The organism is Streptomyces diacarni (assembly GCF_003323715.1).
In the GTDB taxonomy this organism is placed as follows: Bacteria; Actinomycetota; Actinomycetes; order Streptomycetales; family Streptomycetaceae; genus Streptomyces; species Streptomyces diacarni.
On record NZ_QOIN01000034.1, the window covers coordinates 113,249 to 170,919 of the forward strand.

Annotated in this window: 43 protein-coding genes and 1 pseudogene (1 of these 44 cut by a window edge); 23 read left to right on the plus strand and 21 right to left on the minus strand. The window is 72.4% G+C overall.

Annotation, left to right across the window (positions count from 1 at the left end; genetic code table 11):
* The first annotated feature begins 97 nt into the window (after nucleotides 1-97).
* Both DTL70_RS07210 and DTL70_RS34930 read left to right on the plus strand, forming a co-directional pair.
* Nucleotides 98-1,474, plus strand: coding sequence for an NsdA family TPR-like regulatory protein (locus DTL70_RS07210; RefSeq protein WP_114021017.1), 1,377 nt, complete (start codon nucleotides 98-100; stop codon nucleotides 1,472-1,474).
* A gap of 132 nt (nucleotides 1,475-1,606) precedes the next feature.
* A complete protein-coding gene (locus DTL70_RS34930; protein ID WP_342776464.1) occupies nucleotides 1,607-1,792 on the plus strand; it encodes an SbtR family transcriptional regulator in 186 nt (61 codons plus the stop codon).
* Nucleotides 1,793-1,961: 169 nt separating this feature from the next.
* Here DTL70_RS34930 and DTL70_RS07220 read toward each other — a convergent pair whose 3' ends face one another.
* Entirely contained in the window at nucleotides 1,962-2,153 is a 192-nt protein-coding gene (locus tag DTL70_RS07220; protein ID WP_114021019.1) for a hypothetical protein, read from the minus strand.
* A 172-nt stretch (nucleotides 2,154-2,325) separates the two neighbouring features.
* Between DTL70_RS07220 and DTL70_RS07225 the strand changes: the two are divergent.
* Together DTL70_RS07225 and DTL70_RS34130 are read left to right on the plus strand one after the other, a co-directional pair.
* A pseudogene (locus DTL70_RS07225) lies at nucleotides 2,326-3,084 on the plus strand (helix-turn-helix domain-containing protein); the annotation flags it as partial.
* A gap of 28 nt (nucleotides 3,085-3,112) precedes the next feature.
* On the plus strand, nucleotides 3,113-3,310 hold the full coding sequence (locus DTL70_RS34130) for a DUF397 domain-containing protein (protein ID WP_114021020.1): 198 nt from the start codon (nucleotides 3,113-3,115) through the stop codon (nucleotides 3,308-3,310).
* A 60-nt stretch (nucleotides 3,311-3,370) separates the two neighbouring features.
* On the opposite strand, the gene DTL70_RS07235 is transcribed toward DTL70_RS34130, so the two are convergent.
* The 5 genes from DTL70_RS07235 to DTL70_RS07255 form a co-directional block, all read right to left on the minus strand.
* Complete coding sequence (locus DTL70_RS07235) at nucleotides 3,371-4,006, minus strand: FMN reductase (protein WP_114021021.1); 636 nt, start codon at nucleotides 4,004-4,006, stop codon at nucleotides 3,371-3,373.
* On the minus strand, nucleotides 4,003-5,145 hold the full coding sequence (locus DTL70_RS07240; protein WP_114021022.1) for an LLM class flavin-dependent oxidoreductase: 1,143 nt from the start codon (nucleotides 5,143-5,145) through the stop codon (nucleotides 4,003-4,005). The genes DTL70_RS07235 and DTL70_RS07240 overlap by 4 nt, the downstream gene beginning before the upstream one ends.
* A gap of 176 nt (nucleotides 5,146-5,321) precedes the next feature.
* Nucleotides 5,322-6,398: a phosphotriesterase family protein gene (locus DTL70_RS07245; protein ID WP_114021023.1), complete on the minus strand. Its 1,077-nt coding sequence runs from the start codon at nucleotides 6,396-6,398 to the stop codon at nucleotides 5,322-5,324.
* Nucleotides 6,395-7,417 (minus strand): DMT family transporter, encoded by a 1,023-nt coding sequence (locus DTL70_RS07250; protein WP_114021105.1) that lies wholly within the window; start codon nucleotides 7,415-7,417, stop codon nucleotides 6,395-6,397. Before DTL70_RS07250 ends, DTL70_RS07245 begins: the two co-directional genes overlap by 4 nt.
* 507 nt (nucleotides 7,418-7,924) lie before the next feature.
* Nucleotides 7,925-8,677 (minus strand): glutamine amidotransferase, encoded by a 753-nt coding sequence (locus tag DTL70_RS07255; RefSeq protein WP_114021024.1) that lies wholly within the window; start codon nucleotides 8,675-8,677, stop codon nucleotides 7,925-7,927.
* A gap of 153 nt (nucleotides 8,678-8,830) precedes the next feature.
* On the opposite strand from DTL70_RS07255, the gene DTL70_RS07260 reads away from it, so the two are divergent.
* From DTL70_RS07260 to DTL70_RS07275, 4 genes are all read left to right on the plus strand, one after another.
* Nucleotides 8,831-9,853: a LacI family DNA-binding transcriptional regulator gene (locus tag DTL70_RS07260; protein WP_114021025.1), complete on the plus strand. Its 1,023-nt coding sequence runs from the start codon at nucleotides 8,831-8,833 to the stop codon at nucleotides 9,851-9,853.
* A gap of 58 nt (nucleotides 9,854-9,911) precedes the next feature.
* Nucleotides 9,912-11,141 carry a M20 family metallopeptidase gene (locus DTL70_RS07265; protein ID WP_114021026.1) on the plus strand — a complete coding sequence of 410 codons (1,230 nt, stop codon included), beginning with the start codon at nucleotides 9,912-9,914 and terminating at the stop codon, nucleotides 11,139-11,141.
* Nucleotides 11,142-11,345: 204 nt separating this feature from the next.
* Complete coding sequence (glnA, locus tag DTL70_RS07270) at nucleotides 11,346-12,707, plus strand: type I glutamate--ammonia ligase (RefSeq protein WP_114018578.1); 1,362 nt, start codon at nucleotides 11,346-11,348, stop codon at nucleotides 12,705-12,707.
* A gap of 274 nt (nucleotides 12,708-12,981) precedes the next feature.
* Nucleotides 12,982-15,993 (plus strand): bifunctional [glutamine synthetase] adenylyltransferase/[glutamine synthetase]-adenylyl-L-tyrosine phosphorylase, encoded by a 3,012-nt coding sequence (locus tag DTL70_RS07275; protein WP_114021027.1) that lies wholly within the window; start codon nucleotides 12,982-12,984, stop codon nucleotides 15,991-15,993.
* Between the two features lie 201 nt (nucleotides 15,994-16,194).
* Here the strand turns inward: DTL70_RS07275 and DTL70_RS07280 are convergent, their stop codons facing one another.
* The 3 genes from DTL70_RS07280 to DTL70_RS07290 all read right to left on the minus strand — a co-directional run bounded on the left by DTL70_RS07280 (nucleotide 16,195) and on the right by DTL70_RS07290 (nucleotide 19,940).
* Nucleotides 16,195-17,061, minus strand: coding sequence for a phosphatase PAP2 family protein (locus DTL70_RS07280; RefSeq protein WP_114021028.1), 867 nt, complete (start codon nucleotides 17,059-17,061; stop codon nucleotides 16,195-16,197).
* Nucleotides 17,062-17,164: 103 nt separating this feature from the next.
* Entirely contained in the window at nucleotides 17,165-18,175 is a 1,011-nt protein-coding gene (locus DTL70_RS07285) for a LacI family DNA-binding transcriptional regulator (RefSeq protein ID WP_114021029.1), read from the minus strand.
* A 25-nt stretch (nucleotides 18,176-18,200) separates the two neighbouring features.
* A complete protein-coding gene (locus tag DTL70_RS07290; RefSeq protein ID WP_114021030.1) occupies nucleotides 18,201-19,940 on the minus strand; it encodes a glycoside hydrolase family 13 protein in 1,740 nt (579 codons plus the stop codon).
* 243 nt (nucleotides 19,941-20,183) lie between these two features.
* Between DTL70_RS07290 and DTL70_RS07295 the strand changes: the two genes are divergently transcribed.
* From DTL70_RS07295 to DTL70_RS07315, 5 genes are all read left to right on the plus strand, one after another.
* On the plus strand, nucleotides 20,184-21,455 hold the full coding sequence (locus tag DTL70_RS07295) for an extracellular solute-binding protein (RefSeq protein WP_114021031.1): 1,272 nt from the start codon (nucleotides 20,184-20,186) through the stop codon (nucleotides 21,453-21,455).
* 58 nt (nucleotides 21,456-21,513) lie between these two features.
* On the plus strand, nucleotides 21,514-22,440 hold the full coding sequence (locus DTL70_RS07300; protein WP_114021032.1) for a carbohydrate ABC transporter permease: 927 nt from the start codon (nucleotides 21,514-21,516) through the stop codon (nucleotides 22,438-22,440).
* A gap of 2 nt (nucleotides 22,441-22,442) precedes the next feature.
* Nucleotides 22,443-23,387, plus strand: a complete 945-nt coding sequence (locus DTL70_RS07305) for a sugar ABC transporter permease (RefSeq protein ID WP_181860822.1) — start codon at nucleotides 22,443-22,445, stop codon at nucleotides 23,385-23,387.
* Nucleotides 23,388-23,503: 116 nt separating this feature from the next.
* Nucleotides 23,504-25,150: a glycoside hydrolase family 13 protein gene (locus DTL70_RS07310; RefSeq protein ID WP_114021033.1), complete on the plus strand. Its 1,647-nt coding sequence runs from the start codon at nucleotides 23,504-23,506 to the stop codon at nucleotides 25,148-25,150.
* Entirely contained in the window at nucleotides 25,147-26,166 is a 1,020-nt protein-coding gene (locus DTL70_RS07315) for a LacI family DNA-binding transcriptional regulator (RefSeq protein ID WP_114021107.1), read from the plus strand. The genes DTL70_RS07310 and DTL70_RS07315 overlap by 4 nt, the downstream gene beginning before the upstream one ends.
* Nucleotides 26,167-26,176: 10 nt before the next feature.
* Here the strand turns inward: DTL70_RS07315 and DTL70_RS07320 are convergent, their stop codons facing one another.
* The 6 genes from DTL70_RS07320 to DTL70_RS07350 all read right to left on the minus strand — a co-directional run bounded on the left by DTL70_RS07320 (nucleotide 26,177) and on the right by DTL70_RS07350 (nucleotide 35,056).
* Nucleotides 26,177-26,881: a response regulator gene (locus DTL70_RS07320; protein WP_114021034.1), complete on the minus strand. Its 705-nt coding sequence runs from the start codon at nucleotides 26,879-26,881 to the stop codon at nucleotides 26,177-26,179.
* Nucleotides 26,882-26,953: 72 nt separating this feature from the next.
* A complete protein-coding gene (locus DTL70_RS07325; RefSeq protein WP_245979079.1) occupies nucleotides 26,954-28,777 on the minus strand; it encodes a hypothetical protein in 1,824 nt (607 codons plus the stop codon).
* Between the two features lie 318 nt (nucleotides 28,778-29,095).
* Complete coding sequence (locus DTL70_RS07335) at nucleotides 29,096-30,217, minus strand: sensor histidine kinase (RefSeq protein WP_114021035.1); 1,122 nt, start codon at nucleotides 30,215-30,217, stop codon at nucleotides 29,096-29,098.
* 64 nt (nucleotides 30,218-30,281) lie between these two features.
* A complete protein-coding gene (locus tag DTL70_RS07340; RefSeq protein WP_114021036.1) occupies nucleotides 30,282-33,494 on the minus strand; it encodes an alpha-N-acetylglucosaminidase in 3,213 nt (1,070 codons plus the stop codon).
* Between the two features lie 76 nt (nucleotides 33,495-33,570).
* Entirely contained in the window at nucleotides 33,571-34,218 is a 648-nt protein-coding gene (locus tag DTL70_RS07345) for a LuxR C-terminal-related transcriptional regulator (RefSeq protein WP_114021037.1), read from the minus strand.
* A 223-nt stretch (nucleotides 34,219-34,441) separates the two neighbouring features.
* Nucleotides 34,442-35,056, minus strand: coding sequence for a S1 family peptidase (locus DTL70_RS07350; RefSeq protein WP_245979080.1), 615 nt, complete (start codon nucleotides 35,054-35,056; stop codon nucleotides 34,442-34,444).
* A 409-nt stretch (nucleotides 35,057-35,465) separates the two neighbouring features.
* Here DTL70_RS07350 and DTL70_RS07355 point away from each other — a divergent pair, with 409 nt between their 5' ends.
* Nucleotides 35,466-36,299 carry a putative protein N(5)-glutamine methyltransferase gene (locus DTL70_RS07355; RefSeq protein WP_114021038.1) on the plus strand — a complete coding sequence of 278 codons (834 nt, stop codon included), beginning with the start codon at nucleotides 35,466-35,468 and terminating at the stop codon, nucleotides 36,297-36,299.
* A gap of 118 nt (nucleotides 36,300-36,417) precedes the next feature.
* On the opposite strand, the gene DTL70_RS07360 is transcribed toward DTL70_RS07355, so the two are convergent.
* Nucleotides 36,418-37,326, minus strand: coding sequence for a Gfo/Idh/MocA family protein (locus tag DTL70_RS07360; RefSeq protein WP_114021039.1), 909 nt, complete (start codon nucleotides 37,324-37,326; stop codon nucleotides 36,418-36,420).
* Nucleotides 37,327-37,632: 306 nt separating this feature from the next.
* On the opposite strand from DTL70_RS07360, the gene DTL70_RS07365 reads away from it, so the two are divergent.
* From DTL70_RS07365 to DTL70_RS07375, 3 genes are read left to right on the plus strand one after another with little or no spacing between them, the layout of a single operon-like run.
* Complete coding sequence (locus tag DTL70_RS07365) at nucleotides 37,633-39,099, plus strand: aldehyde dehydrogenase family protein (protein WP_114021040.1); 1,467 nt, start codon at nucleotides 37,633-37,635, stop codon at nucleotides 39,097-39,099.
* A gap of 28 nt (nucleotides 39,100-39,127) precedes the next feature.
* On the plus strand, nucleotides 39,128-40,678 hold the full coding sequence (locus DTL70_RS07370; protein ID WP_181860823.1) for a GMC family oxidoreductase: 1,551 nt from the start codon (nucleotides 39,128-39,130) through the stop codon (nucleotides 40,676-40,678).
* Nucleotides 40,678-42,165 carry an APC family permease gene (locus tag DTL70_RS07375; protein ID WP_114021041.1) on the plus strand — a complete coding sequence of 496 codons (1,488 nt, stop codon included), beginning with the start codon at nucleotides 40,678-40,680 and terminating at the stop codon, nucleotides 42,163-42,165. Before DTL70_RS07370 ends, DTL70_RS07375 begins: the two co-directional genes overlap by 1 nt.
* Nucleotides 42,166-42,228: 63 nt before the next feature.
* Here DTL70_RS07375 and DTL70_RS07380 read toward each other — a convergent pair whose 3' ends face one another.
* Complete coding sequence (locus DTL70_RS07380; RefSeq protein WP_425470327.1) at nucleotides 42,229-44,556, minus strand: MMPL family transporter; 2,328 nt, start codon at nucleotides 44,554-44,556, stop codon at nucleotides 42,229-42,231.
* A 433-nt stretch (nucleotides 44,557-44,989) separates the two neighbouring features.
* Here DTL70_RS07380 and DTL70_RS07385 point away from each other — a divergent pair, with 433 nt between their 5' ends.
* On the plus strand, nucleotides 44,990-46,318 hold the full coding sequence (locus tag DTL70_RS07385) for a sensor histidine kinase (protein WP_245979082.1): 1,329 nt from the start codon (nucleotides 44,990-44,992) through the stop codon (nucleotides 46,316-46,318).
* Between the two features lie 204 nt (nucleotides 46,319-46,522).
* Here DTL70_RS07385 and DTL70_RS07390 read toward each other — a convergent pair whose 3' ends face one another.
* Nucleotides 46,523-48,232, minus strand: coding sequence for an NsdA family TPR-like regulatory protein (locus tag DTL70_RS07390; RefSeq protein WP_181860824.1), 1,710 nt, complete (start codon nucleotides 48,230-48,232; stop codon nucleotides 46,523-46,525).
* 232 nt (nucleotides 48,233-48,464) lie between these two features.
* Between DTL70_RS07390 and lipB the strand changes: the two genes are divergently transcribed.
* From lipB to DTL70_RS07410, 4 genes are all read left to right on the plus strand, one after another.
* Complete coding sequence (gene lipB / locus DTL70_RS07395; protein WP_114021042.1) at nucleotides 48,465-49,283, plus strand: lipoyl(octanoyl) transferase LipB; 819 nt, start codon at nucleotides 48,465-48,467, stop codon at nucleotides 49,281-49,283.
* 113 nt (nucleotides 49,284-49,396) lie between these two features.
* On the plus strand, nucleotides 49,397-50,344 hold the full coding sequence (gene lipA / locus DTL70_RS07400) for a lipoyl synthase (RefSeq protein ID WP_114018596.1): 948 nt from the start codon (nucleotides 49,397-49,399) through the stop codon (nucleotides 50,342-50,344).
* Between the two features lie 227 nt (nucleotides 50,345-50,571).
* Entirely contained in the window at nucleotides 50,572-50,799 is a 228-nt protein-coding gene (locus tag DTL70_RS07405) for a hypothetical protein (protein WP_114021043.1), read from the plus strand.
* 124 nt (nucleotides 50,800-50,923) lie between these two features.
* A complete protein-coding gene (locus DTL70_RS07410) occupies nucleotides 50,924-51,613 on the plus strand; it encodes a DUF4191 domain-containing protein (RefSeq protein WP_114021044.1) in 690 nt (229 codons plus the stop codon).
* A gap of 183 nt (nucleotides 51,614-51,796) precedes the next feature.
* Here the strand turns inward: DTL70_RS07410 and DTL70_RS07415 are convergent, their stop codons facing one another.
* Complete coding sequence (locus DTL70_RS07415) at nucleotides 51,797-52,267, minus strand: RDD family protein (RefSeq protein WP_114021045.1); 471 nt, start codon at nucleotides 52,265-52,267, stop codon at nucleotides 51,797-51,799.
* 261 nt (nucleotides 52,268-52,528) lie between these two features.
* Between DTL70_RS07415 and glnA (DTL70_RS07420) the strand changes: the two genes are divergently transcribed.
* Nucleotides 52,529-53,944, plus strand: coding sequence for a type I glutamate--ammonia ligase (glnA, locus tag DTL70_RS07420; protein WP_114021046.1), 1,416 nt, complete (start codon nucleotides 52,529-52,531; stop codon nucleotides 53,942-53,944).
* A gap of 452 nt (nucleotides 53,945-54,396) precedes the next feature.
* Here glnA (DTL70_RS07420) and DTL70_RS07425 read toward each other — a convergent pair whose 3' ends face one another.
* Nucleotides 54,397-56,997, minus strand: a complete 2,601-nt coding sequence (locus DTL70_RS07425) for an ABC transporter permease (RefSeq protein ID WP_114021047.1) — start codon at nucleotides 56,995-56,997, stop codon at nucleotides 54,397-54,399.
* Nucleotides 56,998-57,007: 10 nt separating this feature from the next.
* Nucleotides 57,008-57,671, minus strand: partial view of an ABC transporter ATP-binding protein gene (locus tag DTL70_RS07430; RefSeq protein WP_220183593.1) — the 3' portion only. Its footprint extends 107 nt past the window's final position; the window shows 664 of its 771 coding nt (coding positions 108-771); its start codon lies off the right edge, out of view; the stop codon is at nucleotides 57,008-57,010.

Below are 57,671 nucleotides of genomic sequence, written 5' to 3' on the forward strand. Positions count from 1 at the left end.
ACCGGGCTTGCTCACTCAGTGAACTGGGCAGGGGAGTTGGCGGGTACCGTGCAGACCACGCGGGGCCGTATATCGGGTATACGAGGGCAGGTACCCCATGACCCAGCGCACTGCGAACCAGCAGCTCAAAGCACTGATCGAGGAAACCGGGCTGCCGTACGACGGCGTCGCCCGCGCCGTGAAGTCCATCGCCGCGGAGAGCGGCCAGCGCCTGGGCACGAACAAGTCGGCCGTCCATCACTGGGTTTTGGGTGCGCAGCCGTCCGGGGCAACGCCCGGCTACCTGGCCGAGGCCCTGTCCCGGCGTCTGGGGCGACGGATCACCCGTGAAGACCTTGGGCTAGGTTCCCCACCTGGTGGCGAAGATGACAGCATCGGGCTGACGCTGGACTTCGATCCGATCGAGACGCTGACCGCCATCGGGAGCGCAGACGTGAACCGACGCCGTTTCCTCGCCGCCTCCGCCTACTCCATGGCCGCGGCGACGCTCCCGCTGCACACCGCCCAGGAAGCCGCCGCCCGTGCCCGCACCGTCGCCTCCGGCGCCATCGCGGGGCACGCCGAGGTCGCCGCGGTGCGCGACATGGTGAAGTTCTTCATGGACATGGACGAACGCCACGGCGGACAGCACGGCCGCTCGGCGTTCGTGCAATACCTGACGACGGATGTCGCCGGGTTGTGCCGGGGCCGGTTCGCCAGCGACGCCGTTCGCGCCGAGGCGTTCTCGGTCGCCTCGGCCGGCGCCCACCTGGCGGGCTGGAAGGCGTACGACAGCGGCGAGCAGGGCCTCGCACAGCGCTACTACCTGCAATCACTCGCTCTGGCGCGGGAGGCCGGCGTCCCCGGGCAGGACGGGTTCGTGATGCGTACGATGTCCCAACAGGGCATGAAGCTGCACCGGCCCGAGCACTGCCTCGCCCTCGCCGAGACCGGTTGGGACCGCGCCAAGGGCTGGGTCGACCAGCAGGTCGAGGCGCTGTTCGCCGTCACCCACGCGCACGCCCTCGCCAAGACCGGCCAGCGCCAGGCCGCGCTCGCCGATGTCGACCGCGCCCAGACCGCACTGGCGGCCGGGACCGGGGACGAGGTGCCGTTCTGGGCATTGGTGTGGGGTCCGCCCGCGGCCACCGTGCACTCCCGCACGGCGAAGGTGTTCGAGACCCTCGGTGACCGGTCGAACGCTGCCCGGCAGTACGCGACCGCCGCGGCAAGCCGGCCCGATGCGACGTACGCCCGCATCATCGCTCTCGACCTGGTGGCCCAGGCCGAGCAGCAGGCCAAGCAGGGCAGTATCGAGCAGGCGTGCACCACTTGGGGCCGGGCAATCGACACCATGGCCGGGGTGCAGTCCATCCGCACCCTCAAGGCCGTCCGCTCCCTGCGCTCCGACCTCCGCCCGTACCGCGCCCGCGGTGTGCGGGTTGCGGGCGAGCTCGACGAGCGCGCCCGTGTCTTCCTCGACCACCACCGCTGACGGGGTCGGTGAACCGCTTCGCTGTATGCGACTGATGGCGGGCATGCCGGCGGTCGGGATGTCGCCGCCCGCGCCGATACTTCCTCGGCAGCAGTGCGCCGTCAGCGAGACAACTCCCGTCCAACGGCGACCATGATCGCGACCGTCCTGGAGGCCGGAGCGCGGACGGGCTCACTCCGTGGTGACGTCGACCCGGACGACGTCCTCACCCTCCTGCTCGGCCTCTTCCTCGCCACCCCCACGGGCGGCGCACCGCACCGGGTCGGACCCCTGCTCGACCTCATCGTCGACGCCCTCCGTCCCCGTCCCGGCGACTGAGGTCGCCGGGACGCGCCGCAGTTGGTCGCCGTACCGGTACACGACGATGGGCGGGGCGCCCTCGTCCAGCAGCAGCCGGTAGATGAACGGGGCAGGCCCCGTCACCTGGATCACCCGCCCCGTCTTCCCGGACCTGCGGTCCTGCGCCCTCTCGCCCACGGCCCACACCTCACACACTCCGCAGGCGGCGGTGCCCCTCGGCGGGTGCCTCCGGCGCGTGGTTGCGGTGCAGGTGCGCCCCGAAGAGCGCTTCGAGGTCGGCCCTGGGCCGCGGGTCGCCCGCCGCGCGGCTGATCATCGTGCGATACCACGCGCAGTCCTCGCAGGGGCGTGCCGCGCCCCCGCCTTCCGATTGCTCCATCGTTCCCACCCGCTGGTCGAGTTGGTGACTCACTGTGGTGAGAACAACACGTAGAGGGCTACGATGACGCGGTATGAGCACCTTTCCTCATGGAGGGGCGCCCGAATGCGGCTACTGCTGACGGAAGTTGGTGCAGGTTGTCATGGGTGCGGTAGGCAAGCGGCCGACAGGTATGAGTATCCCGCCGAGTCTCGGAGAGGACGTCCGTCGGGTGAGGCGGGCTCGCGGTATCTCTCAGACCGCATTCGCCACGGCCACCGGCTACACCCAGAGCTACGTGAGCCGCGTCGAGTCGGGGGAGTTCATGCCCTCGGTGAAGTTCGCCGAGGCGTGTGACCGCACGTTCGGCACGGGGGACTTGTTCGTCCGGCAACTCCGCCGCGTGGTCGAAGGAGAGTACCCGGCGTGGTTCGCCCCGTACATCGACGCGGAGCGGCGTGCGGCCACCATTCGGGACTTCTCGACCATCTTCATCACGGGCTTGTTGCAGACCGAGGCATACGCCCGCGTTTCGCTGGTCGGCGGGCGTCCCAACGTCTCACCGGGGGACGTTGATGCGAAGGTGGCCAGCCGCCTGCGGCGCCGCGAGATTCTGATGAAGCCCGACCCGCCTCGGGTATGGGTGGTGCTCTACGAGGCGTGTTTGCGGGCCCGAGTCGGATCCGCCCGCGTGATGGCGGATCAGATGAAACATCTCATGGAGCAGGCACGGCTCCACGCCGCCCTGACTGTTCAAGTGCTGCCGTACTCGGCGGCGGAAGTCGGCATCGGTGTGCCCTACGTCCTGCTGGAGATGTCGAGCGGCAAACCGTGCGTTTTCGTAGAGGGGCCTCAAGGCGGAAGGCCGTATGAAGGACCGGAAACTGTCGCGAACTCAGCTCACATCTACGATGAAATTCGGGCTAGTTCATTGAGTCCGGGTGAATCACTGGCCCTCATCAGCGCTGTAAGGGACGAGCATGAGCGAAACGCAGTGGATCAGAAGCAGCTACAGCGACAAACAAGGGGGCAACTGCGTCGAGTGGGCCCCGGGGCTCGTGCCCGACGTGGGGGTCGTCCCGGTGCGGGACAGTAAGGACACCGGCCTGGCCGCGTTGGCGTTCACGCCCGCGGCGTGGACCGCGTTCGTCGACGGGGTGAAGCGGGCCGGCCGCTGAGCCACAGCGGCCCAGGGCTCGGGACGGCCGGGCCCGAGGCGCCTCGGGCCCGGCCGTCGTTCAGTCTTTCTCCACCCGCAGCGCGGCCAGCTGCTGCTCGAAGGGGATGACCTCTTCTTGCTGCGGCCGGGGTCCGGCAGAGGTGCGGGGCGCGACCAGTCCCGCCAGTTCGCCGCCCGCGCGGGCGACCCGCCGGGGGAGTGACGGCGTGATGCCGTCGTCCGCCGCGGCCCAGTCGTCCGTCGCGGCGTAGACGGCCGTCGGTGCCGTCACCGTTCGCAGGTAGGAGAAGAGCGGGCGCATGGCGTGCTCCAGGACCAGGGAGTGGCGCGGGGTGCCGCCCGTGGCGCCGAGGAGCACCGGCTTGCCGGTCAGCGCGTCGTTGTCGAGTACGTCGAAGAACGATTTGAACAGGCCGCTGTAGGACGCGGAGAAGACGGGCGTGACGGCGATCAGCCCGTCCGCCTCCGTGACCCGCTCGATGGCCTCGCGCAGCGCCCCGCCCGCGAACCCCGTGGTGAAGTTGTGGGCGATCTCGGTGGCGACGTCCCGCAGCTCGACCGTCGTGATCTCCGCCTCGGTGTCCTGGTCGGCCAGGGCGACGCGGGTCGCCTCGGCCAGCCGGTCGGCCAGCAGCCGGGTGGAGGACGGTTCGCTCAGTCCGGCCGAGACGACGGCCAGTTTCACGGGCCTCATGCGGCGGCTCCCTTCTGCTCGTCGTGGTGCGCGCCCGTGCGCGCCGCGTGCGCGGCCACGCGCGCCGTGTGCGTGGGGGCGTCTGCCGTGCCGGCGGGGCGCCCGGCGGCCATCTCCTTGCGCAGCACCGGTACGACCTCCTCGCCCAGCAGGTCGAGCTGCTCCAGTACGGTCTTGAGCGGCAGTCCCGCGTGGTCCATCAGGAACAGCTGGCGCTGGTAGTCGCCGAAGGACTCGCGGAAGGTGAGGGTCTTGTCGATGACCTCCTGCGGGCTGCCGACGGTCAGCGGTGTCTGGTCGGTGAACTCCTCCAGGCTCGGGCCGTGCCCGTAGACGGGTGCGTTGTCGAAGTAGGGCCGGAACTCGTTCACCGCGTCCTGCGAGTTCTTCCGCATGAAGACCTGTCCGCCGAGGCCGACGTACGCCTGCTGTCGCGTTCCGTGTCCGTAGTGCTCGAAGCGGTCACGGTAGAGGTTGATCAGGTGCTTGAAGTGGTCCTTGGGCCAGAAGATGTTGTTGGCGAAGAAGCCGTCACCGTAGTAGGCGGCCTGCTCGGCGATCTCGGGGCTGCGGATGGAGCCGTGCCACACGAAGGGCGGGACGCCGTCGAGCGGGCGGGGCGTGGAGGTGAAGCCCTGGAGGGGGGTGCGGAAGCGGCCCTGCCAGTCGACGACGTCCTCGGTCCACAGTCGGCGCAGCAGCGCGTAGTTCTCGATCGCGAGCGGGATGCCCTGGCGGATGTCCTGTCCGAACCAGGGGTAGACGGGTCCGGTGTTGCCGCGGCCCATCATCACGTCGACGCGGCCTTCGGCGATGTGCTGGAGCATCGCGAAGTCCTCGGCGATCTTCACCGGGTCGTTGGTGGTGATCAGTGTCGTGGAGGTGGACAGGATCAGCCGCTCGGTGCGGGCGGCGATCCAGCCGAGCATGGTCGTCGGCGAGGACGGCACGAACGGGGGGTTGTGGTGCTCGCCGGTGGCGAAGACGTCGAGTCCGACCTCCTCGGCCTTGCGGGCGATGGTCAGCATCGCCGTGATCCGCTCGTGCTCGGTCGGCGTCCGGCCCGTGGTGGGGTCGGGTGTCACGTCGCCGACGGTGAAGATCCCGAACTGCGTGGGGGTGGTGGCCGTGGCCGTCATGGTGCTCGCCGTCCTCGTGCGCTCGTCGATGAAGTAGTTGATTGTTGAACTACATCCTCGTCAATGCTCTCGGACCAGTGTGCATTCCCTGTGCGGGAGAGGCCCTGCCGACCAGTGAGAACGCCCTCCGAGGCCCTGCTGACCAGGGGCCCCGACCCCGCGGTGACCGTGTGCGGTCAGCCGGCCGCCCCGGGGGCCAGCATGCGGGCGGGATTGCCGTGGGTCAGGCGGGTGATCAACGCCCGGTCCAGCCCCCGGCCGGCCAGCATCTCGCCGAAGACGGTGGGCACGAAGGTGAACCCGTTGCCACCGTGCTGGGTCCACATCTGCTTCAGGAACAGATCGTGGCTGAGCAGGAGCTGCCCCGCATGCCCGCGCCGGACGAGCCGGGCGACCGCCTCGGCCGTCTGCGGAGCCGACGGGGCGGCCCCCTCCCCGGGGAAGGCGACCTCCATGCCGATCATGTCGAACTCCAGCCACACCCCGCGTGCCGCCACCGACTCCTGGTAGGCGGCGTCGTGTCCGGAGGGATCCATGTGGGCCAGCACGACCCGGCCTGGCGCCACCCCGACCTCGTCCAGCACCAGGTCGAGCACCTCGTGCGCCCGGCGCTGCCAGCCCGGCAGGTGCAGCATCAGCGGAATGTGCGGCCGGTCCAGCTGCGCCAGCGCGGCCGCCCGCACCGAGGCGCGCTCCGCCTCGGTGAACGCGGGGGAGACCCCGATCTCCCCGATGATGCCGGGCCGTACCGCGTGCGGGCCGACGCCGTGGTCCAGCTCCGCGACGATCCGCGCCGCCTGCTCCTCGGCCGCGTCGGCGATCCGCCCGCCCTCGAACCGCTCCAGATACGCGCCGCACCCCATCACGACATGGACGCCGCCGCGCTCCGCCGCCCGCCGCAACAGCTCCGGGTTCCGCCCGATCGCCGCGCTGCAGGTGACATCGACCAGGGTCCCGCCGCCGCAGTCGCGGAACGCGTCGATCTCCCGCACCACGTCGGCCAGGGGTTTGGGGGCGACGTTGTCGCGGTTGCAGTACGGGTCGTGCCGCAGCGCCCAGGCCACCGAGGCGCTCACCGGCCGCTCGGGCAGTTTCTCTGTGAAGCCGTAGGAGGGCGGGTTCCGCACTCCGGACAGGTCGTTGAACAGGTGCTCGTGCGGCAGGACGAGTCCGAGCCGGTCGGCGGAGACGGGCCCCGAAACGGTGTGGACGGTCGGCGGGGCCTGCGGGGCTGTACTCGCCGGGGTGGTCATGACTGCTCCGCGACGTTCGTGCCGCGCGGGGCGCGGGAGGGGATCATCGCGATCCCCGCGGCGACGAGCGCCAGCACCGTACCGCCGATGGTCGCCAGGTGGATCTCTTCCCCCAGGGACGGGCTGATGGCACCGAGGATCAGGGAGCCCAGCAGCTGGCCCGCCACCGAGGAGAGCCCGAGGAGGAGCAGCCCGAGGCCGCGCACGAGCAGCGCCATGAAGGCGATCGACAGCAGCCCGAGGGCGCCGCCGGTGTACATCCACCAGGTGTCCGGCAGCGCGAAGTGCCCGGACCCTGTGCCCAGCCGGATCAGGTAGCCGACCAGCAGCACCGTGAAGCCGACGAGGAAGTTGAAGCCGATCGAGACCAGCACGGAGCCGCTGGAGCGGGCGACGGCCGCGTTGCCCGCGGGCTGCCAGCCGGCCAGCAGCCCCGCGGCGAACGGCAGCACGGCCATCACGACCGCGCCGGGCACGTGCAGGGCGGGGGAGATGGCGAGGGTGGTGGCGCCGACGGCGAGTACGGCGCCCAGCAGCCGGGGCGCCGAGACGGGCTGCTTGACCTCGGAGGTGACCCCGAAACGGTCGCAGATCACGCCGGAGATGACCATGCCGCAGATCAGGGCGATCTGGAAGACGGCGACCCCGAGAGCGCCGACGGCGATCCCCTCGGACAGGACCACGGCGCCGCCGCACAGACCCGCCAGGTAGTTCCACCAGCCGACCTCGCCGCCGCGGATCAGCCGGGGCAGGGCCAGGGCCTGGCGGCGGGTGGTGGGCCGGGCGAAGACGAGGACGGCCATCAGGATCAGACCGCTGCCGAAGGAGATGACGGCGGCGCCGTTGCCGTCGTCGATCTCCTTGCCGAGGGCACCGTTGACGGTGGACTGGAGCGGGCTGAGGGTGCCGGCCAGCACGGTCGCGATCACGAGGAGGGCGGTGGTCGCGCCGCGGGGCGTGCGCTGCCGGGGTTCGGGGGCCACGGCGGGGGCCGGGGCCGGGGGAGTCAGGTGGGTCATCGTGTCGCCGCCCTTTCGCGCTGCGTTCTGGAAGGGGACCCGGGGATGTGTGAGGGGGCCGGCGGCGCCCTGCCGGAGGGTGGTGACCGCGACCACGGCGCTCGCCCAGGGGGCCGCGTCGAGCGGGGCGGCGCTGTCGGGCGGCGCGTCCGCCGTCGCGGTGCCGAGCTGTACCCGCCCGTGGCGGTGGCCCCGGCCGGGCCGGTACGGGCTGCGCCGTGGACGGCCCGCTCGGCGCCGCGCGGCAGTACCGCGCTGCCGTCGGCTTCCAGGGCGACGAGGTCCCCTTCCGGGGACAGCGTACGGGTCCGCCGCGAGGTGCCCGCCGGCACCGCGACCGCCTCTCCGCCGCGAGGTGTGCGCGCCTTCCAGCGGCGGGGCCGTCTCCGGGCCGCCGGATGTGCTCGCCTCTCCGTTACGGAGCGTGCTCGTTCCTCCGGTACGGGGTGGCCGCGCGGCCCCCTCGGGGGTGCCCGCCACCGTGCCCACCGGGGGTGCCACGGGGGGTCACTCCGTGCTTCCGGCGAGCCAGCTCACGGCCTGGTGGAACAGCCGCCGGTAGCCCGCCCACTCGATGAACTCGGTGGGGGCCCAGTGCGGGGAGATGTCGGAGGCGAAGGCGAGTGTGCGCCCCGCGCCTTCGTCCCGTACGGCCAGCAGCGGGCGGGACTCGACGGTGGCCAGCACCCGCGCGTCCGGCTTGGCGGTCAGCTTCTGGTAGCCGAGCAGGAGGGGCCAGGTGGCGTCGAGCCCGGCGGTGACGGGGTGGTCCTCGCCGGACAGTTCGCCGGTGACTCCTTCAGGGCACTCCACGCGGTCGTCGTAGGGGAGGATCGAGACGGGCAGCACGGCCTCGGCGGGGGTGTCGTGGTAGTTGGCCTTGGCCTGGAAGCCCTGGAAGCTCAGGTAGCCGCCGGCCATCGCCAGCCCGCCGCCCCGGCGCACCCACTCCGCGAGCAGCTTGAGGCGGTTGGGGAAGGGCCGGCCCTGCGCGAAGACCTGCGGAGGCAGCAGCAGGGAGTTGGCGCCGATGTCGGAGAGGATCACGACGTCGTAGGCACCGAGCTTCTCCAGCGTCTCGGGGAAGTCGGTCGCCACCGCGTGCGAGGGCAGGTGTGTGACCTGGTGCCCCTCGGCCTCCAGCGCCTCGATGAGCGGGGTGGCGCCGATTTCGAGCTGGGCGTGGGGGAAGGCGTCGTAGCCCTTGAAGTCGGTCGAGGCGTTGATCCAGGACTCGCCTGCGAGCAGGACGCGGGCCATGCTTGTCTCCTAGGTGTTGCGCAAAATTTGTGCCGTCTTGCTTGTTGTTGCGCAACGTTAGGACTGCCGTTGTGCACAGTCAATGGGTGTCAGAGGAAAGACAGTCGGTACACTCTGGAGCCACATGCGCACACCGGCGAAGAGGAGAAGAGTGTGACCCTGGCTCGTGTTGCGCAACACGCACACGTCTCGGCGTCCACGGTGTCCCGGTATCTGCGCGGGCAGCTGAAGGTGAACCCCGAGACCGCCGGACGCATCGACGCCGCGGTCCGCGACCTGGGATACGAGGCGCCGCCCGCCGCGGCCCCGGAGCCCGCACAGGCCCCCGCCCCCGCCGCGAGCCCCGTCATCGCGCTGATCGTGCCCGATCTCGTCAACCCGTTCTTCGCCGAGCTGGCCGAGGAGATCGCCGCCACGGCCGCCGCCGGCGGGATCTCGCTCGTCGTCGGGGTCACCGGCAGGCAGTCCCGCCGCGAGGCCGGCCTGAGCGAACTCGTCGCACGCACCGACGCGGTGGACGGCATGATCTACGTCGGCATCCACCGCCGTAACCCCCGGCTCGTCAAGGCCATCAGCGGCGGGCTGCCCGTCGTCGTCCTGGACGAGGAGATCGCCGACACCTCGCAGGCCGACGCCATCTCCGTGGACAACTACGGCGGCGCCTACCAGGCCACCGCCTACCTCGCCCAGCTCGGACACCGCCGCATCGCGCACGTCGCGGGCCCGCCGGAGCTGTCCACCAGCCGCGACCGGCTGCGCGGCTTCCGCGACGCGATGGCGCACGCGGACCTGCCCGTGGACGACTCCCTCGTCCTGCACGGCCCCTACACCGAGCAGTTCGGCGCCAGCACCTTCCCCTACCTGACCGGAGCCGCCGAACCGCCCACCGCCGTCTTCGCGGGCAGCGACATCGTCGCCGTCGGCATGCTCTCGGCCGCCGAACTGCACGGGCTGCGCATCCCCGAGGACCTGTCCGTCGTCGGCTGCGACGGCATCCGCGTCGGCGAGTGGCTGCGGCCCAAGCTCACCACCCTCCAGCAGCCCGTCGCCGACCTCGCCCGCTCCGCCCTCGACCTCGTCCAGGCCAGGGTCGAGAACCGGTCGGGGGAGCGCGTCACCCGCGTCTTCCCGCTGCACCTGGTCATCCGCGGCTCGGCCACGGCGCCCGGCGCCTGACGGCCGCCCCCCCCGCCGCGGCACCCGTCCCCCCCCGGTACCGACAAGGGAGCCCCGCATGCCCGACACCCGGCCGCCCCACCCGTCCCAGCCCATAGCCGCACCCACCGCCGAGCCGCCCCGCGAGCCGCTCGCGCTCGCCCGGCGCCTGATCACCCTGGACACCCGGGGCGGCAACGAGAAGCCCGCCGCGACCCTGCTCGCCACGCTGCTGGACGACGCGGGCTTCGCCGTGCGCCTCGACGAACCGGAGCCCGGCCGGGCCAACCTCGTCGCCCGGTACGGAACGGGCACCCCGCTCACCCTGACCGGACACCTGGACACGGTGCCCGCCGACCCCGCCGGCTGGTCCTTCGACCCGCTCAGCGGCCACGTGCACGGCGACCGGCTGCGGGGCCGGGGCAGCAGCGACATGAAGGCCGGGGTCGCCGCCCTCGTCTGCGCCGCCCTCGACCACGTGGCCGGGGCCGGAACAGCGAAGGAGGCCGGGAGCGCCGGGGTACGCGGCGCCGCGCTCCAGCTCGTCTTCACCTTCGGTGAGGAGACCGGCTGCGACGGGGCGCGGCACCTGACGGACCTGGCGCCCAGTCCCGCGTTGCTGGTGGCCGAACCCACCGGCAACCGGCTCGTCCTCGGGCACAAGGGCGCCTTGTGGCTGCGGCTCACCGCGCACGGGCGCAGCGCCCACGGCTCCCGGCCTGAGCTTGGCGAGAACGCGCTGGTGGCGCTCGCCGCCACCGCGACCCGTCTGCACACGCACGACGCCTGGCCCGTCAGCCCCACGCACGGCCCGGTCACCGTCAACCCCGGCGCTTTCCGTGCCGGAGTGCAGCCCAACCTCGTGCCCGACCACGCGGAACTCGACCTCGACATCCGCACCGTCCCCGGCTTCGGCACCGAGGACGCGCTCGCGAAGGTCGGCGCACTCGCCGCACCCGGCACCCGCATCGAGCGTCTCCTCGACCTGCCCAGCATCGCCACCGACCCGTCCGCCCCACTCGTCGCACGGCTCGCCGCCGCGCTGCACGGCACGGCAGCAGGTGCGTCCGGCGCCGACGGGCACGGCGGTCACGACGGGCGGGTGCCGGCGGCGGACTACGCCACCTACTTCACCGACGCGTCCGTGCTCGCCGGAAAGCTCGGCTCACCTGCGGTACTCCTGCACGGTCCCGGCGACCCCGAACAGGCCCACACCACCGACGAGACCTGCTCGGTGGACAAGCTCCTCGCGGCGACCGACGCCTACCGCCGGCTGCTCACCGCGTGGCGCCAGGAGCCCGCCGCCTGATCGTCGCCTGCGCGAGGGGCGCCCAGGACGTGACGCGGCGGCGGCCCGGGACGCCGGTGTCTGGTGCAATGGGCGTGGGGCACCGTCAACACGTGCGCAACCTGCGGGAAACTGTGCGGCGGGACGCTAGGAGGTGTCACCGACGCAACCTCGGCCATACGGACCGGGGAGGCTGACCGGACCAGCGAGGATGGGTGATTGCCGATGGACAAGCAGCAGGAGTTCGTGCTCCGCACGCTGGAGGAGCGGGACATCCGGTTCGTCCGGCTCTGGTTCACCGACGTCCTCGGCTTCCTGAAATCGGTGGCGGTCGCGCCCGCCGAGCTGGAGCAGGCGTTCGACGAGGGGATGGGCTTCGACGGCTCCGCCATCGAGGGCTTCGCACGCGTCTACGAATCCGACATGATCGCCAAGCCCGATCCGGGCACCTTCCAGATACTGCCGTGGCGCGCCGAGGCCCCCGGGACCGCCCGGATGTTCTGCGACATCCTGATGCCCGACGGCTCACCCTCCTACGCCGACCCCCGCTACGTCCTCAAGCGCGCCCTCGCCAAGGCCTCCGACCTCGGCTTCACCTTCTACACCCACCCCGAGATCGAGTTCTACCTGCTCAAGGAGAAGCCCGTCGACGGCACCCGGCCCGTCCCCGCCGACTCCTCCGGATACTTCGACCACACCCCGCAGAACGTCGGCATGGACTTCCGCCGCCAGGCCATCACCATGCTGGAGTCCATGGGCATCTCCGTCGAGTTCTCCCACCACGAGGGGGCACCGGGCCAGCAGGAGATCGACCTGCGCTACGCCGACGCGCTCTCGACCGCCGACAACATCATGACCTTCCGCCTCGTCATGAAGCAGGTCGCGCTGGAACAGGGCGTCCAGGCCACCTTCATGCCCAAGCCGTTCTCCGAATACCCCGGCTCCGGCATGCACACCCACCTCTCCCTCTTCGAAGGCGACCGCAACGCCTTCTACGAGTCCGGCGCCGAATACCAGCTCTCCAAGGTCGGCCGCTCCTTCATCGCCGGCCTCCTCAAGCACGCCGGCGAGATCTCCGCCGTCACCAACCAGTGGGTCAACTCCTACAAGCGCATCTGGGGCGGGGCGAACCGGACGGCGGGCGAGGGCGGGGAGTCCCCCTCCTACATCTGCTGGGGCCACAACAACCGCTCCGCGCTGGTGCGCGTGCCCATGTACAAGCCCGGCAAGACGGGCTCCACCCGCGTCGAGATGCGGTCGCTGGACTCCGGAGCCAACCCCTACCTCGCCTACGCGGTGCTGCTCGCCGCCGGGCTCAAGGGCATCGAGGAGGACTACGAGCTGCCCGCCGGGGCCGACGACGACGTGTGGGCGCTGTCCGACGCGGAGCGGCGCGCCATGGGGATCGAGCCGCTGCCCCAGAATCTGGGCGAGGCCATCAGTGCCATGGAGCGGAGTGAGCTGGTCGCTCAGACATTGGGGGAGCACGTGTTTGATTTCTTTTTGCGGAACAAGAAGCAGGAGTGGGAGGAGTACCGGTCTGAGGTCACCGCGTTCGAGCTGCGCAAGTCGCTCCCGGTTCTGTGAACCCAGCCGCCGGCCGGTCTCTCACTCAAGAGAGCGCGATGAGGTCCAGACCGGGGGCTCCTAGGGGGGGGCGGAGCCCCCGTAGCGGGGGGCAGTTGGGGGGCAGCGCCGCCCCAACGCCTGGCCGGCGAGGCCCCGGGGGCCTGGGGGCGGAGCCTCCCAGACAGAGAACAACCCCTCGGGGGTGGGCGGGCCCCCATGGCAAAGGACAGGCCATGGGGGCCCGCCCAAGGGAAGGGGCAGCCCCCAGGGCGAGAGCCACGAAGGAGTGAGCGTGACACAAGGAGGGCGGCGTCCCACTCCGTACGGGCGCCTGCTGCGGCACGGCTTCACGGACCCCGCCGCTGCCACGAGGCTGCTGGAGGGTCCGTCGCTGGCGTCCGTGCGGGACGACGCTCTTTTTCTGGACGCTCTGGGCGCCACGGCCGATCCGGATCTGGCGCTGCTGGGGCTGCTCCGGCTCGTCGAGGCGCTGGAGGCGGCCGAGGAGGACCCCCAGGTCCTCCTCGGCACGCTGCTGACCGCGAAACCGTTGCGCGACCGGCTCCTCGGTGTGCTCGGGGCCTCGGACGCGCTGGCCGATCACCTGGCGCGCCATCCGCACGACTGGCAGGCGCTGGCGACGTACGAGTCCGCCGACCTGCATCCGGGCATCGAGGAGTTCGAGGCGGCGCTGCGTCAGGCCGGAGACCGCGACACGCTGCGTGTCGCGTACCGCAGGGCGCTGCTGGGCATCGCGGCCCGTGACGTGTGCGGCACCAACGATCTGGCGCACACCGCCGCGCAACTCGCCGACCTGGCCACGGCCACGTTGCGCAGGGCGCTGGCGCAGGCGCAGGGGGCGGCGCCCGAGGACGCGGCGGCCTGCCGGCTGGCCGTCGTCGGCATGGGCAAGGCGGGCGGCAACGAGCTGAACTACGTCTCGGACGTGGACGTCATCTTCGTGGCGGAGCCGTGCGGTACGGGCGGTGCGGGCGGTGTTCAGGACGAGGCGGAGGCGCTCAGGGCGGCCACGCGGGTCGCGGCGGACATGATGCGGATCTGTTCGGACACGACCGGTGAGGGCACGATCTGGCCGGTGGACGCGAACCTGCGACCCGAGGGCAGGAACGGGCCTCTCGTGCGGACCCTCAGCAGCCATCTGGCCTACTACCAGCGCTGGGCGAAGACGTGGGAGTTCCAGGCGCTGCTCAAGGCCCGGCCGATGGCGGGCGACGCGCAGTTGGGCTACGAGTACGTGGACGCGGTGACGCCGCTGGTGTGGCAGGCGGCCGAGCGGGAGAACTTCGTCACCGACGTGCAGCAGATGCGCCGCCGTGTCGTCGCCAGCATCCCCGCCGCGCAGGTGGAGCGGGAGCTGAAGCTGGGGCCCGGCGGGCTGCGGGACGTGGAGTTCGCCGTACAGCTCTTGCAGTTGGTACACGGCCGCAGCGACACGACGCTGCGCAGCCCCAACACGCTCGACGCGCTCGACGCGCTGGCCGCCGGGGGCTACGTGGGACGGCAGGACGCGGCGGCGCTCGACGCGGCCTACCGCTTTCTGCGCACCATGGAGCACCGCATCCAGCTCTACCAGCTGCGCCGTACCCACCTGATGCCCGACTCCGAGGCGGACCAGCGGCGGCTGGGCCGTTCCCTCGGCTACCGCAGCGAGCCCGTCACCGAGCTGCACAAGGCGTGGCGGCGGCACGCCTCGGCGGTGCGGCGGCTGCACGAGAAGCTGTTCTACCGGCCGCTGCTGGACGCGGTCGCCCAGCTGGAGGCCGGCGAAGAGCGACTGTCGGCGCGGGCGGCCCGCCAGCGCATGGAAGCCCTCGGATACGCGGACCCGGCCTCGGCACTGCGCCACCTGGAGGCGCTGGCCTCGGGCGTCAGCCGCAAGGCCGCCATCCAGCGCACCCTGCTGCCGGTGCTGCTGGGCTGGTTCGCCGACTCCGCCGACCCGGACGCGGGCCTGCTCGGCTTCCGCAAGGTCTCCGACGCGCTCGGCAAGTCGCCGTGGTACCTGCGGCTGCTGCGCGACGAGGGCGCCGCCGCCGAGAACCTGGCGCGCGTACTGTCCGCCGGGCGTTTCGCCCCCGACCTGCTGCTGCGCGCCCCCGAGGCCGTCGCCCTGCTGGGCGGCGAGAACGGGCTGCGGCCCCGCTCACAGGAAGCGCTCTTCTCCGAGACGCTGGCCGCGGTGGGCCGTGCGGAAGGGGCGGAGGCGGCCGTCGCGGCGGCGCGCGGTGTCCGCCGCAGGGAGCTGTTCCGTACGGCCGCGGGCGACCTGATCGGCGCCTACGGCACGGAGGGCGTGGCCCAGCAGGAGCCGGGCGCGGCGTTGGACCGGGTCGGCGACGCCCTCACCGACCTCAACGCGGCCACGCTCGCCGGCGCCCTGCGCGCGGCCGTACGCGCGCAGTGGGGTGACGAACTGCCCGCCCGGTTCGCCGTCATCGGCGTCGGCCGCTTCGGCGGCCACGAGATGGGGTACGGCTCCGACGCCGACGTCCTGTTCGTGCACGAGCCGCGCGAGGGCGTCAGCGAGCACGAGGCGGGCAAGGCGGCCTTCGCGGTCGCCACCGAGATGCGGCGGCTCCTCCAGCTGCCCAGCACCGATCCGCCGCTGGTGATCGACGCCGATCTGCGGCCCGAGGGCAAGTCCGGAGCGCTGGCCAGGTCGCTGAGTTCGTACGCCGCCTACTACGACCGCTGGTCGGTGGTGTGGGAGAGCCAGGCGCTGCTGCGCGCCGAGTTCGTCGCGGGCGACACCGGGCTCGGGCAGCGGTTCGTGGAGCTGATCGACCCGCTCCGCTATCCCGCGGGCGGGCTCGGTGACGACTCCGTACGGGAGATCCGCCGCCTCAAGGCCCGCATGGAGAGCGAGCGGCTGCCGCGCGGCGCCGACCCGACGACCCACGCCAAGCTGGGGCGCGGCGGGCTCACCGACGTCGAGTGGACGGTGCAGCTGACGCAGTTGCGGCACGGGGCCGAGCTGCCCGGGCTGCGGACCCCCCGGACGCGGGAGGCGCTGGCCGCAGCCCGGGGAGCCGGGCTGATCGGGGCGGACGACGCCGAGGTGCTCGACGAGGCGTGGGTGCTGGCCTCCCGGGTGCGCAACGCGGTGATGCTCGTGCGCGGGAGGCCGGGCGACACCTTCCCCTCCGAGTCGCGGGAGCTGGCCGCCGTCGGCCGTTACCTCGGCTACGAGCCCGGCCACGTGGGAGAGATGCTCGACGACTACCGCCGCGTCACGCGCCGCGCCCGCGCGGTGGTCGACCGCCTCTTCTACGACGCGGAGTGACGTCCCCCGGGCCCGCCCCGGACCCCCGGTCCTCAAGCTCCCCCAGCCTTCGTCCGGGAGGTGCCCCCAGACGGGCTGGGATCAGCCCTCCCTCAGCCTTCGTCCGGGAGGTGCCCCCAGGCGCTTGAGGACGAGCGAAGCGTCACCGGGGTTGTGCGGCACTCCCCGCAGAGACGGTGAAAGGGCGGGGCCGGGGCACGCTCACGCGGGGGCGGTGGCCCACTTCGGCAGGCGGTAGGAGACGCGGCCGTACCACGCGTAGGAGAGGGCGAAGCCGAGGGCGAGGCAGAGGAGGCCGCCGACCGCGTCGAGCCAGAAGTGGTTGGCGGTGCTCACGATGACCAGCAGGGTCGTCGCCGGATACAGGGCGCCCAGCACCTTGACCCACACGGGCCGCGCCAGCATGGCGATCGTGATGCCGCACCAGACGGACCACCCTATGTGCATGGAGGGCATGGCGGCGTACTGGTTCGACATCTGCGCCAGGTTCCCCGAGGCCATGGAGCCCCAGGTCTCGTGGACGTTCACCGTGTCGATGAAGTGCCCGCCGCCCATCAGCCGCGGCGGCGCCAGCGGGAAGAGGTAGTAGCCGAGCAGCGCGGACCCCGTCGTGGCGAAGAGGACCAGCCGGGTGGCCGCGTACCGCCCGGGGTGGGCGCGGTAGAGCCACACCAGCACGCCGATGGTCACGACGAAGTGCAACGTGGCGTAGTAGTAGTTCATCGAGACGATCAGCCACGTCACCCCGCCTATGGCGTGGTTGACGGAGGCCTCGACGGCGATCCCGAGGGTGTGCTCCGTGCGCCAGATCCAGTCGGCGTTCCGCAGCGCTTCGGCACGCTGCTCCGGGACGGCGTTGCGGATCAGGGAGTACGTCCAGTAGCTGATCGCGATGAGAGCGATCTCGAACCACAGGCGAGGGTGCCGGGGGGAGCGCCACCTGGCCAGGGCGCTTCTGCGGGGGCGGGCGTCCTCGCTCGTCCCCGAGCGCGCAGGGGTGTGCTGCGCCGCGGCTTCGTCTGTCTCGTGCCGGGTGTCTTCTTCGGTCCTCGTGGTCGGTACCCCCATAGAGCGACAGTCTGCCAGACGGGGTGAACCGGCCGATCATCCTGCGGTCGGGTCTTGGACCACGCGCCTCCACCCCGCGGGGGAGGCGCGCGTGGAAGGCTTCTCAGGGATGCCTGCGGGACGCGGTGGATCCGCGTACCACCAGCTCAGGCAGGAAGACGAACTCGGTGTGCGGCGCGGGGGTGCCGCCGATCTCCTCCAGCAGGGTGCGGACGGCGGCCTGCCCCATCGCGGTCACCGGCTGCCGGATCGTCGTCAGGGGCGGGTCGGTGAAGGCGATGAGGGGGGAGTCGTCGAACCCGATGACGGAGACGTCGTCGGGAACGGTGAGCCCGCGCTGCCGGGCGGCGCGGATGGCGCCGAGCGCCATCATGTCGCTGGCGCACACGACGGCGGTGCACCCGCGCGCCAGCAGCTCGCCCGTGGCGGCCTGGCCGCCCTCCAGCGTGTAGAGGGAGTGCTGGATCAGTGGCGCGCAGTCCGTCGCGAAGCGCTCGCGCAGGGTCCGGGTGAAGCCCTCGATCTTCCGCTGGACGGGGACGAAGCGCTCGGGTCCGAGCGCGAGGCCGATGCGCTCGTGGCCGAGGGAGGCCAGGTGGGTGACGGCCAGCCGCATGGCGGCCCGGTCGTCGGGGGAGACGAAGGGCGCGCGCACGCCCGCGGAGTAGCCGTTGACCAGGACGAAGGGGACGCCCTGGCCGTGCAGCCGTTCGTATCGTCCGGTGTCGGCCGTGGTGTCGGCGTGCAGGCCCGAGACGAAGATGATCCCGGCCACGCCCCGGTCGACCAGCATCTCCGTCAGCTCGTCCTCGGTGGAGCCGCCGGGTGTCTGGGTGGCGAGCACGGGCGTGTAGCCCTGCCTGGTGAGGCCCTGCGCGATCACTTGCGCGAAGGCCGGGAATATCGGGTTCTCCAGCTCGGGCGTGATCAGTCCCACCAGGCCCTCGCTGCGGCGGCGCAGCTTGACGGGGCGCTCGTAGCCCAGGACGTCGAGCGCGGCCAGGACGGATTCGCGGGTGGCCGCGGCGACGCCCGGCTTGCCGTTGAGGACCCGGCTGACCGTGGCTTCGCTGACCCCCGCCTGCGCTGCGATGTCAGCTAGCCGTGCGGTCACAGGACTGGACCTTACCGGCAGTGCCTCACGCTGCCCACCACGTGCAGGAATTCGCCGGGATCCGCAGCCGCCCGGCGCCCGCCCCGGCCTCCATGGACTCCCGCGACTCCCCGGGCGCCGAGCACAGCAGCAGCTCGCCGGGCGCGGCCGCCTCCACCGCCTCGTCGCGGGTGCTCAGGACGCACACCAGTCCGGGACGGGAGAGGGCGAGCACACCTTCCGGTGCGGTCAGCCACTCCATCGCGCTGTCGCCGAGCCCGGGCAGCAGCCGCCGCAGCCGCAGCGCGGTGCGGTACAGCTCCAGGGTGGAGAGCGGGTCGCCGGTCTGCGCCCCGACGGACAGCGACGGCCAGTCCTGCGGTTGGGGCAGCCAGCCGCCGTCCGGGCCGAAGCCCAGCGAGGGGCCTTCGGCCGTCCACGGCATCGGGACCCGGCAGCCGTCCCGCATCCCCTCCTGCCCGTCGGTGACGGCGCCCTCGGCGGCGCGGGAGAAGGCGGGGTCCCGGCGTGCCTCGTCGGGCAGGTCCCGCACCTCGGGCAGGCCCAGCTCCTCGCCCTGGTACAGGTAGGCGGATCCGGGCAGCGCGAGCATCAGCAGCGCGGCGGCGCGCGCCCTGGCGAGCGAGCCCAGGCGGGTGCGGTGGCGCACGACGTCGTGGTTGGACAGGACCCACGTCGTGGGGGCGCCGACGGTGGTGGCCGCGGCCATGGACTCCTCGATGACGCGGCGCAACTCCTGCGCGTCCCAGCCGGCCTGCAGGAAGTGGAAGTTGAACGCCTGGTGGCACTCGTCGGGGCGCACGTACCGCGCCAGGCGTTCCGCCGTGGGCGCCCACGCCTCGGCGACGCAGATCCGGTCGGGCCCGTAGGACTCCAGCAGCCTGCGCCAGGCCCGGTGGATGTCGTGGACGCCGTCCTGGTCGAAGAACGGCAGCACCCGGGCGCCGATCATCCGGGCCTGCTCGCCCGCGCCGACGTCGGGCAGTCCCTCGGCCTTGACCATGCCGTGCGCCACGTCGATGCGGAATCCGTCCACCCCCATGTCGAGCCAGAACCGCAGCACGGAGTCGAACTCCTCGTGGACGCGCGGTGCGCGCCAGTCGAGGTCGGGCTGGTGGGCGGAGAACAGATGCAGGTACCACAGCCCCTCCTCGCCCGGCACCGGGCTCCACGCGGGGCCGCCGAACAGGGACTCCCAGTCGTTCGGGGGCTCCTGGCCTGCCGTGCCCCTGCCGCGTACGAAGTGGTAGCAGGCCCGCGCCCCCGCGTCGCCCGCGAGTGCCCGCCTGAACCACGGGTGCGCGTCGGAGGTGTGGTTGGGCACGAGGTCCAACAGGACGCGCAGCCCGAGCGTGTGGGCCTCCGACACCAGTTGCCTGGCGTCGTCCAGGGAGCCGAAGCGCGGGTCGACGGCGCGGTAGTCGGCCACGTCGTAGCCGCCGTCGATCTGCGGCGAGGCGTAGAACGGGGTCAGCCACAGCGCGTCCACGCCGAGCCCGGCCAGGTGCGGCAACCGCTGCCGTACGCCCGGCAGGTCACCGACCCCGTCGCCGTCGCTGTCGGCGAACGAGCGGACGTAGACCTGGTAGATGACGGCGTCGCGCCACCAGCCGCGCGGGCGGGTGTGGGCGTGGTCCGCGTGCGCGGGACCCGCGTCGGCGGCGTGCTGGGAGCCGGTGTGCTGGGAGCCGGTGTGCTGGGAGCGGGTGTGCTGGGAGCGGGTGTGCTGCGGGCCGGTGTGCCGGTTGGTGGCGTGCTGGGGCACGAGTCTTCCCCTTCGGGTGCGACCGGGGCCGGGGCGGGGGCGAAGTGTGGCGAGCCGGTGTCAAGGGTCACAACGCGGACGGGTGCCCGGAGTTACGTGGTCCGCGGGTACGCGCGGCAGGCCCACCGGTGCCTTTGCAGAAATTTGCCGCAAGGTCTTTCAATCGCGTGGCGCCGCTGTTACGTTCCTCCGCAGCCGAGCGCCGCTCACGGTGCGCGCTCTCACCTGGCGGAGGGATCGGACATGCGGCGTGGCATAGGCGCCACCGCGCTGATAGCGGGACTGGCTCTTGCGGCAACGGCTTGCGGCGGCGACGCGGACGGCGGCAACGCCTCCAGCGGCGCGATCGAAGGGACCGTCACCTTCTGGGACACCTCGAACGAGGGCGAGAAGGACACCTACAAGAAGATCGCCGAGGACTTCGAGAAGAAACACCCGAAGGTGGACGTCACGTACGTGCACGTCAACTTCGGTGACGCCAACCAGAAGTTCAAGAACGCCGCAGGCGGCAACTCCGGCGCCCCCGACGTGATGCGCACCGAGGTCGCCTGGGTCGCCGACTTCGCCAACCTCGGCTACCTCGCCCCCCTCGACGGCACTCCGGCCCTGCACGACGAGGACGACTACCTGGGGACCGCGGCGGGCTCCACGAAGTTCGAGGGCAAGACGTACGCCGTCCCGCAGGTCACCGACACCCTCGGGCTCTTCTACAACAAGCGGCTGCTGAAAGAGGCGGGCGTGAAGGTGCCCACCTCCTTCGCGCAGCTGAAGAAGAACGCCGGGAAGATCAAGGAAGAGACCGGCGCCACCGCGCTCTACCTGCGCGGCGACGACCCCTACTGGTTCCTGCCCTACCTCTACGGCGAGGGCGGCGACCTCCTCGACCCCCGGCACAAGAAGGTCACCGTCGACGACGAACCCGGTGTGCGCGCCTTCGCCACCATGAAGGACCTCGTCGACTCCGGTGCGGCGGTCACCGACACCAGCGACGGCCAGGAGAACGGCATGAAGGCCTTCCAGGACGGCAAGGTCGCCATGATCATCGACGGCCCCTGGGACCTCGCCCTCGCCCGCCAGGGCAAGGAGTTCAAGGGCGCTGAGAAGGACAACCTCGGGGTGGCGGCCGTCCCGGCCGGCAGCAAGGCGCAGGGCTCGCCGCAGGGCGGCTGGAACCTGTCCGTCTACGCCGGCACCGAGAACATGCGGGCCTCGCAGGAGTTCGTCAAGTACATGAGCAGCGCCGAGGTGCAGGCCCGCACCACGAAGGAGCTGTCACTCCTGCCCACGCGCAAGTCCATGTACGCCAAGCCCGCGGTGCGCAGCAACGAGATGGTCGAGTTCTTCCGGCCCGCGGTCGACAAGGCGGTGCAGCGGCCGTGGATCGCCGAGGGCAACGCGCTGTTCGAGCCCATCAGGGTCGGCGTCGACGGGGTCCTCGCCGGTGGCAGGTCGCCCCAGAAGGCCGCGCGGGACGTCGGGGACGAGTTCCGCAAGCTCCTGGAGGACTACAAGTAAGGGGCCACTCCCGGGGGCCGGAAACGGGCCGCCCCGCGGAGAAGGGAAGCGAAGGAACATGAAGCGGATCATCGCCCTGTCGGCGAGACACTGGTACGCGTGGGCCATGGTGGCCCCGGTGATCCTGGTCATCGGGCTGATCATCGGCTACCCCCTCACCCGCGGTGTCTACCTCTCCCTCACCGACGCCGACGAGGCCAACGTCGAACGCCACATCGGCGTGAACGACATCCCGGCCACCTACGACTTCATCGGCCTGGAGAACTACCGCACGATCCTGTCCGACAGCGTCTTTTGGGACCGGCTCGGCTGGACGGCGGTGTGGACGGCGGCGTGCGTCGGCGTCACCTTCGCGCTGGGGCTGACGCTCGCGAACATGCTGAACCGGCGCGTGAAGGGCCGCACCTTCTACCGGGTGGCGATGATCGTGCCGTGGGGCATTCCCGCGTTCGTCTCCGTCTTCGCCTGGAAGATGCTGTTCAACGAGAAGAACGGGCTGCTGAACAAGGTGCTGGAGGGCGGCGGGATCGACGCGGTCCCGTGGCTCGGTGACCCGACCTGGGCGAAGCTGTCGGTGGTCGCGGTCAACGTGTGGCTGGGCGTGCCGTTCATGATCGTGGCGATGCTGGGGGCGCTCCAGGCGATACCCGGCGAGCTGTACGAGGCGGCCGAGATGGACGGCGCCGGGCCCTGGCAGCGGTTCCGCAACATCACGCTGCCGGGGGTGCGCGCGGTCAGCAGCACGGTGGTCCTGCTCAGCACCATCTGGACGTTCAACATGTTCCCGGTGATCTACCTGCTCACCAAGGGCGGCCCCGGGGACTCGACGGAGATCCTGGTGACCTACGCCTTCCGGCTGTCCTTCGTGAACAGCCCCCGCGACTTCGCCACCTCGGCCGCCTGGGGCGTGCTCATCCTGCTGCTGCTCTCGCTGTTCACGGTCGTCTATCGGCGGGCACTGCGCCGCCAAGGGGAGGCGTGGTGACGATGACGACGTCACGAACCGCCACGGCACGCACCGCCACGGCACGCACCGAGAAGCCGGAGGGCGGCAGCCCGCGCGACGCGAGCCCGCGCACGGCCGGCCCGCGCGGTGGCGGGCCGCGTCGCCGGACGAGGACACCGGCGGCCTCCATAGGTCTGCATGCCGGGCTGCTGATCGGCACGGTCTGCGCGCTGTTTCCCCCGCTGTGGCTGCTGGTCACCTCGTTCAAGCCGAAGAGCGAGTCGTTCACCACCGCCCTGGTCAAGGACTTCACCCTCGGCAACTACCGGCACGTCGTCGCCGACACCCACTTCCTGTCCTGGTTCGGCAACTCACTGATCGTGGTCGCCGGCACCACCGTCATCGGCGTGTTCATCGCGGCGACCACCGGCTACGCCCTCAGCCGGTTCCGCTTCCCCGGCATGCGCCCGCTGATGTGGATCCTGCTCATCACGCAGATGTTCCCGATGGCGGTCCTCATCGTGCCGCTGTACAACACCCTGGCCAACCTGGGCCTGCTCAACCAGCCCGCCGGCCTGATCATCACGTATCTCACGGTGGCCGTGCCCTTCTGCGCGTGGATGATGAAGGGGTTCTTCGACACGATCCCCGTCGACATCGACGAGTCCGGGCGGGTGGACGGGCTCAACCCCTTCGGCACCTTCTGGCGGCTGATCCTGCCGCTGGCCAAGCCGGGCATCGCCGTCACCGGCTTCTACTCCTTCGTCACGGCCTGGGCCGAGGTCGCCTACGCGACGGCGTTCATGACGGGCGAGGAGAACCAGACGCTGGCGGGCGGTCTGCAGAACTTCGTCAACCGCTACGGCACGGACTGGGGCTCCATGACGGCGGCAGCCGTGATCGTCGCCGTCCCGGCCGGCCTCGTCTTCGGCTTCGCACAGCGCCACCTGGTCTCCGGACTGACCGCAGGAGCGACGAAGGCCTAGTCCGCGCCGGCCCGGCGCCACCCCGCTCTCCCGACCCGGCCGGCCGCCGGCGCCCTCCCGGCACCCGCCCGGTCCCCTCCTTCTCCCCGCGGTGGCGGGGCAACGATTGGGACGTGATGGACCAGCACAGCAACGCGCCCGCGCTCCAGACGGCAGCACGGGCCGAAAGGGCGCCCGCCGCCTCCCGGTGGTGGCGGGACGCGGTGATCTACCAGATCTACCCGCGCTCCTTCGCCGACGGCGACGGCGACGGCATGGGCGACCTGGTGGGCGCCCGCGAGCGCCTGCCCCACCTGGCGAGACTGGGCGTCGACGCCGTGTGGCTGAGCCCCTTCTACGCATCCCCGCAGGCCGACGCGGGCTACGACGTCGCCGACTACCGCTCCATCGACCCGATGTTCGGCACCCTGCGCGACGCCGAGGCCCTCATCGAGGAGGCCCACGCACTCGGGCTGCGCGTCATCATCGACGTCGTCCCCAACCACTCCTCCGACCGGCACGAGTGGTTCAGGCGGGCCCTCGCCGGAGACCCGGCAGCCCGCCGCCGCTACCACTTCGCCCCCGGCAAGGGGCCGGGAGGCCACCAGCCCCCGAACGACTGGGAGTCCGTCTTCGGCGGGCCCGCCTGGAGCCCCGTACCGGGCGAGCCGGGCCAGTGGTACCTGCACCTGTTCGCCCCCGAACAGCCCGACTTCAACTGGGAGAACCCGGCCGTCCACGACGAGTTCCGCTCCGTACTGCGCTTCTGGCTGGACAAGGGCGTCGACGGGTTCCGCATCGACGTGGCGCACGGACTCGTCAAGGCCGCCGGACTGCCCGACATGGGCAGCAGCGGACAACTGCGGCTCCTGGGCACCGCCGAGCTGCCGTTCTTCGACCAGGACGGGGTCCACGAGATCTACCGCTCTTGGCGGACCGTGCTCGACGAGTACCCGGGAGAGCGCGTCGGAGTGGCCGAGGCGTGGACGCCCACCGCCGAGCGCACCGCGCTGTACGTACGCGAGGACGAACTCCACCAGGCGTTCAACTTCCACTACCTGGGCACGGGATGGGACGCCGAGGCGCTGCGCACCGTCATCGACGCCTCCCTCACCTCGCTCGGCGCGGTCGGCGCCCCCGCCACCTGGGTCCTGTCCAACCACGACGTCGTACGCCACCGCACCCGGCTCGGCGGCGGGCACGCGCGCGCCCGTGCCGCCTCGCTGCTGATGCTCGCGCTGCCCGGCTCCGCCTACGTCTACCAAGGCGAGGAACTCGGGCTGCCCGAGGTGAGAGAACTGCCCGACGCGGCACGCCAGGACCCCTCCTTCTTCCGCGCCAACGGACAGGACGGGCTGCGCGACGGGTGCCGCGTGCCGCTGCCCTGGGACGAGGAGGAGAACGCGGCGGCGGGCAGCTCCTACGGGTTCGGCAGCGGCGGAAGCTGGCTGCCCCAGCCGGCCGGCTGGGGCGCGCTGTCGGTCGCCGCCCAGACCGGCGACCCCGACTCCACGCTGGAGCTCTACCGCACCGCGCTGCGGCTGCGCCGCGAGCGGCCCGAACTGGGCGACGGCCACCCCCTGGAGTGGCTGCCCGCGCCCGAGGGGGTGCTGGCGTTCCGGCGCGGCGCGTTCGTGTGCGCGGCCAACACCACCCCCGACCCCGTACGGCTCGACCTGCCGACCGGCGAGCTGCTGCTGGCCAGCGGCGGCCTGGACACCGGCGCGGCACCGGGCGTAACCGTGCTGCCGGGGGACACCACCGCCTGGTGGGCCCGCGGATGAGCACGGCCCTGACCGCGCGCCTCGCCGACATCGCAGCGCAGGCCGAGGTCAGCGAGGCGACGGCCAGCCGCGTGCTCAACGGCAGACCGGGCGTGGCGGCCGCCACCCGGCAGCGGGTGCTGGCCGCGGTCGACCTCCTCGGCTACGAGCGCCCCGCCCGGGTGCGGCAGCGCAGCGCGGGCCTGGTCGGGCTGGTCATCCCCGAGTTGACCAACCCGATCTTCCCCGCGTTCGCCCAGGTCATCGAGCAGTGCCTGTCGGGCTACGGGTACACGCCGGTGCTGGGCACCCGGATGCTGGGCGGCGCGACCGAGGACGAACTGGTCGGCCAGCTCGTCGAGCGCGACGTGTCCGGCATCATCTTCCTCTCCGGACTGCACGCCGACCTGACCGCGGACCCCGCACGCTACACACGACTGGCCGCACGGGGCGTGCCGTTCGTCCTGATCAACGGCTACAACGCCGACGTCAGCGCGCCCTTCGTCTCCCCCGACGACCGCGTGGCCGCCGCCCTGGCCGTCAACCACCTGCGCCAGTTGGGGCACCGGCGCATCGGGCTCGCCGTCGGCCCCGACAGGTTCGTGCCCACCCGCCGCAAAGTGGAGGGGTTCCGGCGGGCGGTGGCCGAGGCCCCCGGGGACATCACCCCGGCGATCCGGCACAGCCTCTTCACGGTCGAGGGCGGACACGCCGCCGCCGGGGCGCTGCTGGAAGAAGGGTGTACGGGATTGGTGTGCGGCAGCGACCTGATGGCACTCGGCGCGGTACGGGCAGCGCGGGAAAGGGGCGCGGCCGTACCGGACGAGGTGTCGGTGGTCGGCTACGACGACTCGGAGCTGAACGCATTCACCGACCCGCCACTGACCACCGTCCGCCAGCCGGTCCGCGCGATGGCCGACGCCGCCGTGGGCGCCCTGCTGGAGCCGATGGGCGGAAGCCCGATGGCCGACACGGAGTTCGTCTTCCAGCCGGAACTCGTCGTCCGCGGCTCCACGGCGCAGGCGCCGCCCCCCTGACGGGCGGCTCTCAGGCTCGGTCCCCGTCGTTCCCGACGGCCCCGGCGTTCCCGGCGTTCCCGGACGCGGGGACCAGCCCCGCCTCGTGGGCGAGGATCGCCGCCTGGACGCGGTTGCGCATGCCCAGCCGGGCGAGGACCTGGCTCACATAGGTCTTCACCGTGCCCTCGACCACGTGCAGCCGGGCGGCGATATCGGCGTTCGAGAGGCCCGCACCGACCAGGCCCAGCACCTCGCGCTCCCGCGGCGTCAGCTCCGCCGTACGCGCCCGCGCGTCCGTACGGCGGCTCAGCGCGCCCGTGTCCAGGTGTGCGATGACGCGCTGGGCGACCGTGGGGGAGAGGTAGGCGCCGCCCCCGTGGACGGCGCGGACACCGGCCAGCAACTCCTGCGGATCACCGGACTTGAGGACGAAACCGGCGACGCCGGAGCCGAGCGCCGTGGCGATGTACTCGTCCTCGCTGAACGTGGTCAGCATCATCAGGGCACTGCGCGGACACGTGCGGCGCAACTCGGCGGCGGCGCGGAGCCCGTCGAGACGCGGCATCCGGATGTCGAGCAGGCACACGTCCGGGCGGTGCCGCTGCGCCAGTTCGACGGCCTCGTGGCCGTCACCCGCCTCGGCGACCACCTCCAGATCCCCGGCCGAGGCCAGGATCGCCCGCACCCCGGCCCTGATCATGGCCTCGTCGTCCGCCAGCAGTACCCGGATCATCGTCCCCGTCTCCCCGCTCCCGCCCCGTGCACGAGGCCGTGTAGGCCGTGTAGGCCGTGTAACCCGGTCACGCTAACCCAGCCGTGTCCTGGTGTGCTCCGTGGAGCCGTCCGCGCGCTCACCCGACAGCCGGACCGAGGCGTCACGGCCCCCGACACGGGCGGCCAGCGTGTGCCCCACCGCCGCGACGGGCCCCTCCGCCAGCCCGTGGCCGCGGGCCCGCAGACGCGTCACCCCCGCGTCGGCCGCGGCCAGCACGTACCACTCGCCCCTCCGCGACCTCCACAGCACGCCGGCGAGGACCTCGTGGGAGCGCGGGCCGCACGCCTGGGTGTCCCGGGCCCGCGAGGAGAGGGCCCCGCGGCGTCCCGGAGCCGTCGCGGGCGGCTGGAGCCCGGTCAGCACCCGCGCGCCCGTGCCCCGCCACGTCTCCGCCCTCGTGCACACCCACGCCGCGTCACCCGCGCCGTCCGGCAGCCGCTGCCGGGCGAACTCCCACGTGTTGACCGTCTCGACGCCGCCGTCGAGCACCGCCGGCAGCCGGCAGACCATGTGCGCCAGCCGGCGCCGGGCCGCCGCGCCCGTCGCCGGATCCCGGCGCTTCCCGTCCGTCAGCCGCGCCGGCAGCGGCTCGCCCAGGTCCGTGTAGAGCTCGACGTCCTCCGCCACGCCGCCGCTGCCGGCCAGCGCCAGCCCCGGCCAGCTCTCGCAGTGGCCCGGCTGGGTGACGGGCAACGGCACGCGTGCGGTGACCCCCGCCTCGTCCCTGGACAGCACGCGGCCCTCCCGGTCGGCCGGATCGAGGAGATCCACCCGGGCCGCGTCGGCGACCCACGGCGCCGTCAGATAGCGGACCTCGCCCTCCGTACGGGAGACGGCCAGCGCCCCGGACGCCGCAGCGCCCGCACCCGCGCCCGCCGTCCGCGCCAGCTCCAGCGAGACGCCGCCGCGCGCTGCCCGCGAGCCGTCCCGGCCCCACGGTTCGGTGTACCGCGCCACCCGCAGCCCGTCGTACAGCACGACCACCGCCGTACCGTCCAGCCGGCCCGCGTACAGCAGGTGGGGCGGCCCCGGAGGCGGACCCGTCGCGGTGCCGGGCGTGGCGCTGACCCGCACGTCCGCGCGTGGCCGTGCCCAAGTGACCAGGGCTCGGCGCAGCAACGATTCGTCGCCCGTCAGGGCGCCGCGCGCGGGCCACGTGCCCAGATCCACGCGGGAGGCCAGCCGCCAGGTGTCGGCCCCGACGCGGACCAACGCGCCCGGATCGAGGGCCCGCTGCGCGTCGGTGCCCCGCACGAGGGGAGCCCGCGTCGCCGCGTCGGGCCCCCAGGTGTCCCCCGGCACCCCCAGCAGACCGCAACACGCCAACGCCGCCCCGACCGCGGCCGCCGCCGCCCGCGCCCGCCGCCGCCGCCGAACGACGACAACGGGCTCCGGCGCCCCGACAGCACACAGAGCACACCCGGACCCGGTCCCGCGTGCAGGCCCTGGCCCGGGTGCCTGTACGCGCCCGGGCTCCTGCCCGTCCTCGGACGTCCGTCCGGCCTCGGGCGCCGGGCCGGGGGCCGGCACGAACCCGACTGCGGCCGCGTCGCGTTCGCTCGCAGGCGGCACCGGCGCGGGATCGTCGGGTCTCGTGGTGGTACCGGATCTGTTCGGGGGCGCCAACGCGCCGGAGCCGCTCCGCGTCGCCGTGCCGGCCCCGGCCACGGCCCCCGTTTCGGCGTGTGCCAGTGCCGCCTCCGGGTCGCGTACCCGGGCGGCGTCCAGGAGTTGGCGGATGGCGGGGTCGGTCAGGCCCTCCAGGTGGCGGAGCGCGTGCGCGGCGCGGGCGGGGGCCTCTTCGCGGGGAAGGCCGCGCGGCCACCACGGCCGCTCCAGCACCGCACGCACCACACGCAACCTCAGCCATACATATACCGGGTCCTCGCCCCCCGCCCCGGTCAACGGCAGCTTCGCCGAGGACGTGCACCGCCGCGGCAGCGCGTTCCGCGCCACCTCGTGTGCCGTCACCGCTCGCCGCGGCGCCCCGTCCAGCATTCCGTAGGCGAGCCGGACCAGCCGAGGGTAGTGCCGCACGAGGGCAGCCTCGGCCTGCTCGACGTCCAGCGTCGCGGGCCGCTCACTCACACTCCGTGAACGAGGCACCCGTCGCAGGAGTCACCACTGTCCACCGCGCGGGTGGCGGCCCACCCGTCCGTGCTACCGGGGGCGTCAGGTCGGCTGCGCGGGGACTTCCAGTGTCACCATCGTCGGTCCTTCGGCCGGGCTGTTGAGTGCCAGGACGCCGTCGAACTGGGCCAGCCGCCGCTGGACGCCCCGCAGTCCGGAGCCGGCGTCGAGGGAGGCGCCGCCCTTGCCGTCGTCGGTGACGGTGACGCGGACGGCGCCCGAGTCGGGGGTGTCCTGGGCGTAGAGCACGTCGAGCCACACCCGGGAGGCCTCGGCGTGCTTGGCGGCGTTGGTCAGCACCTCGCTCACCGCGAAGTAGACGGCCGTCTCGACGGGCTCGTCGAAGCGTCCCGGCAGGTCGATGTCGGCCTCCACGGGGATCTGCATGCGCAGGGCCAGCGCGCGCAGGGCGTCGGGGAGGCCGCGTTCGGCCAGGACGGGCGGGTGGATGCCGCGCACCAGGTCGCGCAGTTCCGTCAGCGCCTCGGCGCTGTTCTCCCGCGCCTGGGCGATCAGCGCCTTGGCCTTGGCGGGGTCGCGTTCGACGAGGGCTTCGATGGTGCCCAGGCTCATGCCCATGGCGACCAGCCGGGCCTGCGCGCCGTCGTGCAGGTCGCGTTCGATGCGGCGCAGCTCGGCCGCGGAGGAGTCCACCGCGTCGTGCCGGGTCTCGTACAGCTCCGCGACGCGGCGGGAGAGCAGCATCTCGCGGGTGGGCTCCAGCATCCGCGCGGTCAGCTGGTGGTTGAGCGGCAGCATCGGAGGCAGCAGCGCCGTGGTGAAGCCGGCCGTCATGTCGGCGGGCAGCCAGGAGATGTCCCGCCAGGTCGCGGGGTCCTTCAGCAGCCACACGCACTGCTCCACCCAGCCGACGACGCCGCCGCCGCGTCGACGCGGCCGGGGCCGGTACGGTTCGGGCACCTCGATGCCGCCCCACCGGTGGGCGAGCTTCCGCCGCTGGTTGGCGTAGCGGCGGAGGGCGTGCTGGACGGGTGGGAAGGTGACGACGCCCACCCCGATGGGCAGCAGCGCGAGCGAGACGAGGGACAGCACGAACAGCAGGATGGAGAGCGGGAGCGTGACGACGGCGAGCGCGGGTCCCCTCACGAGCGCCAGCATCAGCTCGTGCGTCTGTACCGCGGCCCGCGGTCGCTCGTCCGTCACGTCCCGTTCCCTCCCCGTACTGCCCCTCGCCCGCGCCGCGGGCCCACCGCCCGCGGCCGCGCGGCTAGCGCTCGCCCGTCTTCCAGCCGGCGAATTCGGCGAGTCCGCGGGCCGTGCCGCCGCCGTTGGTCGCCGTCATGAACGCGCCGGCGTCCTGACTGCCTGACGCACCGGGCACCTCGACGGTTGAGACGGTACGCCAGTTCTTTCCGTCGTCGGTGGACAGCTCCCCGGTGAAGGAGCGCCCCGAGCGGGAGAGCCGCAGGGTGACGGGGGCCGTGACGCCGGTGATCCGCCGGTAGGTGTCGAGGGTGCCGTCGCCGTCGCTGTCCCAGGAGAGCACGACGCCGCTCGCGGGGGTGGCCGCCAGGTTCACAAAGCCGCCGGGCGCCGCGTCGGCCAGCCGGTTGCCCGCGACGATGCCGGCGCGTGCCCACGGGCCGCTGTTCTCCTGGGAGACGACCTTCAACGTCACCGTGGAGCCGTCCGCCAGCGCCCCTGGCCGGTAGAGGGCGCCGAACTCGGCGGTCGCCTTCCACAGGTCGGCGCCCGCGCCGTCGATGGCCCACCGGCCGTCCAGGTGCCCGAAGACGGCGTCGTTGGTCGTTACCGTCCGCACGTCGTCGGGCAGCGGGCCCGCCCGGTAGAAGCGGTCGGACCTGCTGGTGGCCACCCTGTCCTGGCCCGCGGGTCCGGCCAGGACCTCCACCGTGTACTCCAGGGCGTCGAGCGGGTCGCGCAGTGCGCGCTTCGCCCCCGGGGGGACCCGCCAGCGGACGGTGGCTCTGCCGCCGGGCTCGATGGCGCGGTGCGAGGTCGGGTCCTGGGCCTCGGCGCCGTCGAGGTCGCGCAGCGTCACCTCGACGTTCCCGGTGGCGCTGAGCCCGTTCTCGTTGCGGTACTCGGCCCGTACGGTGCACGGCTCGCCCGGCGGGACGGCGCGGGGCTCGGCGATGACCTTCAGCGACGCCTGGTACGGGGCCTTGGCCAGCACGTCACGCACGCGGGTCGCGGTGGCGTACGGGTCGCTCGCCGCCCGCGTCGGATAGTCGTTCGTCTTCCGCGTCCAGGGCTCCTCTTGCGCGTACCAGTCGAACTTCTTGGGCGCGCGGTCCTGTTCGAGGGCGTCGGTGAGGTCGTCGAGGAACGCCTTCCACTGCGGGAGGTGGAAGTCGCGGATGAGGCCGTGCCAGTCGCGGTTGGCGTAGTTGGCCAGGTGGCCGCCGTCGGCCGTGGGGCGGTCGGCCCAGGTGGTGACCAGGGCGCGGGCCGTGCGCTCCAGCTGCGCGTCCTCCTTCGCCGAGCTCCCCGCACCGCGGGCGGCCTGGAGCCAGGGGCCCAGCAGGAAGGCCCGGTGGCCGCCTGACATGTCGTCGGACAGCTCCAGCAGCTTCAGCCACAGCGCGGCCAGCTTCTTGAAGGTGGCCGCGTCCTTGTTGTTGTAGGCGTCCTCCAGCTGCGGGATCAGCGTCCAGGAGCGGTTGGCGAGGACCTGGCGGCCGATGTCGGTCAGGTCGTACCGGTAGGCGTCGCTGGAGCGCAGCCCCTCGCCAACGCCGAGCAGCGCGGAGAAGGCGCCGTCGAAGGCGGGCAGGTCGAACGCGGGCGTGTGGGTGGCGTAGTAGGCACCGGAGCGGGCCGAGAGACTGGGCCGGGCCGCGAAGACGCTGTCGTGCGGGCGCCCGTCCTTGCTGCTGATCCGGTACGCGGTCTCCCGCAGCGCCCGCATCGCCTCCTCCGCCTTGGCGTCCTGGCCGCCGTAGCGCAGCTTCGCGTACCCGATGAACCAGCCGCCCCGGTCCACGGCCTTCTCGCGCCACGCCAGCTCGCTGAACAGCTCCAGTGCCGCCGCGTCGCGGTGCGTGGCCTCCGGCATGTAGCAGGTGCCCACCAGCTTGGAGCCCGACTTGTCCCGCCAGGCCGTGAAGCGTTCGGCCCACATGTGGGTCTTGGCGCCGATGGTGGTGCGGCCGCCGAAGTTGGGGATGCAGCCGAACGCGTAGGGCACCCCGCCCCAGTCCTTCTCCCGGTCGGTGACCTTGTCCAGGTCGGAGAGGCCGTCGACGATGAGCATCTTGTCCTTGGCGGTGAGCCCGTCCAGCAGCTCCTTGCGGGGGTTCTCCTGCCAGCCGAGAATCACCCAGGTGGCGCCGGGCCGTGCGGTGTGCAGGGCCTTCTCCACGGCCCGCGACGCCTCCGGCACCGGCACGTCGCCGGGGTCGCCGCCCTCGTGCAGCAGGTCCATCTTGAAGTGGTCGACGTCGCCGAAGAGTTTCTGCTGGTGCTGGTAGAAGGAGGCGGCCACCTTGCGGAAGGCGTCCGTGCGCGGGTCCAGCCACGGCGGCCGGTCCAGCCCGTTCCACTTGCCCTGCGGCACGGTGCGGGCGCCCTTGTGGTGCTTGGCGAAGTCGGCGGGGACGGTGCCGAAGTAGCCGGGCAGCACCGGCTTCATGCCCAGCTCGCGCATCCGGGCGAGGATGCGCTTGCCCAGGTCGGTCCGCTTCTTCAGCAGCGCGGTGCTGATCGGCCCTCCGTACTCGGCCATGTTCTGCAGCAGCCACCACGGCTGGTGCGTGGGCGCCGGGATCCAGGCGCGCGCCTGGGCCTCGCTGTACCCGAAGTCCTGGAGCACCCGGTGGTAGACGGCCTCCTGGCCCGCGGTGACCAGCACCTCGTTGAAGCCGTGCAGGGCCAGCACGTCGAGGAAGCGCTCCCAGTGCTCCCAGTCGGCGTAGGGGGCCGTGTAGCCGTCGTGGGTGTCGTTGAGGGCGAACCTGTTGGCGACGGTGGCCTTCTGCGCGTGCTGCGCCCGGGGCGCGGGCAGCGTCGCGGGGAGGTCGAGTTGGCTGCCCGACCAGGAGACGTGGGCGTCGCAGCTGTACTTGAGATACCAGTGCAGGCCCATGAGCATGGCCACGGGTCCCGTGCCCGCCACCCGCACGCCGCCCGCCTTGCCGGTGACCTTGAACCGCTCGGGCCCGCCGATCTGCTGGAAGGTGACCTGCCCGGCGTGCTGGGGCAGCAGCCGCTGGAGCGCCTGCTGCGCCGCGTCGATGCCCGGCGCCTTGGCCCGTGCCGTGCCGGTGCGCTGCCCGTCCGTCCGCTGAGCCGCCATGGCGGGGACGTACCCGCCACAGAGCGCGAGACCCGCGCCGAGCGCGCCCGTCGTGCCCAGCACGGCCCGCCTGTCGAGGGGTGCGCGGGCCGGCGGCACCGCGGATTCACCGGACTGCTCGTATTCGTCGTATCTTCTGCGCTCGTCGATCGGCTCGTGCATGGGGGCGCCTCCACCTGAGGGGTGTTCTGCCGTATGTGACCAAAGACACGTACGGTGAGGCACGGTAACGAAGCGGTCAGCCTCGGTCGAGGTAGGCGAGCACGGCGAGTACGCGCCGGTTGTCGTCGTCGGAGGGCGGCAGGTCCAGCTTTCCGAAGATGTTCGAGGTGTGCTTGGCGACCGCCCGCTCGGTGACGACCAGCTGCGCCGCGATGGCCGCGTTCGACCTGCCCTGCGCCATCAGCTCCATCACCTCTTTCTCCCGCGCCGTCAGGTTCCCCATCGGCGCGTCCTGCGAGCGCCGCGTCAGCAGCTGCTGGATCACCTGCGGGTCCATCGCCGTACCGCCCGCGGAGACCCGCCGTACGGCGTCCACGAACTGGTCGGCGTCGAAGACCCGGTCCTTAAGCAGGTAGCCCACGCCCCCGTTCCCGTCCGCCAGCAGCTCGCGCGCGTACAGCTGCTCGACGTGCTGGGAGAGGACCAGCACCGGCAGCCCCGGACGCTTGCGGCGCGCCTCCAACGCGCACTGGAGCCCCTCGTCGGTGAACGAGGGCGGCAGCCGTACGTCCACCACGGCCACGTCGGGCTCCAGCCGGGCGAGGGCCCGGCTCAGTTCGGGGCCGTTGTCGACCGCCGCCGCGATCTCGAAGTCGAACGCCTCCAGCATGCGGACGAGCCCGTCCCTGAGCAGGAAGAGGTCCTCAGCGATGACGACACGCACGGGAATCTCCAAACACGGTGGCCCGCTGGGCCGTATGGCGGTGGAGCCACGAATCTACCCGTACGGGCCCCCCGGGGCCCCAGGTCCGGTCGGAGCGGGGCCCCTCGCGCGGCGCGGTGCGGCGCACCAGCGACTGCCGAGTCGCGGCCTCAGCGGCTCAGCGGCTCAGCGGCTCAGCGGCCTCACCGGCTCAGCGGCCGGTGCGGTGGGTCCGGCAGCGGGATCAGCCGGTGACCTCGCGTATCCAGTCGCTGTGCTCGGCGACGCTCGGGTAGATGTCGGGCGTCGAGGCGCAGTCACCGACCGACCGGCTCGTCACACCGGCCAGCTGCCAGCGGCCCGCTGCCCTGGTGAGCGCCGGCGCGCCGGAGTCGCCTCCGCACGTCCCGGCCTCGCCGTCCGGATTGTCGGTGCAAAAGTCGCCCTCGCGGATGCCCCACGCGTCCCCGTCCGTCTCGTTGGAGGCGCACTTGGGGGTGTCGGGGGAGAGCACCGGAAGGTCGATCTCGCGGTGCTTGACGGGCAGCTGCGAGGGGTCGTTCCCCGTCGCCTTGGTGTAACCCCATCCGGTGGCCCTGACGGTGTCACCGGCCGCCGGGGTCTTCGAGGCCAGCGGTGCGGGCTCCTTGGAGACCTCGGAGGAGAGCTGGACCAGCGCGAGGTCGTGCGCGCTGCCCTCCTCGTCCGCGTAGCGGTAGTCCGGGTGCACCACGAACTTCTTCACCTGGGAGACCTCGCCGCCCTTGGTATGGGCGCGGGGCCGCCCGGGGACGGCAAGGGCGCGCGGCGCCCGGTCCCCCTGGGCACCTTCGGTGCCGTTCGCCTCACCAGATGACACAAGCATCTCCCCGTCAGATGTGGCACTCCCATCTCACCTCCCTCAACTCGCGCGTGTCCAGAGCTTTTTGACGCGACCGGTGGCTCCTCGGCGGCCCAGCTGCGGCCCGCCTGCGGTCCCTCGGCGGCGCATCGGTGGCGCACCGGCGCGGCGGGCCGGGCGCCGGTGCCGTCCCGCCCCGGCTCCGGGCTCCCGCGACCGATGCGAAAGCCCGGGTTCACACCGTGCGCGGGGCCGCCGTCGGGTAGGCTTGCCGACCAGTACCGAACGTCCGAGCGACGCGGAGAGAGGGAGGTGAGAAGCATTTCCGCTGTGACAGGCAAGGTGCTCTCCCCCCGTACCGGGCGGCCCGCGACGCGCTGAGCGGACGCCGGGGACAGCGGGAGCGCTGAGAACCCGAAAGGCTCCCATGCACGCTCGATCCGACGACTTCCCCCTCGCCGACCCCTCCCGCGCGAAAGCCGACCTGGTCGCGCGGCTCCGCGCCGCGGGCTGCGTCTTCGCCGAGGACGAGGCCCGCCTCCTGCGGGAGACCGCACGTGACGCGGCCGCACTCGACACCATGGCCGCCCGGCGCATCGCCGGGCACCCCCTCGAACACGTACTGGGCTGGGCCGAGTTCGCCGGCCTGCGCGTCGCCGTCGAACCCGGCGTCTTCGTCCCCCGGCGCCGTACGGAGTTCCTCGTACGGTGCGCGGCACAGTGCGCGGCCGACGCCGCCCCCACCGGGACGCCGCCCCTCGTCGTGGACCTGTGCTGCGGCACCGGCGCGGTGGGCGCGGCAGTCCTCGCGGCACTGCCGGACGGTGGCGAACTGCACGCCGCCGACATCGACCCGGCGGCCGTGCGCTGCGCCCGCCACAACCTCGCGGAGACCGGCGGACACGTCCACCAGGGCGACCTGTTCGCCGCGCTGCCGACCGCGCTGCGCGGCCGGGTGCACGTGCTGACGGCCAACGTGCCCTACGTGCCGACCGACGAGATACCGCTCCTGCCGCCCGAGGCCCGCGACCACGAACCCCTCCCCGCCCTCGACGGCGGACCCGACGGGCTCGCCCCGCTGCGCCGCGTCGCCGCCGACGCCGCCGCGTGGCTCGCCCCGGGCGGAGCGCTGCTGACCGAGACCAGCACCCGGCAGGCCGAGCCGGCCGCCGACCTGCTGACGGCGGCAGGGCTGACGCCGACCGTCGCCGAGGACCCCGACCTGTACGCGACGGTCCTCACGGCCCGGCGCCGCGAGTGAGCCCGGCCGAACCCCGGGCGACCCTTCTCCCCCCACCGGCGGTACGCCTTCTCCCGCCGACCGCAGGGCACGGGAACAGGCGGCCAGGGAACAGGTGCTCAGGACACCGGGCGCTCACTCAAGCCGGCAGCTGCTCCTGGGCCCGGTGCAGGACCGAGGTGACCTCTTCCGCGAAGCGTGCCCCGCACGGGTGGGGCTCGCCGGTGCGTACCGAACGCAGCACCGCGTCGAGGGCGCGGCCGAAGGAGACGGCAGGGTCCTCCTCGCGGAGCGGGAGTTCGGCGACTCCCGCTCCGCCCCGCACCTCGGCGGTGACCCCGGCCGCCGCCGGGGTCACCGAGTGGCTGAGCGTGCACGTGCTGGAGGCGCCGGAGGCGTGCCGCAGCACCAGGTGCACGGTGTCGCCGACCCCGCCGCGGGCAGCGGTCACGCTCTCGGCCTCGCCGAGCAGCGGCAGCAGTACGGACAGCGCGTGGGGGCCGACGTCCCACAGCGCTCCCTTCTCGCGGCGCCAGGGCGAGGCCGTGTAAGGGGAGTCGGCGCCGCCGAAGACGGGGGAGAGCCAGTCGGCGCGCCCCACCTGCCAGTCTCCCGTGGACTGTGCGCGGGAGGCCTCGCCGCGCCGGGCCGTCTCGCGCAGCCACTCGCCGGTCGTGTCGGAGAAGTGCAGGGTGAAGAAGACGACGCAGCCGACGCCGCCCCGCTCCACCGCCTCGGTCACCGCGCGCGCCGCCTCGGGTGTCGTGGCGACGGGTTTGTCGAGCAGCAGGTGGCAGCCGGCGTCGGCGGCGCGTACGGCGAGGGGGGCCTGCACGTCGGGTGGCAGGGCGACGGCCACCGCGTCGCAGTCCGCGAACAGCGCGTCGATGTCGGCGTAGGCCCGGGTGCCGAGCTGCTGGGCGAGGGCGCCGGTGGGCTCCGCGCGGCGTCCCCAGACGCCGACGAGGTCCACGTCCTGGTGAGCGGCGAGGGCGGGCCCGTGGGTGCGCTGTGCCCATGGCCCGGTGCCGAGGAGTCCGAACTTCATGCCCGCAGCGTAGGAGAGGCCGGCCGCGTGGGGGAGAGGGCGTCGGCGGCGGGCTCGCCACGCCGTGGGGCGCGCGTCCGTACGGGGGATGACCGCGTTGCCCCATCGGAGCCGACTATCGCCTCTCCCGTGTGCACGTCCGGTGCGTCCCGTGGCCGTCGGCGCCGCCCCGCGTCATGGTGACGCCCGGCCGGGCCGGAGGGACCGACGCCTGGTCGAGGCCGGTCCAGCGCCCGACCGGGAACGGCCGGGGACGTACGACGCCCGGCCGGCAGCGGCCGGGGCCGAGCGAGGGAGACGGACGTCATGGCGGAGCTGTTCATCGACGGGGAGTGGCGGCAGGCCGCGGCGGGCGGGCGGCGGGAGGTGGTCAACCCGTTCGACGCCTCCGTGATCACGACGGTCGACGAGGCGGACGAGACCGATGTCGACATGGCGGTACGGGCTGCCAAGCGGGCCTTCGAGCGGGAGGAGTGGGCCGGCGCCCCCACCCGGCGCCGTGCCGATGTGCTCCACCGCGTCCACGATCTCCTGCTGCGCGACCAGGAGGAGATCGCCCGCACCGAGACCCTCGACACGGGCAAGACGCTGGCCGAGGCCCGCATCGACATCGAGGACGTGGCGAACGCCTTCCGCTACTTCGCGGAGCTCGCGGGCAAGGACGGCGGCCGGGTGGTGGACGTCGGCCCCGACGTGCTCAGCCGCGTCGTCCACCACCCGGTCGGGGTGTGCGCGCTGATCGCGCCGTGGAACTATCCGCTGCTCCAGGCGTCCTGGAAGGTCGCCCCCGCGCTGGCCGCGGGCAACACCTTCGTCCTCAAGCCGAGCGAGACGACGCCGCTGTCGACGCTCGCCATGGTCCGCCTCATCGCGGAGGCGGGCGCGCCGCCCGGTGTCGCCAACCTGGTGCTGGGCTCGGGCGCGAGCGTGGGCGCGGCGATGACCGCGCACCCCGAGGTGGACCTGGTCTCCTTCACCGGCGGGCTGTCCACCGGGCGGCGGATCATGGAGAGCGTGGCGCCCGACGTGAAGAACCTGGCGCTGGAGCTGGGCGGCAAGAACCCGAACGTGGTCTTCGAGGACGCCGACTTCGACGCGGCGCTCGACTTCGCGCTCGACGCCGCGTTCCTGCACTCGGGCCAGGTCTGCTCGGCCGGCTCCCGGCTGATCGTGCAGGAGGGCCTGCACGACAGGTTCGTGGAGGAGCTGGGTGCCAGGGCCGCCGCCATCCGGCTGGGCAACGGTCTTGAGCCGATGACCGAGTCGGGGCCGCTGTCCTCGGCCGAGCACCGGGCCAAGGTGGAGGGCTATCTGGAGATCGCCCGCGAGGAGGGGGCCCGGCTGGTCACGGGCGGCCGCCGCCCCGACGACCCCGCACTGGCGAACGGCTTCTTCCTGCTGCCGACCGTCTTCGCCGACTGCGACCGCTCGATGCGCGTCGTCCAGGAGGAGGTGTTCGGGCCCGTCGTCACCGTCGAGCGGTTCCGCACCGAGGACGAGGCCGTCGAGCTGGCCAACGACACCCGCTACGGCCTGGCGGGCGGGGTGTGGACGAGCGACGCGAGCCGCGCCCAGCGGGTCGCGAACCGGCTGCGGCACGGCACGGTGTGGATCAACGACTTCCATCCGTACGTGCCGCAGGCCGAGTGGGGCGGCTTCGGCCGCTCCGGTATCGGCCGCGAGCTGGGCCCCACGGGGCTGCGCGAGTACCAGGAGGCCAAGCACATCTACCAGAACCTCAGGCCGGCCCCCTCCGGCTGGTTCAAGGGCTGAGGGGCGCCGGGTGGACGAGGAGCACGTGATGAGCGAGAGCGCGTACGACTACGTCATCGTCGGCGGCGGCACCGCGGGCTGCGTGCTGGCGGCGCGGCTGACCGAGGACCCCGACTGCCGGGTCTGCGTCATCGAGGGCGGCCCCAGCGACGTCGGCGACGAGAACGTGCTGCGGCTGCGCAACTGGATCAACCTGCTGGAGACCGACTACGACTACGGCTACACCACCACCGAGCAGCCGCGCGGCAACTCGCACATCGTCCACTCGCGCGCCCGGGTGCTGGGCGGCTGCTCCTCGCACAACACCCTCATCAGCTTCCTGCCCTTCCCCCAGGACCTGGACGAGTGGGTGGCCCAGGGGTGCGCGGGCTGGGACCCGGTGACGATCCTGCCCTACCGGCACCGGCTCAAGAACACCATCGTGCCCGTCGGCGAGGAGGACCGTAACCCGATCGCCCGCGACTTCGTGACGGCCGCCGCCGAGGCGCTGCACGTGCCCGTCATCGAGGACTTCAACCGCGCGCCCTTCCCCGAGGGCGCCGGCTTCTTCTCCCTCGCCTACGACCCGGCCACGAACAAGCGGTCCTCGGCCTCGGTGGCCTACCTGCACCCCGTCATGGACCGGCCCAACCTGACGCTGAAGCTGTGCACGTGGGCGTACAAGCTGGAGTCCGACGCGGCCGGACGGCTCACCCGCGTCGCCGTGCGGTACGAGGACGGCTCCACCGGCACGGTGCACGCCGAGCGCGAACTGCTGCTGTGCGCGGGCGCCATCGACACGCCCAGGCTGCTGCTCCTGTCCGGGATCGGACCCGCCGACGAGCTGCGCGCCCTCGGCATCGACGTCCGCGCCGACCTGCCGGGGGTGGGCGAGAACCTGCTCGACCACCCCGAGTCGGTGATCGTCTGGGAGACCAGGGAGCCGCTGCCGTCGAACTCCGCGATGGACTCCGACGCCGGGCTGTTCGTCCGCCGGGACACCGGCCGGTCCAGACCCGACCTGATGTGGCACTTCTATCAGGTGCCGTTCACCGTCAACACCGAACGGCTCGGCTACCCCGCCGTCCCGCACGGCGTGTGCATGACGCCGAACGTGCCGCGCGCCCGCTCCACCGGGCGGATGTGGCTGCGCAGCGCCGACCCGGCCGCGCACCCGGCCCTGGACTTCCGCTACTTCACCGACCCGGAGGGCCACGACGAGCGCACCCTCGTCGACGGGCTGCGCCTGGCCCGCGAGGTGGCGGCCACCGCGCCGCTGCGCGACTGGCTGTTCCGGGAGGTCGCGCCGGGCCTGGACCTGGTCACCGACGAGGAGCTGTCGGAGTACGGGCGGCGCGCCGCGCACACCGTCTACCACCCGGCGGGCACCTGCCGGATGGGCGCCGCCGACGACCCGTGGGCCGTCGTCGACCCCGAACTGCGGCTGCGCGGCCAGGAGGGTGTCCGCGTCGTCGACGCCTCCGTCTTCCCGACCATGCCCTCCGTCAACCCGATGGTGACCGTGCTGCTCGCCGCCGAGCGCGCCGCCGACCTGCTCACCGGGCGCCCCGGCCCCGAACCGGACGGGAGCGAACGCTGATGGCCGGCGCCGCCGCCGCGCCCGCCTCCGGCGGCGACGCGGGAAGCGGGGGCCACGGCGAGCACGGCACGGAGTTCCGCAAGGAGATGGGGCCCTGGGCCAACTTCGCCCTCGGCTTCACCTACCTCTCACCCGTCGTGAGCACCTACACCCTCTTCGGCTCCGCGCTGGCCGAGGGCGGGCCGCCGATGATCTGGGCGTTCCTGCTGGCGGGCTGCGGGCAGTTCCTGGTCTCCCTCGTGTTCGGGGAGATCGTGGCCCAGTTCCCCATCGCGGGCGGCGTCTACCCGTGGGCGCGGCGCCTGTGGGGCATGCGGTACGCGTGGATGACGGGCTGGGTCTACATGTGGGCGCTGCTGGTGACCATCACCAGCGTGGCGTACGGCGCGGGCCCCTACGTCGCCATCCTGTTCGGGTTCGACGCCAGCGTGCACACCACGGTGATCTGCACCGTCATCCTCATCATCGTCGCCGCGCTCATCAACTACGCCGGGACCAAGGCGCTCTCCTGGGCCGCCCTCATCGGCTTCGGCGCCGAGCTGATCGGCGCCCTCATCGTCGGCGTCTACCTGCTGTCCACGCACCGCATGCACGGACTCGGCGTCCTCTTCGACACCTACGACACCCAGGGCAGCGGCTCCTACGCGCCGGTCTTCCTGGCCGCGGCCATCATCGGCTTCTACCAGTACTACGGCTTCGAGGCGTGCGGCGACACCGCGGAGGAGGTCGCCCACCCCGGCCGCGTCATCCCCAAGGCCATGCGCCGCACGATCTACGTGGGCGGCGCCGCCGCCACCTTCACCTGCGGTTCGCTGCTGCTGTCGGTCACCGACTACGGTGCGGTGATCTCCGGTGAGAACTCCGACCCCGTGGTCAACCTCCTCTTCGACGCGCTGGGCACCGTGGGCGCGCGCCTGGTGATGGCCGTCGTCCTCATCTCCTTCCTCTCCTGCACCATCAGCCTCCAGGCCGCCGCCGGACGCCTCATCTACTCCTACGCCCGCGACCGCATGGTCGTCGGACACCGGCTGCTGCGCCGCTTCTCCCACAAGCGGGCCGTGCCCGAGGTGGCGCTCCTGGTGGCCGCCGTCATCCCCGGACTCATCGCCTTCGGCTCGCTGATCTCCGCCGACGCCCTCACCAAGATCGTGTCCTTCGCGATCCTGGGCATCTACGGCGCCTTCCAGATGGTCGTCCTCGCCGCGCTGCGAGCCCGCGTCAAAGGCTGGCGCGCCACCGGCGAGTTCACGCTCGGCCGCTGGGGCCTGCTGGTCAACAGCGCGGCCCTGGCCTACGGCATCTTCGCCATCGTCAACATCTGCTGGGCCCGCACGCCCGAAGAGCCGTGGTACTCCAACTACATCGTGCTGCTGTGCGGCGGCATCGTGGTGGGCACGGGGCTGCTGTACATGTTCACCACCCACCACTACGGGCGCGGCGACGCCCCCTCGGGCGACGCGATCCCGCAGCCGCACGGCGCCCGCTGACCCCGGCGGCAGCGGTGCCCGCCGCACCCGGCGGGCACCACCGTCGCGTTCACCCGTCGCGCCTCATCCCACGTGCTGCCGGTCGCGGGCGCCGCCGGGGGTCCCGTCCACGGCGGCCGGCGCCGCCGCCACGGGCCCCGTCGCCCCCTCCGCGTGCTCTGCCCGCGCGAAGTCCGCCTCCCCGTGCTCCACGCGGGGCAGCCACCGCAGCCACGAGGGCAGATACCAGTTGCGCTCGCCCAGCAGCATCATCACCGCGGGCAGCAGCACCATCCGCACCAGCGTGGCGTCCAGCAGGACGGCGACGGCCAGGCCCACACCCATCTGCTTCATGTCCTGCATCGACAGCGTCGCGAACACCGCGAAGACAGCGATCATGATGACGGCCGCCCCCGTCACCGCCGGGGCCGTGGCCCGCACGCCCTCACGGATGGCCTCCCGCGTGGCCGCGCCCCGGTCCTTGGCCTCGCGGATCCGGGAGACCACGAAGACGTGGTAGTCCATCGACAGCCCGAACAGCACCACCAGCACGAACAGCGGCATCCACGACTCGATGGCGCCCACGGCCTGCGTGCCGAAGAGGCTGTCGCCCCAGCCGTGCTGGAAGACCGCCGTCATCACCCCGTACGCCGCGCCGACCGACAACAGGTTCAACGCGATCGAGGCGAGCGCGATCGGCAGCGAGCGGAAGCAGACGAGCATCAGCAAGAAGGTGACGGCCGTGATGAACGCGAACACCGGCACGATGCCGTCCCGCAACTGGTCGTTGAAGTCCGTCGAGCTCGCCAGCTCACCGGTGACGTAGGCCTGGCCGTCGGCGGCGGCCGGCTCCAGGACGTCGGGGACGAGCCGGCCGCGCAGGGTGTCCAGCGCGGCGAGCGAGGCCTCGTCCGTCCCGTTCCCCGCCAGCGGCACGTCGATCACGGCGACGCCGGAGTCGGCGTACACGCGCGTCTCGACGCCCTTGCCGAACCGCGCGCCCTCCTCGCGCAGGGCGCTGCGGAAGTCCGCCAGCGCCGTGCGGGTCTTCGCAGAGCGCACATCGTCGGCCTTGAGGACGACACGCGCCGGGGAAGGACCGCCGGGGAAGGTCTCGCTGATCTTCTCGGCGCTGACCCGCAGCTCGGCGTCCTCGGACATCTGCTGCTCCAGGGACAGCTGTTCGGTCTTCATGCCCAGCGCGGGCGCGGCCAGCGCGAGCATCGCCACGGCGGCGAGGACGGCGAACAGTCCGGGCGCCGCCAGCACGGGCCGCAGCAGCCCGCCGGAGATCCGCCCGCCGGGCGCGCGCCGCCCCGTGGACCCGGCCTGTCCGGCGACTCCCGGCGACCCGGCCCCTCCGGCCGCCTGCTTGCGCCCGCGGCCGCCGCCGCGCCTGCCGAACAGGCGCGGCCTGCCCTTCTCCACCCGGTCACCCAGCCAGGAGAGCGCGGCGGGCAGGATCGTCACCGAGCCGAGCATCGCGATGAAGACGACCAGGATCGTGGCCACCGCGAACCCCTGGAACAGCAGCAGCCCGGACAGGAACATGCCCGCCATCGCCACCATCACCGTCAGGCCCGAGACGAGGACCGCGCGCCCGCTGGTGGCCGCGGCGATCCGCAGGGCCGTCTGCGCGTCGGCGCCCGCCGCCCGCTCGTCGCGCTCCCTGCGCAGATAGAACAGGCAGTAGTCGACGCCGACCGCGAGGCCCATCAGCAGCATCACGGAGTTGGTCTGCTCGTCGATGTGCAACTGGCCGGAGACCAGCGCGAGGATGCCGTTCGCGGCCAGGAACGCGGTGATCGCGAGCGCGACCGGCAGCAGCGCCGCCACCAGCGCCCCGAACGCCACCAGCAGGATGCCCAGGGCCAGCGGCACGGCCGTCCACTCCGCCTTGGCGAAGTCGTCACCGAGGATCTCGTTCAGCCACTTGCCCGCGCTGGCCTCGCCGTACTGGTGGATCTCGACGCCCTCGCCGCGGTGCCCCTCGCGGACCTTCTCGACCGCGTCCAGGACCTCGGTGATCGGCTTCTCGTCCGTCGAGTCCCCCGCACCCCGCATCCGGAAGCCGACCAGAGCCGCCCTGCCGTCCTCGGACGGCAGCGGCTCGCGCACGTCCTTGACCCGGCCGGTGTCCTTGACGGCCCGTACGACATCCGCCGCGGCCGCCCGCCAGCCGCCCTCGGTCCGGCTCGCCACCATCACCGACTCGGCGGGCGGCTCCTCGATACCTGCCTCCTCCAGGATCGCGGTCGCGCGGGCGGAGTCCCGCACGGACTGCTCTGCGCCGGTGGGCTCCGTCAGCCCGGCCATCCCGCCGAGCGTCGCGGTGAGCACCACGAACAGCAGCCAGCCGAACACCGCCGTCTTGCGGTGCCGGGTGCTCCACCCGCCGAGCCGCGCGGCCAACCCCGGGCGGGCCCCGCGCGCTGGACGGGGCGGGCGTGAGGAGCGGGGCGGGCGGGGAGTGGTGCCCGAGGCAGGTGGTCCGGCCGGTCCGCCGGTCCCGGGCGCGGTGGGCGGTCTGGTCGGTGAGCCGGTCGGTGGTCTGGTCACGGGATCCCCGCTTCTGATCTCGGAGGTGTCGGACGGACGTACCTGGATCGAGCGGAAACGACGCTAGAAGCGCGCGACCGTGCTCCCCAGCCGCCGAAACCCCCAGTCGGAAGGGACGAAACGAGACCCGGGAGGTGGTGCTAGGTGCACCCCGCAGACGGGCGCGGAGACGAGTGTGCGGAAGGGGCCGCCGCGCGCAGACTGGTCACCGTGCCCGGAAAGTGGGCATCCAGCACCGCCCGGACACGGGTCCTGGCGGGCGGTGGCCGAGAAGAGGGGAACGGGCATGACACCGCAGGACGGCATGGAGCGGGCGGGGGCGCCGGGGCCCGCCCGAGCACGGCGCGGTCGCGTGGCGAGCGCACTGCTCGCGGCCGTACGCGGCATCCCGCTGATGCTGCTCTCCCTGGGCGTCTCCCTCGCCCTGTTCATCGTGACGGTGCTGTCGGTCGTCTTCCTGCTGCTGGGCATCGGCTTCTTCACCACCCCGTGGGTCGTGCACGCCGTACGGATCCACGCCAACCAGCGCCGCGCACTCGCCGGCCACTGGGCGGGCCTGCGCATCCTGGACCCCTACAGGCCGCTGCCGCCCGGCCCCTCAGGGATCACCGGGCACGTCGAACGCACGGTGCTGATACTCAAGGACCCGGCCACCTGGCGGGACCTCGCCTGGCTGCTCTGCGACGCCGTGGTGGGCTTCCTCCTCGCCCTCCTGCCGGTGGCGCTGATCGCCTGGAGCCTGGAGGGCTGGGTACTGCTCGCGGGCCTGTGGCACGCGGTCGCCGGTGACTACTGGTACGGCTTCATCCACATCGACACCTTCGGCGACGCACTGGCGGCCGCCGCGCTCGGCACCTTCGTCCTGCTGATCGGCCTCCACGCCAACCCGTACCTGATCGACGGCCACTTCCAGCTCGCCCGCGCCCTGCTCTCCCCCACCCGGGGCGCCCAGCTCGCCCAGCGCGTCGAGCGGCTGTACGAGACCCGGCACGACGCCGTGGACACCTCGGCCGCTCAACTGCGCCGCATCGAACGGGACCTGCACGACGGCGCACAGGCCAGGCTGGTCTCCATGGGCATGAGCCTCGGCGCCGTCGAAGCCCTCGTCGAACACGACCCCGCCCAGGCCAAGAAACTCCTCGCCCACGCCAGGGAGACCTCGGCCGAGGCCCTGACCGAACTGCGCGACCTGGTACGCGGTATCCACCCGCCGGTACTGGCCGAACGCGGCCTCGGGGACGCCGCCAAGGCCCTCGCCCTGCGGATGCGGATGCCCGTCGAAGTCGACATCGACCTGCCGGGACGCTTCCCCGAGCCCGTCGAGTCCGCGGCCTACTTCTCCCTCAGCGAGATCCTCACCAACGCGGCCAAGCACGCGGACGCCGACCACATCTGGGTCGACATCCACCACACCGACCTCGACGGCGGCATGCTGCGGATCGCCGTCACCGACGACGGGCAGGGCGGCGCGGACGTCTCCCGCGGCTCCGGCATCGCGGGCATCGAACGCCGCCTCGGCCAGTTCGACGGCGTCCTCGCCCTCACCAGCCCCCCTGGCGGGCCCACCATGGTCACCATGGAAATCCCCTGCCGGCCACTGACCCGCCGCCCGTGACACGAGCGCCGGGCAAGGCCCTCGCCGGGGCCGGGGCGGCAGTCTTCGCCGGGCGCGGGCAAAAGCGGCCACCGGCCCGTCCCGGCAGGGAAGCCGGCGCCGACCCGCACCGGCGCAGCCCTTTGCCGGGCGGAGGCTCCGCCCAGACGGTGACGGCGGCGGTGCGGGCTCCGTTTCCGTTGTGAGGCGCGGTGCGCGTCGGGATCACACCAGGGCCGAGACCTTCTCCCGGTACTGCCGGACCGGCGCCGCGTCCCGGTACGGTTCCAGGCGCCGTTCGAAGTCCCGTACGTACTCGTGGGCCCGTACCGAGCGCATCTCCGCCGCCTGGTGGGCCGCCTCGGCGGCGAGCTGGCAGGCCTGCTCGATCTCGCCGAGCCCCAGCCGGGCCGTGGCCAGCACCACCCGGCAGAACAGCCTGCTGCGCGCGAACCCGGCCCCGCGCAACTGGAGGGAGCGCTCGGCGTGCTGCGCGGCGGCCCGGTACTGCTGGAGGTCGCGGTGGCAGTGGCCGAACTCGTCGGCGAGCTGCGCGTCGTCGAAGAAGCGCGCCCAGACCGGTACGTCCTCGCTGGGGCGCGCCGCCTCCAGGGCGCGGTCCGCGCGGGCCAGTGACGCCGCGCAGGCCCGCACCTCGCCCAGCACACCGTGCCCGCGCGCCTCCGCCGCGTGCAGCAGCGCCTGCACGACGGGCGGCACCGAGGTGCCCACCCCCTGCTGGGCGACCCGCGCGAGCTGCACCGCCTCCCTGCCGTGCCCCAGGTAGACGGCCTGCCTGCTCATCGTCACCAGCACGTAGGAGCCGAAGGCGCGGTCGCCCGCGGCCTGCGTCAGCCGCAGCGCCTGCACGAAGTAGCGCTGGGCCAGGCCGTGCGCGGCGATGTCGTAGGAGGTCCAGCCCGCCAGCCTGGTCAGGTCCGCGGCCGCGCCGAAGAGGCGTCTGCCGAGCTGCTCGCTGTAGACGCCGCGGAGCATCGGCTCGGCCTCGTGTTCCAGATACCGCACCAGGGCCTGCCGGGCGTGGCCGCCGCCGTAGGCGTGGTCGAGAGCGCGGAAGAGCTCGCAGACCGAGCGCAGCGCCGCCACGTCGCCGCCCGAGACCCGCTGGCCCGGGCCCCGCTCGACCCGGTCGAGGCGCGCGGCGGCCAGCGACGGCGGCCTGGTGGCGACGCCTGTGCCGCCGCCGACCCGGGACTGCGCCGGGACCCGCAGGCCGTCGCCGGGGGACGCGCCGCCCACGGAGCCGCCCACGGCTCCGCGCCCGGCGGCCGGCCCCGGAGGGGCCCCGCGCCCCGGCCCGGCGCCGGGCCCGCGGGCCGGTCCCGTGCCGGCCCCGAGCCCCGCGGCGAGCGGCCCGGTGCCGGCGAGGGCGCCGGGGCCCGCGCCGCCTGGCGGAGCGCTCAGCGGCCCCTCGGGCTCGGGGCCGCGCGCCACCCGCTCGTCGGCCCGGCCGATCAGCCAGTCCCGGCTCGGCACCACGAGCCCCGCCGGGGTGAAGGCGATCTTCCGCAGCTCGGCGTGGCTGCCCGAGTCCTTGCGCCACAGACCGCTGACGATGTCGACGGCCTCGGCGGGCGTCGCCGCGAACTCCAGGCCCGCGTAGACGGGCGCACACGCGTCCAGCCCCAGGTCCTGCGCCGTCAGCCGCCGCCCCAGGCGCCGGGTGAAGACCTCGGCGATCAGCGCGGGCGTGGTGCCCCGCGGCTGCTGACCGCGCAGCCAGCGCGTCACCGAGGTCTTGTCGTAACGCAGGTCGAGACCGTGTTCGAGGCCGAGCTGGTCGACGCGCCTGGCCAGACCGGCGTTGGAGAAGCCCGCCTCGGCGATCAGCGCGGCGAGCTGACGGTTGGGGATGCGCTGCTGGGATGGCTGGGTCGTGTCGTTCACCGACTCCCCAGATCGTTCCATCGTCATCGGCTTCACGGTCTCCTGCCCTCACGGCTTGTGTCAGACGCCGGGGCGCCCTGCTGGAACGGCGCGAATGTAACGGTCCGCCGTACCTCGTTCGCCCCCTTCGTCGTGTATTCATCCGTACGTGTGAGTAGGTGACCACCTGCGACGACACTGCGTGACCGCCGTAGAGTGGCCGACGGGCGCGAGCGCGGAGCAGCCCGCCACCGCGGGCGTGACGAAGGAGGCATGAGGCATGGGAGAACCCCGGCTTGACGGTCCGGTGGAGGGCGAGCTGCGCTTCGTCCACCTGGGCTTCGGCGACAACGCGGTCGACTACCTCGACGCCTGGCAGGAGCAGAAGCGGGTGCACGCCGCGCGGTTCGCCGACGAGGTCCCCGACACCTGCCTGATGCTGGAGCACCCCCCCGTCTACACCGCCGGACGGCGCACCGAGGACAGCGAGCGCCCGCTTGACGGCACCCCCGTCGTGGACGTCGACCGCGGCGGCAAGATCACCTGGCACGGCCCGGGACAGCTCGTCGGCTACCCGATCCTGAAGCTGCCCCGCCCCGTGGACGTGGTCGCGCACGTGCGCCGCCTCGAAGAGGCCATGATCCGGGTGTGCACCGAGCTGGGCGTCGAGACCACCCGCGTCGAGGGCCGCAGCGGAGTGTGGGTGCTCGGCGACGACCTCGGCAGGGCGTCCGGGCGTGCCGCCACCGGGCTCGCGCTCGACTTCGACCCCCGGCTCAACCAGGAGGACTACGACCCGCGCCTGATGGGCCCCGAGTACGCGCCCTCCAACGCGGGCCAGCGCGGTGTGGACCGCAAGATGGCGCAGATCGGTATCCGGGTCGCCAAGGGCGTGACCATGCACGGCTTCTCGTTCAACTGCGACCCGGACACGACCGGTTTCGACCAGATCATCCCCTGTGGCATCCGGGACGCGGGCGTCACCTCGCTCTCCCAGGAGCTGGGCAGGAATGTTCCCGTCTCCGAGGTGCTTCCCCTCATGGAGAAACACCTGCGCGAGGTGCTGGGGTCCTCGACGCCCCTGCCCCGCGCGGTCTGACTCCTTCCGCCACGGGCCGGAGCTCTTCGGAGGTTCCGGCCGGTTCGGAAGCCCACAACCGCAGGCGTAGCCTGATACCCGCCGCTGAATCGAAAGTACGTAGGGAGCCGGACGTGTCCGCTGTCGCACCCGACGGTCGCAAGATGCTCCGCCTGGAGGTCCGCAACAGCCAGACCCCCATCGAGCGCAAGCCCGAATGGATCAAGACCAGGGCGAAAATGGGCCCCGAGTACAACGCCCTCCAGAACCTGGTCAAGAGCGAGGGCCTGCACACGGTCTGCCAGGAGGCGGGCTGCCCCAACATCTTCGAATGCTGGGAGGACCGCGAGGCGACCTTCCTCATCGGCGGCGAGCAGTGCACCCGCCGCTGCGACTTCTGCCAGATCGACACCGGCAAGCCCGCCGAACTCGACCGCGACGAGCCCCGCCGCGTCGCTGAGTCCGTGCGCACGATGGAACTGCGCTACGCGACGATCACCGGCGTCGCCCGCGACGACCTCGACGACGGCGGCGCCTGGCTCTACGCCGAGACGGTGCGCCAGATCCACGACCTGATGCCCGACACCGGCGTCGAACTGCTGATCCCCGACTTCAACGCCGAGCCCGACCAGCTCGCCGAGGTCTTCTCCTCCCGCCCCGAGGTGCTGGCCCACAACGTCGAGACGGTGCCCCGCATCTTCAAGCGCATCCGCCCCGGCTTCCGCTACGAGCGCTCGCTGGAGGTCCTCACCCGCGCCCGCGAGGACGGCCTCGTCGTCAAGTCCAACCTCATCCTCGGCCTCGGCGAGACCCGCGAGGAGATCAGCGAGGCCCTGCGCGACCTGCACGAGGCCGGCTGCGAGCTGATCACCATCACCCAGTACCTGCGACCCACCCCCCGCCATCACCCCGTGGAGCGCTGGGTCAAGCCCCAGGAGTTCGTCGAGCTGAAGGACGAGGCCGACGAGATCGGCTACGCCGGCGTCATGTCCGGCCCCCTGGTGCGCTCCTCGTACCGCGCCGGACGCCTCTACAAGCAGGCGATCGAGGCCCGCAGGACGGGGAACACCTCCGCGGCCTAGTGTCCGGCGGGGCCCCGCGGGAGTGCCCGGCAGGGCCCGCGGGAGCGCCCGGCGGGCGTCCGCCCCGAGGGGCGAGAGGGCGGTGCGGCGAAGCGGTGAGTGAGCTTCGCCGCACATGCGTCTTCCGGCTTTGACCCCCCGGTCACCGCCTGGTAACACCGTCGAGTGACGCTGTAACCGCGCACCGCGCACGGTTCGAACGAGGCGAGGACTGACGGAGGGGCACAGTGCGGACCACCCTGTGGGCACTGGAAGGTCTGGAGCACATCCTGTTCGGCAGCGGTCGGCGGGTCGCGTGCCGCAACGCGTGGACGGCGGTCCTGGAGGACCGCGACAGGGCGAGGTCCCGGCTGGAAGCGGAGTCGGTACGGAACGCGGCGGCGGCCGCCCTGGAAGCGGAGGCGGTAGTGCACGCGGCGGCCGACCGCCCGGCGCCCGCGGCCTCCCGGGCCTGACCCCGGGCCTCCGACCCCCGGGCTGACCCCGCCACCGGCGCCCGTACCTGCACTAAGGGCCCCGGCGGCCCCGTACCCCCGGCCGCGCGGCACACCACGCGCGGCCCCACGTAAACTTCACCGCATGGCGAGGAAGGACAACACCGAGAATCCTGGGCGGCTCAAGCAGATCGCCCAGACGTACAAGATGACCCGGCGCGTGGACCGGAAGATCGGTTGGATCCTGGCCGGCGTGGGGCTTGTCACCTTCGGTGTACTCCTCGCGATCGGCTTCCTGATCGGTCACCCGGTCTACCTGGGCATCGTGGGCGTGCTCCTCGGCCTGCTGGCGTGCGCGATCGTCTTCGGACGCCGCGCCGAGCGGGCCGCTTTCGGACAGATGGAGGGCCAGCCGGGGGCCGCGGCCGCCGTGCTGGAGAACATCGGCAGGGGCTGGCAGGTCACCCCGGCCGTGGCGATGAACCGCAGCCAGGACATCGTCCACCGGGCCGTCGGCAAGGCCGGCATCGTCCTGGTCGGCGAGGGCAACCCGAACCGGCTGCGCGGTCTGCTGGCGTCCGAGAAGAAGAAGATGAACCGCGTGGTCGGCGACGTGCCGGTGCACACGATGGTCGTCGGCGAGGGTGAGGACCAGGTCGAGCTCAAGAAGCTCCGCGTGAAGATGATGAAGCTGCCCCGCACGCTCCAGGGCCAGCAGGTCACCCAGGTCAACGACCGGCTCCGCGCGCTCGGCGACCTCATGAGCAATATGCCCATCCCGAAGGGGCCGATGCCCAAGGGCATGAAGCTTCCGAAGGGCCCGCAGGGCCGCTGACGGGGCCCACCCGACGGTGCTCCCGTGGCGAGTCCCCTGAACGGAGTCCTACGGCGAGTCCCACGACGAGGGGCGGCGACCGCGCACCTGCGCGGTCCCCGCCCCTCGTGCGTTTCTGCCCGTGTACGGCCCGTGACCGGGTGACCGGGTGGGCCGGCCGCGCGAGCGTGCGCGACCGCGCTGTCAGCCGCGTAGCTGGACGGACCCCGACAGCCGGTCGTGGAGGCCCCGGCTGTCGCGGTCCCAGACGAGCGCGGGGATGGCGATGCCGAGCAGCACCGTCCGCACCACCGTGCGCCACACCGGCAGCTTGCCGAGCCCGTCGAGAGCCACGACGCGCAGCCCCAGCAGCCGCTTGCCCGGGGTGCTGCCGACCGTACCGACCGTCAGCACGCTCATGACGACGAAGACGACCAGCGCCCAGTCGCTGGTGCCCTCCAGCTTCCGGCCGGCCAGCAGCGCGAAGGCGATGAGTGCGCAGAGCGCCCAGTCGAGGAAGAGGGCACCGATCCGGCGGCCGACCGGCGCGAGGGAACCGGGCCCCTCCTCGGGCAGGCCGAGCCGCTTGCCGCGGTAGCCGAAGTCGGCTCCCATGTCCGCGGCCGCCGCGCGCGGTCCCGACAGCCACGACCCGATTGCTTCCCTGTTGTCCACCCGTCAACGGTATCGCGCCGATTTCCGGCCGCTGTTTCCGGCCGCCGCCGGGCTCTGCGGTGTCGGGCCGCAGTGCTGATCGTGAGCGCAGAACTCCGCATGGTGAGGGTCGGGGAGGTCGCCCGGCGATTAACATCGGCGAAACAAATGAGTCATGCTGGAGAAATGGCCCCTGCCTAGGGTCGGTGCCAGGCGAGCGGCCCCGTGCCGCAGCCGGAGCCGGAGCAAGCCCGTCCCGACGCGGCGGGACTAGGAGGATGGATGTTCCAGAACGCCGACGAGGCCAAGAAGTACATCGCGGACAACGACATCAAGTTCATCGATGTCCGGTTCTGCGACCTGCCCGGCGTCATGCAGCACTTCGCCGTACCGGCGGATACCTTCGACCCGACCGAGAGCCTGATGTTCGACGGCTCGTCGATCCGCGGCTTCCAGGCGATCCACGAGTCCGACATGGCCCTCGTCCCGGACCTGTCCACCGCGCGCCTGGACCCGTTCCGCTCCGAGAAGCACCTCAACATCAACTTCTTCATCCACGACCCGATCACCGGCGAGCAGTACAGCCGTGACCCGCGGAACGTGGCGAAGAAGGCCGAGGCCTACCTCGCCTCCTCCGGCATCGCCGACACCGCCTTCTTCGGCCCGGAGGCCGAGTTCTACGTCTTCGACGACGTCCGCTTCGAGACGAAGGCGAATGCCGGCTACTACCACATCGACTCCGAGGCGGGCGCCTGGAACACCGGCGCCATCGAGTCCGGCGGCAACCGCGGCTACAAGGTCCGCTACAAGGGCGGCTACTTCCCGGCCCCGCCGGTGGACCACTTCGCCGACCTGCGCGCCGAGATCTCCCTGGAGCTGACCAAGGCGGGCCTGGAGGTCGAGCGCCAGCACCACGAGGTCGGCACCGCGGGCCAGGCGGAGATCAACTACAAGTTCAACACGCTGCTGGCCGCGGCCGACGACCTGATGCTGTTCAAGTACATCGTCAAGAACACCGCCTGGCGCAACGGCAAGACCGCTACCTTCATGCCCAAGCCGATCTTCGGCGACAACGGCTCCGGCATGCACGTCCACCAGTCGCTGTGGACCGGCGGCGAGCCCCTCTTCCACGACGAGCAGGGCTACGCGGGCCTCTCCGACACCGCCCGCTACTACATCGGCGGCATCCTGCGCCACGCCCCCTCGCTGCTCGCCTTCACCAACCCGACGGTGAACTCCTACCACCGCCTGGTCCCCGGCTTCGAGGCCCCGGTCAACCTGGTCTACTCGCAGCGCAACCGCTCCGCCGCGATGCGGATCCCGATCACGGGCTCCAACCCGAAGGCCAAGCGCGTCGAGTTCCGCGCCCCCGACCCGTCCTCCAACCCGTACCTCGCCTTCTCGGCGCTGCTCCTCGCGGGCCTGGACGGCATCAAGAACAAGATCGAGCCGGCCGAGCCCATCGACAAGGACCTCTACGAGCTCGCCCCCGAAGAGCACGCCGGCGTCCCCCAGGTTCCCACCTCCCTCCCCGCCGTCCTCGACGCCCTCGAGGCCGACAACGAGTACCTCCAGGCCGGCGGCGTCTTCACCTCCGACCTCATCGAGACCTGGATCGACTACAAGCGCACCAACGAAATCGCCCCCATGCAGCTGCGCCCCCACCCGCACGAGTTCGAGCTCTACTTCGACCTGTGAAAAGCGCGCGGCGCCATGTGGTGCTGTGGCGGTAGGCGTTCTGTGGGCCGTGTTCTCCTTCGTCGAGGGGGCACGGCCCACGGCTGTTGGACGGGCCCTTGGCCGACGGATTCGTGTCGGTGCGGGGAGTGGCACCTGTGCCGAGTGGTCGGCTGCCCGGTGGGCCCCGCCCACGTCCTCGGACACCGGGTTCGATGTCCGCTCCTGCTGGGCAGGCGCTCCGTGCTCCGGTGAAGGGGACGGGGCGGCCCGTGTGGGGCCGTCACCCCCTGAGCCGGTGACGACTCCGCACGGGTACCCGGAGTGTGGCCGCGAAGTGACCCGGGTTACCGCAGGTCGGTGAGGAGGTTGTCGAGGGCGTCGGCGATGCCTTCCGTCGTGAGACGGCGGTGACCGCCCGTGAGCTGCCTGAGCTCCGGACGGTCACCGCGCCGCGTGCGCCGCGGCAGCCGTCACTCTCCCGCGTACACCGCCTCGATGGGGCGGCTGCGGAGCGCCGAGCGGGTCGGCAGGCTGATGGAGAGCCAGCCCAGCAGGGTCACGAAGGCGATGATGCCGATCCAGGCCAGCGGCTGGATGTGGGGGATCGGCTGGCCTGTCAGGCCCAGGGCGCAGCCCACGGCGGGTGGGATGGCGATGGCCACGCCGATGAGGACGGCGGTGACGATCACGACCCAGGATTCCAGGAACATCATCCGCCGTGTCTGCCGCTTGCTCGTACCGATCAGCCGCAGCATGGCGAACTCGCGGCTACGGCCCGTCGTTGCCATGACCAGGGTGTTCACCACGGCGATGAGGACGTAGAGCATCAGCAGCCCGTTGGCGATCAGGTTCGTCCAGGACTGCTGGGCGAACTGGCCCTGCTGGACGGCGCCGAACTCCTGCGGGCTCTGCACCGCGAGGCCGGGCGTCTGCGCGGCCAGTTCCTCCAGACCGGCCTCCACCTGCGGGGACGCGCCGCTGCTGCCGGCGCTGACGAGCAGTGCCGTGTCCTGCTGGTTGGCGGTGTGTTCGGTCAGCATCCGGTGCGGGAGCGTGATGTCGCCGAAGCCGAGGCCGTTGCCGTAGACGGCGACGACCTTCAGCTTCTTGTGCACTCCGTCGCCGAGGTTGATGTCGGCGGTGTCGCCGACGTCCACCCGCGCCGTGTCGGCGGCCATCCAGCTGAGCGCCACCGTGTCGCCGCGCAGCTTGTCCATGCTGCCCTCGCGCACGTCCAGGTCGAGCGTGTTCTCCAGGTCGCGCCCGTCCAGGCCCTGGGCGCTGAAGGGGTTGGAGGCGGGCTTGTCGATCTCGATGTAGTTGAGCAGGACCTGCGAGCGGGCCACCGGGGTGACGGTCTCGACGCCGTCGACGTCGCGGACCTTCCCGGCCACGCCGGTGGACAGGCCCGTGGTGTCGCTGGTGATCACGTAGTCGGAGACGACACCGGTCGCCGCCTGCTCCTGGGCCGTCGCCTCGACGGTGTTCAGCATCGACAGCTGCATCAGCGCCATCGCGGTGCCCAGCGCCAGGGGCACGACCGCGCTGCTGAGGCGGCGGGCGTTGGCACTGCTGTTGGCACCGGCCAAGAAGCCGCTCACGCGGGAGCGTTTGAACAGTGGCGTCAGCATCCGGGTCGCCGCCTGCACCAGGATGGGGGAGATCAGCGCGCTGCCCACCATGAGCACCACCAGCGCTCCGCCGGCCCCGGCGATCGCCACCTGGCCCGGAATGACCAGCGGCAGCACGATCGACGCCACCAGGCCGAGCAGGAGCAGGCTCACACCGACGGTCTTGCGGGTGCTGCCCAGCTCCTCGCGCTCCGCCTCGGACTCGCTCAGCGCCTCCACCGGCTGGATCCGCGCGATGCGGAACGCGGCGATGAACCCGGCCAGCCGGGCACCCAGCACGGTCAGCAGCACGGCGGCGACGGCCGGCAGCGGGTTGAACGACAGCTCGAAGTCCTGCGGCAACACACCGGCGTGCGCGAACGCGTCCCGCATCAGCCCGGCGGCCAGGAAGCCGGGCGCCGCGCCCAGCACCGCCCCGGTGACCCCCACCAGCAGCACCTCGCTGCCGATCAGCTTGTGCACCTGGCGCGGCGTCGCCGCGATGGCGCGCAGCATCGCCAGTTCCCGGCGGCGCTGGTGGACGACCAGGCCGAGGGTGGAGGAGACGACGAAGATGACGACGCCGAGCGCCGTGCCGCCGAACGAGGCGGACAGCGGGACGAGGAAGCCGCGGGAGGCGCCGACGTCCAGGAACTCCAGGTCGCCGATCCCGTCACCGGTGTAGGTGACGACCTTCGCGCCCGGGTCGGCATTCGCCCCGGTGGCGGCATCCGCGCCGGTGACGGCATCCTCGATCTTCCCGGCGAGGTCGTCGGCGTCGGCCCCGTCCTCGCCCAGGACGCCGATGGCCGTCAGCCGGTCTGGGCGCGGGGACAGAGCGGTGGCCTGTGCGTCGGTGAAGAACGCGGCCGACTGCCGGTCCAGACCGTTCGCGGGCGCGTCGACCAGGCCGACGATCCGGTAGACGTGCGGTGTCGTGCCGACCGAGAGCCGCGCGGTGTCCCCGACTTCGAGCCCGGCGCTGCGGGCGAGGCCGGCGTCCAGCACGGTCTCCCGGGCGCTGCTGGGCCTGCTGCCCTCGGACAGTTCGAAGGGGCCGAGCGCGGTCGAGGACCAGCCGTGGCCGTACAGCGGCTGGTCGAGCCGCACCGGCTCACCCCGTGCGCTGCCGTCGTCCTTGTGCAGGTTCATCTCGACCGTGCGGTCGCGCACGACCTTCTCGACGCCGTCGACGCGGGAAACCTGCTCGGCCGTCGACGCGGGGACGGTGACGCGTTCGGGGAAGTGCGGGTCGAAGTTCTCCTTGACGTCCTTGGTCTGCTTCCCGCCGACCATCACGGTCGCGCCGGCGTACCGCTCGGGGGCGACGCCCGAGAGCAGTCCTGACATGAGCAGTACGCCGCAGGCGGTGATGACGGCCGAGCCGCAGATCACGGCAATGAACGCCGCGATGAAGCCGCCCTTGCGGTTCTTGATGGTGCTCCAGGCGATGTCGAACACGAGCTCCGCCTCACCAGTCGCCGAGGTGCGTCATGTGCTCGGCGACCTGGGCCGGCGAGGGCCGGTTCAGGTGGCCCGCGAGCTGCCCGTCGGCGAGGAAGAGCACCGTGTCGGCGTAGGAGGCGGCAACCGGGTCGTGGGTCACCATCAGCACCGTCTGGCCTATCTCGTCCACGATCTGCCGGAACAGCTTGAGGACCTCCTGGCTGGTGCGGGTGTCCAGCGCGCCGGTCGGCTCGTCGGCCAGCAGCGCGTCAGGCCGGGTCACCAGCGCGCGGGCGATCGCGACGCGCTGCTGCTGGCCGCCGGAGAGCTGGTTGGGCCGGCGGTCGACGTGCTGGCTCATCCCCACCCTGGTCAGCACCTCGCGCAGCCACGCCTCGTCCACGGCCATGTCCGCCAGCCGTGCGACGAGGGTGACGTTCTGTCTGACCGTCAGCGCCGACATCAGGTTGTAGGCCTGGAAGACGTAGCCGATCCGCTCGCGGCGGATGGCCGTCAGCGCCGCCTCCTTGAGGCCGGACAGCTGCGTGTCACCGAGGTAGACGTGGCCGGTGGTCGGCTCGTCGAGTCCCGCGACGCAGTGCAGGAAGGTGCTCTTGCCGGAACCCGAGGGGCCCATGACAGCGGTGAAGGTTCCACGCGGCACGTCCAGGGAGATTCCGCGCAGCGCG

Bases quoted from the DNA above. Each gene is read 5' to 3' on its own strand.
- DTL70_RS07210 (WP_114021017.1), top strand. From the start codon at position 98: ATGACCCAGCGCACTGCGAACCAGCAGCTCAAAGCACTGATCGAGGAA.
- DTL70_RS34930 (WP_342776464.1), top strand. From the start codon at position 1,607: ATGATCGCGACCGTCCTGGAGGCCGGAGCGCGGACGGGCTCACTCCGT.
- DTL70_RS07220 (WP_114021019.1), bottom strand. From the start codon at position 2,153: ATGGAGCAATCGGAAGGCGGGGGCGCGGCACGCCCCTGCGAGGACTGC.
- DTL70_RS34130 (WP_114021020.1), top strand. From the start codon at position 3,113: ATGAGCGAAACGCAGTGGATCAGAAGCAGCTACAGCGACAAACAAGGG.
- DTL70_RS07235 (WP_114021021.1), bottom strand. From the start codon at position 4,006: ATGAGGCCCGTGAAACTGGCCGTCGTCTCGGCCGGACTGAGCGAACCG.
- DTL70_RS07240 (WP_114021022.1), bottom strand. From the start codon at position 5,145: ATGACGGCCACGGCCACCACCCCCACGCAGTTCGGGATCTTCACCGTC.
- DTL70_RS07245 (WP_114021023.1), bottom strand. From the start codon at position 6,398: ATGACCACCCCGGCGAGTACAGCCCCGCAGGCCCCGCCGACCGTCCAC.
- DTL70_RS07250 (WP_114021105.1), bottom strand. From the start codon at position 7,417: ATGACCCACCTGACTCCCCCGGCCCCGGCCCCCGCCGTGGCCCCCGAA.
- DTL70_RS07255 (WP_114021024.1), bottom strand. From the start codon at position 8,677: ATGGCCCGCGTCCTGCTCGCAGGCGAGTCCTGGATCAACGCCTCGACC.
- DTL70_RS07265 (WP_114021026.1), top strand. From the start codon at position 9,912: ATGCCCGACACCCGGCCGCCCCACCCGTCCCAGCCCATAGCCGCACCC.
- glnA (WP_114018578.1), top strand. From the start codon at position 11,346: ATGGACAAGCAGCAGGAGTTCGTGCTCCGCACGCTGGAGGAGCGGGAC.
- DTL70_RS07280 (WP_114021028.1), bottom strand. From the start codon at position 17,061: ATGGGGGTACCGACCACGAGGACCGAAGAAGACACCCGGCACGAGACA.
- DTL70_RS07295 (WP_114021031.1), top strand. From the start codon at position 20,184: ATGCGGCGTGGCATAGGCGCCACCGCGCTGATAGCGGGACTGGCTCTT.
- DTL70_RS07300 (WP_114021032.1), top strand. From the start codon at position 21,514: ATGAAGCGGATCATCGCCCTGTCGGCGAGACACTGGTACGCGTGGGCC.
- DTL70_RS07305 (WP_181860822.1), top strand. From the start codon at position 22,443: ATGACGACGTCACGAACCGCCACGGCACGCACCGCCACGGCACGCACC.
- DTL70_RS07310 (WP_114021033.1), top strand. From the start codon at position 23,504: ATGGACCAGCACAGCAACGCGCCCGCGCTCCAGACGGCAGCACGGGCC.
- DTL70_RS07315 (WP_114021107.1), top strand. From the start codon at position 25,147: ATGAGCACGGCCCTGACCGCGCGCCTCGCCGACATCGCAGCGCAGGCC.
- DTL70_RS07320 (WP_114021034.1), bottom strand. From the start codon at position 26,881: ATGATCCGGGTACTGCTGGCGGACGACGAGGCCATGATCAGGGCCGGG.
- DTL70_RS07340 (WP_114021036.1), bottom strand. From the start codon at position 33,494: ATGCACGAGCCGATCGACGAGCGCAGAAGATACGACGAATACGAGCAG.
- DTL70_RS07355 (WP_114021038.1), top strand. From the start codon at position 35,466: ATGCACGCTCGATCCGACGACTTCCCCCTCGCCGACCCCTCCCGCGCG.
- DTL70_RS07360 (WP_114021039.1), bottom strand. From the start codon at position 37,326: ATGAAGTTCGGACTCCTCGGCACCGGGCCATGGGCACAGCGCACCCAC.
- DTL70_RS07365 (WP_114021040.1), top strand. From the start codon at position 37,633: ATGGCGGAGCTGTTCATCGACGGGGAGTGGCGGCAGGCCGCGGCGGGC.
- DTL70_RS07370 (WP_181860823.1), top strand. From the start codon at position 39,128: ATGAGCGAGAGCGCGTACGACTACGTCATCGTCGGCGGCGGCACCGCG.
- DTL70_RS07375 (WP_114021041.1), top strand. From the start codon at position 40,678: ATGGCCGGCGCCGCCGCCGCGCCCGCCTCCGGCGGCGACGCGGGAAGC.
- DTL70_RS07385 (WP_245979082.1), top strand. From the start codon at position 44,990: ATGACACCGCAGGACGGCATGGAGCGGGCGGGGGCGCCGGGGCCCGCC.
- DTL70_RS07390 (WP_181860824.1), bottom strand. From the start codon at position 48,232: ATGACGATGGAACGATCTGGGGAGTCGGTGAACGACACGACCCAGCCA.
- lipB (WP_114021042.1), top strand. From the start codon at position 48,465: ATGGGAGAACCCCGGCTTGACGGTCCGGTGGAGGGCGAGCTGCGCTTC.
- DTL70_RS07410 (WP_114021044.1), top strand. From the start codon at position 50,924: ATGGCGAGGAAGGACAACACCGAGAATCCTGGGCGGCTCAAGCAGATC.
- glnA (WP_114021046.1), top strand. From the start codon at position 52,529: ATGTTCCAGAACGCCGACGAGGCCAAGAAGTACATCGCGGACAACGAC.